Below are 40,655 nucleotides of genomic sequence, written 5' to 3' on the forward strand. Positions count from 1 at the left end.
TTTCACGTGAAACACCGCCCCGCTCCGCTCTGGCCGACGGGGCAACTGCCCGCGGGGCGAGGGCCCGCGGGCAGCCGGCCCGGACGCCGGCGTCAGACGCCGATGTTCTTGCCGTCCTGGCGCCAGACCGACACCACGGCCGGGCGGACGAGCTTGCCGGGGCCGTCGGGCCACACCGACGCGGGCTTCTCGACGGACGCGCCGTCGATCTCGCCCGGGTGCTGCACGGCGACCAGGACGCGCTTGTCCTGGACCAGCGGGCCGCAGGTCTCGGCGCCGCGCGGCACGGTCAGGAACTGCTTGAGCTCACCACGGCGCTCGCCGGCGGTGGCGACACCGAACAGGCCGTCGTGGGAGCCGAGCTGGTTGCCGTCCGTGGAGATCCACAGGTTGCCGTGCGGGTCGAAGGCCACGTTGTCCGGGCAGGAGATCGGGCTGACCTTGTCCTTCGGGAAGCCCGCGAAGTAGGTGGCCGGGTCGTTCGGGTCGCCGGCGACCAGGAACAGGCGCCAGGCGAAGGCGTCGCCGGCCGGGTCGTCGAAGCTCTCGGCGAGCTCCAGGATCTGGCCGTGCTTGTTGGCGTTGCGCGGGTTGGCCTCGTCGGCGCCCGGCTGGCCCGCCTTGCCCCGGTTGGTGTTGTTGGTCAGCGCGACGTAGACGCGACCGGTGCGCGGCGACGGCTCGACGTCCTCGGGGCGGTCCATCTTGGTGGCGCCCACCTTGTCGGCGGCCTGGCGCGTGAAGACGTACACCTCCTCCGCGGTGAAGCCCTCGACGTGCGAGACGTTGCCGGTGGCCAGCGGGATCCACATGCCGGTGCCGTCGAACTGGCCGTCCGACGGGTACTTGCCGGTGCCGTCGATCTGGTCGGCCGGGGAGTCGCCGGTCAGCTTGGCGACGTAGAGGGTGCCCTCGTCGAGCAGGGTGAGGTTGTGCTCCTTGGCGGCGCGGCTGTTGCCCTTCATCATCCGCTTGCTGGAGACGAACTTGTAGAAGTAGTCGAAGCGCTCGTCGTCGCCCATGTAGACGACCGGGCGGCCGTCCTCGGTGAGGCGGGGCTGCGCGGCCTCGTGCTTGAAGCGGCCCAGCGCGGTGCGCTTGCGGGGCACCGAGTTCGGGTCGTACGGGTCGAGCTCGACGACCCAGCCGAAGCGGTTGGCCTCGTTGGGCTCCTGCGCGACGTCGAAGCGCTTGTCGAAGCGCTCCCACTTGCGCTCGGAGGCGGCGCCGGTGATGCCGTAGCGCTTCAGGCGGGCGGCCTGGACGGGCTCGGTGACGGAGCCGCCGTTGGCGAAGTACTGGTTGAAGTTCTCCTCGCCGTGGAGGGTGGTGCCCCACGGGGTGGTACCGCCGGCGCAGTTGTTGAGGGTGCCGAACACCTTGGTGCCGGTCGGGTCGACCGAGGTCTTCAGCAGGGCGCTGCCGGCGGCCGGACCGGCCATGCGGAACTCGCTGGTCGTGTGCAGGCGGCGGTTGAGCTGGTGGCGGTTGACCGCGGTCAGCTTGCCGCTGCGGTGGTCCTCCTGGACGACGACCACGGACAGGCCGTGCGCGGCCCAGGCGATCTCGACCTGCTCCTTGGTCGGGTTGGCCGGGTCGTAGCCCTTGAACATCAGGACTTCGTCCGTGTACTCGTGGTTGGCGACGAGGAGCTGCTGGCGCTCGTAGCCGCTGCCGAGCGGGAGCAGGCTGAGGAAGTCGTTGTTGTAGCCGAACTGACCGGCCTGGGCAGCGGCCGTCTGCTTGTCGGCGTTGAAGCCCGGGGCGCCCTTGACGATCGGGTCGCCCCACTTGATGACCACGTTCTGGGCGTAGCCCTCGGGGATCGTGACCTGGTCGGCGGTGTTCGGCGCGACGGGGGTGAAGCGGAGGCCACGGGCGGCCTGGCCGGCGCCCTCGGCGGCGCCCTGGGCGTCGGCGGCGGGGGCGGCGGTGGCCTGCGTGCCGCTGCCGCCGACGGCGACGGCCGTACCGGCGGCCGTGGCGACCGTGACGACGGCGGCCGAGCGCAGCATCGAGCGGCGGGACCAGGTGCGGGCGATGATGTCGCCGGCGTACTCGTTGTCGCTGGTGTTCGGCACCTCGTGGAAGCAGGCGTCACCACAGCGGTAGCGACAGGTGAGGGCGGAACGGCCGCCCCCATGCGGGTTGCCTATGAGCGGCAGAAGCTTGCGCACGAGTGTCCTCCGTAACTGCGCGGTTGCCGACGGGAATCGGCCGAATCCAGCGGTGACGGTAAGGGCGGGGCACGCCGAACCGGCGGCCGCAGGATGAACGTCCGGTGAACCGGGCGCGTCGGGGCGGGAGTTCAGCGAGGGTGGGGGTGCGGTTCGGCGGGGCTGATGTGGTGTGGTAAGGCTCTGTACGGGCCCGCACGGCAGGCGGTCCGGAGGAGCCCTCGCGCGTGGCGGGCGGATCGGCCAAGATCCGCAAGAGAAGGCCGAAAAGGGCCTGGCGCCACGAGGGGTGCCCCTGCAGACGTTCCAGCCGAGGGGTCGATAACCTTACGTGTCCACTCTGGGCAGGGATCAACCGCGCAGCACGGACAAATGACGCACGCACTCATGCGAAAGGCCTGGCCCATGGGTATTCGGAGCTTGTTGCGCAAGGTTTTCGGACGGTCCGCCGAGCCGGTTCCGGAGACGACTGAGGCCACTACTCCTTCGACGTCGGCAGCGGCTGTCCCGAGCCAGTCGGAGCGGACTCCGCTGGACGCGGCGGCCGAACTGGTCGCGGCGTCGTTCGACAACCACACGGTCCCGCCGCAGTCCGCGCCGCGCGACCGCGAGCCGGGCGCGCTCGTCACGGCCCCCGCCGCCGACCCGACGGTCCCGGAGGCCCGCCGCCCCCTTCCGCCGACCGAGGCGGCGGTCCCTGCCGCCGCCACGGCTGCCGCCGCCGTGACGGCCCCGGAAGCCGAGGTAGCGGCTCCTGCCGCTGCCGTTTCCCCCGGAGCCGAGGCTGCCGAGGCTGCGGCGCCCGCCGCCGAGGCGGAGCCCGAGGCCCCCCTCGTGGAGGCGCGGGAGGCCGAGCCGGCCGCCGCCGCGGAAGCCGTGACCGCTGAGGCCGCCGCCGAGGCGGAGCCCGCCGCCGCGGAAGCCGTGACCGCTGAGGCCGCCGCCGAGGCGGAGCCCGCCGCCGCGGAAGCCGAGCCGGTGGACACCGCCGCAGCGGCCGAGCCTGCCCTCGCCGAGGTGCAGCCGGAAGCGGAGCCGGTCACCGCGCCGGCCGAGCCCGTCGCCGCCCAGGACGAGGCTGAGCCCGCCGCCGAGGCCCAGGCCGAGCCCGTCGAGGCGTCCGCGCCGCAGGAAGCCGAGCCCGCTGAGGCAACGGCTCCGACCGAGGCCGAGCCGGCCGCCGCCCTGCCGCAGCCGGCCGAGGCGGAACCGGAGGTCGAGCCCGGCGCCGTACGGACCGACGTGGAGCCGGCCGCTGCCGAGCCGGAGGCCGCCCTCGCCAAGGTGCAGCCGGAAGCCGAGCCGGTCACCGCGCCGGCCGAACCCGCCGCCGCCCAGGACGAGGTCGAGCCCGCCGCCGAGGCCCAGGCCGAGCCCGCCGAGGCGTCCGCGCCGCAGGAAGCCGAGCCCGCTGAGGCAACGGCTCCGACCGAGGCGGAGACGGAGCCCCGAGTCGAGTCGGCGAACGTGGAGCCGGAAGCCGAGCCCGTCGCCGAGCCTGCCGAGGCTGAGCCGGTCGCCCCCGAGGCCGAGCCCCTCGCCGCACAGGCCGAGCCGGAGCCCGAGCCCGGGGCCGTTGGCGTGCAGGCAGAGGCGGAGGCCGAGGCGGCGCCTGAGGCCGAGCCCGTTGCCGCGCAGGACGAGGCGGTTGACGTCGCCGCAGAGGCGGAGCCCGTCGCCGAGCCTGCCGACGCGGAGCCGGAGGTGGAGCCCCTCGCCGCACAGGCCGAGGCCGAGGAGGGTGACGTCGTCGAGGGGCCGGCGCACAGTGCGGCGGTGGTGCGCAAGCGGGCGCCCGAGGTGGCCGCGGCCTACAAGGCGGCCGGCCAGGTGCTCCGCGCCAAGGGCAAGGCGGGCGCCCGGGCCAAGGTGTACCTGGTCCTGGACCGGTCCGGATCCATGCGGCCGTTCTACAAGGACGGCAGCGCCCAGTACCTCGCCGACCACGCCCTCGCCCTCGCCGCGCACCTCGACGACGAGGCGACCGTGCACACCGTGTTCTTCTCCACGGAGGTGGACGGCACCGCCGACCTGACCCTCGACACCCACTACGGGTCCTGGGTCGAGGGCCGTCACGCCGAGCTCGGCCGCATGGGCCGCACCAGCTACCACGTCGCCGTGGAGCAGGTCCTGGAGCGCTACCGCAAGGACGGCGACTCGGGCCCGGCCCTCGTCGTGTTCCAGACCGACGGCGCCCCCGACAACCGGCAGCCGGCGAAGCAGGCCCTGGCGGACGCGGCCGCGTCGGCACCCCAGGTGCACTGGCAGTTCGTCGCCTTCGGCGACCACGACAACAAGGCCTTCGACTTCCTGCGCAAGCTGGACGCAGAGAACGCCGGGTTCTTCCACGCCGGCCCGGCTCCCTGCGAGCTGACTTCGGCGGCCCTGCTCAAGGGCGTGCTGGAGCGGTTCTAGCCGCCCCGCACGCCTCCCCGCACCCGCACCCGCACCCGCACCCGCACCCGCGCACCCGCGCACCGCACCGCGGGCCTACACAACGGCGCCCCCGCCCGCGCGGCGTGGCCGGGCGGCGTTAGGCTGGCCGTGTGGAGGCGTGCGGGACGCCGGCCGCCCCGCCCGGCAGCTCCTACTGGTGCTGCTTGACCGACTTCTCGACCGGCTCGGAGGTCTTCGCCTCCACCGGCTTGCGCAGCGAGATGTTCAGCTCGCGCAGGCGGGACTCCTCCAGGACCGTGGGCGCGCCCATCATCAGGTCCTGCGCGTTGCCGTTCAGCGGGAAGGCGATGGTCTCGCGGATGTTCGGCTCGTCGGCGAGCAGCATGACGATGCGGTCCACGCCCGGGGCGATGCCACCGTGCGGCGGGGCGCCGAGGCGGAAGGCGCGCAGCATGCCGGCGAACTCCCGCTCGACGGTCTCGGCGTCGTAGCCGGCGATCTCGAAGGCCTTCAGCATGACGTCGGGCTCGTGGTTGCGGATGGCGCCGGAGGACAGCTCGATGCCGTTGCAGACGATGTCGTACTGCCAGGCCAGGATGTCGAGCGGGTCCTTCTCCTCCAGGTCCTTCATGCCGCCCTGCGGCATGGAGAACGGGTTGTGGGAGAAGTCGATCTTGCCGGTCTCCTCGTCCCGCTCGTACATCGGGAAGTCGACGATCCAGCAGAAGCGGAAGACGTTCTCCTCGAAGTGGCCGGCGCGCTTGGCGGCCTCGACCCGGACCGGGCCCATGATCTTGGAGACCTCGTCGAACTCACCGGCGCCGAAGAACACGGCGTGGCCGGCGGCCAGGCCCAGGCGCTCGGTGAGGACCTTGACGTTCTCCTCGGTGAGGAACTTGGCGATCGGGCCGGTCAGCGTGGAGTCCTCGCCGACGCGGACCCAGGCCAGGCCCTTGGCGCCGAGCGAGACGGCGTAGTCGCCGAGGCCGTCGAAGAACTTGCGCGGCTGGGCGGCGGTGTCCGGGACCGGCAGGGCGCGGACGTGCTTGCCGGCGAACGCCTTGAACTCGGAGTTCTCGAAGACGTCGGTGATGTCGACGAGCTCCAGCTTGGCGCGCAGGTCGGGCTTGTCGTTGCCGTACTTCAGCATCGACTCGCGGAACGGGATCCGCGGGAACGGAGAGGTGACCTCGCGGCCGCCGCCGAACTCGGTGAAGAGCTCGGTCATCAGCTTCTCGATCGGCTGGAAGACGTCCTCCTGCTCGACGAAGGACATCTCGACGTCGAGCTGGTAGAACTCGCCCGGCGAGCGGTCGGCGCGGGCGTCCTCGTCGCGGAAGCAGGGCGCGATCTGGAAGTACCGGTCGAAGCCCGAGATCATCAGCAGCTGCTTGAACTGCTGCGGGGCCTGCGGCAGCGCGTAGAACTTGCCGGGGTTCAGGCGGGACGGGACGACGAAGTCGCGGGCGCCCTCCGGGGAGGTCGCGGTGAGGATCGGGGTGGCCATCTCGTTGAAGCCGAGTGCCACCATCTTGTGGCGGATCGCGGCGATGACGGCCGAGCGCAGCATGATGTTGCGGTGCATGCGCTCGCGGCGCAGGTCGAGGAAGCGGTACTCCAGGCGCCGCTCCTCGTTCACACCGTCGTCGGTGTTGATGGTGAAGGGCAGCGGGGCGGCCGCGCCCAGCACCTCGACCTCGGCGGCCTCGATCTCGATCTCGCCGGTGGGCAGGTCGGGGTTGATGTTCTCGGCGCCGCGGGAGACGACCTTGCCGTCGACGCGGACGACGGTCTCCTTGGAGAGCTTGTCCAGGACGTCGGCGGCGGCGGTGCCGGGACGGGCGACGAGCTGCGTGATGCCGTAGTGGTCGCGCAGATCGATGAAGAGGATGCCGCCCAGGTCTCGACGATTGTGCAGCCAGCCGCTCAGCCGGACGTCGGTGTTGACGTCAGAGGCGCGGAGCTCGCCGCAGGTGTGGGACCTGTACCGATGCATCAGTCATCCAGTTCTTCGCGATACCAGGGTGGATTCAACCCTCCCAAGGTTACCGTCCGGGACGCCGGCCGCGCTGGCACGCCCGGCAGGCCCCGCGAACGAGCACGTACGGGCGATGACCTGTAAAGATGACCCGGTGCGCACCGAGGACGTCCTGGCCGCCATCGCGACGGGCCTGTGGCGGTGGGACAACGCTTCCGGAAAGGTCAGCCTCGACGGCGAGGCCGCCCGGCTGCTCGGGCTGCCCGCCGAGCCGGCCGTGCTGCCGGAGGCAGCCGTACGGTCCCGGTTCCACCCGGTCGACTGGAACGAGATCAACGGGATCGTCAACCTGGCGGTGGCCGAGGGCACCCTCGCCGAGGCGCGGCTGCGGATCATGGACGGGGACGGGCGGGTGCTGCGGACCGTCCGCAGCCGCTCGAAGCCGGTGCAGAGCCGGTCCGACGACGGCCGCCTCGCCTACGAGCTGATCGGCACCATCCAGGAGATCGCCGAGCCCCAGCCCGGCACCACCGCCGCCCACACCACCGTCACCGGCGACTGGCGGCGCTCCCGCGAGGCCTTCCTGCTGGATGCGGGGCGGGCGCTGGCCGAGGCCCGGTCCACGGCCGAGGTGCTGCGGGTCGCCGCCTCGCTGTCCATGCCCGGCTTCAGCCCCGACGGGCTCGCCGTCTTCGGGGTGGCCGGGGACCGGCTGTCGGTCATCGGCCACCACGGGCACGGGCCCGGGGACGAGGGCCCCTTCGCGGACATGCGGTTGGACACGGACTACCCGGCGGCGGAGGTCGCCCGCACCGGCCGGGCGATCTACCTGCCGACTGCCGAGGACTACAAGCGGCGGTTCCCGGCCACTTGGCCGCTCGCCCAGCGCTTCGGCCGGGCCTCCTGGGCCTTCGTGCCGCTGGTCGTGGCCGGGCGCACCATGGGCGCCTGGCTCGCCGCGTTCAAGCACCCGGTGTCGTTCTCGCCGGACGAGCGGTCCGTGCTGACCACGGTGGCCCGGATGCTGGCCCAGGCGCTCCAGCGGGCGGGGGTGGCCGAGTCCGAGCGGGAACTCACCACCGGGCTGCAGCGCTCGATGATGCCGACCCTGGGCCCGGACATCCCCGGCATGCAGATCGCCGCGCGGTACGTCCCGACCGGCGGCGGGCTCCAGGTCGGCGGCGACTGGTACGACGTGATCCCGCTGCCGTCGGGCCGGTTCGCGCTGGTCATCGGGGACGTTCAGGGGCACGACGTACGGGCCGCCGGGCTGATGGGCCAGCTGCGGATCGCGGTGCGCGCGTACGCCTCCGAGGGCCACCGCCCCGACGCGGTGCTCGCCCGCGCCTCCCGGTTCCTGGCGGGGCTGGGCTCCGCGGCGCAGGGCACCGGCTCGTACGGCGGCCCGGACTCCGGCCCCGACCCCGATCCGGACGGCGACGCCGACGCGGGCTTCGACTTCCGGAGCCCGCGCTTCGCGACCTGCCTGTACGTGGAGTGCGACCCGGAGACCGGGGGACTGGAGGTGGCCCGCGCGGGCCACCCCGACCCGGCGATCCGGATGACCGACGGCACCGTCCTGATGCGGCCGACCGCCGGGGGCCTGCCGCTGGGCATCATCCCCGACACCGACTACCCGACGACCCGGTTCACGCTGGAGCCGGGCGAGACGATGCTGTTGTGCACCGACGGGCTCATCGAGACCGGTGGGCACGACCTGGACACGGGCTGGGCGCGGCTGCGGGCGGTCCTGGAGGCCGGGTCCGGGGCGCACGGGACGGAGGACCTGGAGAAGCTGGCCGACCTGCTCGTGCAGGCGGTGCACGGCCCGTCCTCCCACCACAGCACCGGCCCGCTCGCCGACCGGCGCGAGGACGACATAGCCCTCGTCCTGCTGTGCCGGGAGGGCCCGGGCTGCGGCTGCGGCGCCCCGCTGCGCCAACCGGCCCGGCCCTCGCGCCGCACGATGCTGACCGTGGCGCAGGCGGAGCCGGCCCGGATCGCGGGCGCCCGCCGGCAGATCCGGGAGCTGCTGCACGACTGGGCGGACCCCGATCAGGTGGACTCGGCGGTGCTGATCGTTTCCGAGATGGTGACGAACGTGCTCATGCACACCGACGGCGACGCGCTGCTGGTCGCGGAGGCGGTGGGCGAGCGGGGCGCGCGCCGGCTGCGGATCGAGGTGGCGGACTCCAGCGACGAGCTGCCGCACGTGCGCCAGCCGGGCGAGATGGCGTCGAGCGGCCGCGGTGTGCTGCTGACGGAGATGCTGGCGGACGCGTGGGGCGTGGACCCGCGCGGCGAGGGCAAGTCGATCTGGTTCGAGCTCCACGAGCGGTCGAAGCCGCAGTCCGACTGAACGGCCCAAGCGGCCCAAGCGGCCCAAGCGGCCCAAATGGCCGAAGTGGCCGGAGCGGGAGGGCGGCTGACGCGTGGTTGGATGACGGCGTGCCCAGCTCCTCCCTGCTGCCCGAGCCAGTGCGCCGTATCGCCGCCTGGTGCGTGGTCATACTCCTCGTCACCGGTGTGGCCGCGGTCGGGGTCTGGTTGTGCATCGTCTTCAAGGCCGCCGTCACCCCGGTCCTGCTCGCCCTCCTCGGTACGGCCCTGCTGGGGCCGCTGCACCGGCGGCTCGTCCGGATGAAGGTCAACCCCTCGCTCGCCGCCGCGCTCACCTGCCTGGCCGTGCTCGCGGTGGCCGGCGGGGCCACGTACATCGTCGTCTCGGCCCTCCTCAACACCGGCGACCAGATCATCAGCGCCCTCCGACGCGCCGGCCAGGACCTCGCCGGGCACTTCGGCGCCGCCGGGACCTCCCTGGAGGACCTGGCCGCCAACGCCAAGGAGCTGCTGGCCAAGTTCGGCGGTACGGCCGCCTCCGGCGTCATCGCCGGGCTCAGCGTCGTCGCCGAGATGATGGCCACCGCCGCCCTCGCCCTGCTGCTGATGTTCTTCTTCCTGCGCGATTCCCACCGCGCCGCCGCGGCGCTGCGCGGGCTCGGCCCCCGCGGCAGGGGGGACGGCGTCGAAGCGATGGCCCGCCGCGCCTTCGACGCGGTCGAGGGCTTCATGCGCGGCACCACCTTCATCGCCCTGATCGACGCCGTCCTCATCACCGTGGGCCTGCTGGTGCTGCAGGTGCCCGGCGCCGTCGGGCTCGGCGCCCTGGTCTTCCTCGGCGCGTACATCCCGTACCTGGGCGCGTTCCTCTCCGGCGCGCTCGCCGTCCTCGTCGCCTTCGCCGACCGGGGCTGGGTCATCGGCCTGTGGGTCGTCGCCCTGGTGGTCGCCGTACAGCTGGTGGAGGGCCACTTCCTGCAGCCGGTGATCCAGAGCCGGACCGTGCAGATGCACCCGGCCGTGGTCATGCTGGCCATCACCGCCGGCGCCAGCGTCGCCGGGATCCTCGGGATGCTGCTCTCGGTGCCCGTGGCCGCCGCCGCGTTCGGCATGGTGTCGGAGCTGCGGGCGCGCCACGCGGGAATCCGGCGCGGCGAGCGGCGGGAGCAAGCCGAGTAGCGGGTGTTTCCGGACAACCGCGAAGCGGTTCACGATCATCCGTTAGCGGAGGACGCGAGGCCGCCGATATGACGCGGCCGCGTTTTCCAGCGCAAACACCGAAAAGGATCTGAAGACTCCGTGGAAACGGCCGGGTGACCCGATGGGGAGCATTCCAGCCGCTCTCCGCCGCCCGGCCGAAACCCCCTGGTACGGGATTGCTGTTCGTGCCATCGTCTTTCACCGGACCGGGGGGACCAGCTCAGCGCTTGCCGCTGACGGCGGTACTGGCTCTTCCTCTCGGCTGCACCACGACGTGTCCGCTCAGAAGAGGAGACAGCGTGCGCAAGGCAGCAAGGTTCACCGCGGTGGCACTCTCCGCCGCCGCGATCGCCCTGGGATCCGTCACCGTCGCCCACGCCGGCGACTACAGGGAGGACGGGGTCCGGATCCGCTCCAACTCCACCACCTCGTCGACCAGCCTGGGCCTCGGCTACCGGAGCCACACCATCACGCCCATCTGCTACAAGGCGGGGACCGTGATCAACGGCAACCAGTGGTGGGACAAGCACCGCAACAACAACACCAGCGTCACGGGATACAGATCTTTGACCCTGCTCACCAAGTACGCCACGAAGCACTGCTGATCGCTGCTCGCATCCCCCGGGGGCGGGGACCGCTGTAATCGGTCCCGGCCCCGGGTGTGCCGCGCAGTGTACGACCACCAGTCCGACCATCGAAAGGCTGATCGTGCACCACGCACGCCAACGGCTGCCCCTGCTCGTGGCCGCCGCCGTCGCGGTCGCGACGCTCGGCGCCTGCAGCGGCCCGTCGAGGGAGGAACCGGGCGGCGCGGCCGCGGCCACGGGCGAGCCGCCGGTGAAGGTCACCCCGCAGACCGACCCGGCGAACGCGGCCCTCCCGCTGGACGCCTACGGTTTCGACAAGAGCCAGCAGAAAGTGCTCCAGCAGGCGCAGGACATCCTCACCGAGGCCTGTATGCGGCGCATCGGATTCGCCTCCTTCAAGAATTCGAGCACGTACATCGCCAGCCCCGACACTCGCCGGAGCACAAGCGGAATCGGCCTCGTGGACGCCGAATCCGCAAAGAAATACGGCTATCGCACGGGCGAATTGCCGAACCGCGAGGCCGGCGCCACGGCCAAGCGCGACCCGAGCGAGACGGCCGCCCTGTTCGGGCCGCAGGACGGAGCCCCCGCCCACCCGGGCGCCCCGGAGGGCGGCTGCGCGGGCGAGGCCGCCCGCAAGCTCTATCCGAAGGGCACCAAGGGCGCCTCCGCGACCCCCGCCGGGAACGGCCTGGTCGACGAGCTCACCCAGCAGGCCGGGGACCGGGCGCGCGGCGACAGCCGGGTCACCGCGGCCATCGCGCAGTGGAGCTCCTGCATGCGCGACGCGGGATTCCAGGTGAAGACGCCCTGGGAGCTCCAGCAGATGGAGGGCACGCGGTGGACCGGGCCGGTCACCGGTGAGGAGATCACCGCGGCGACGACCGACGTGTCCTGCAAGCAGAAGACGAAGCTCTCCGACACCTGGACCGCCGTCCTGACCGCCTACCAGAGCACCCTGATCGAGAAGCACAAGCAGGACCTGGACCAGGAGAAGAAGCGTCTCGGCGAGCAGGTGGCGTTCGCCGAGAAGGTCCTCAAGGACGGCGCGGCATGAGGCTCCGCCGGGCGGCGCGCGCCCTGTCCGCGACTGCGGCGGCCCTGGCATCGGCCCTGCTCGCCGGGTGCAGCAACGCCCCGGCACCCTCGGCTCCCGCCGGGGGTACGGCGGCGGCCGCGCCCGCGCTGCAGCCGCCGAGCTCCGAGGTGCGGCAGGCGTACGACACCTACTGGGCCACCTGGCTCGCGGCGAACCGCACGCCCGACCCGCAGGACCCGGCCATCGAACGGGTCGCCACGGGGAGCCAGTTGCAGGAGCTGCGCGACAACCTCGCCCATTCCAGATCCGCGGGACAGGTGCTCCTCGGCGAGGTGGGCCACCGGATCGACGGCGTGGAGAGCCCGGGACCCCGGTCGCTGATCCTGCACGACTGCGTGGACCTGGACCGCTGGCTGATCCACGACGCCGGGACCGGCGAGCCGATCGACCAACTGCAGGACAAGCCCTCGCAGATGGGCGCCTTCACGCTGACCCGGGAGAGCGACGGCGCCCCGTGGCGGGTGAGCTCCCTCCAGGTGATCGGCGAGAACTGCTGAGCGACGAAATGGGTTTCACGTGAAACATCAAGAGCCGCCGGACACCGAGTCCGCGGTGGATGGATCCGACGGGCCCGAGGGATCCGACGAGTCCGAGGGATCCGACGAGTCCGACAGGCCCGCCGGGGCCGGCAGCTCCCCCGGGGCCGGCAGCTCCCCCGCGGCCGGCAGTACCGACGGGGCCGACGACGCGCGGGCCTCGCTGGGCCGGCGGCGCCGCATCCTGACCTGGGTCGTCGCCGGCGCCGTCGCCCTGACCGGGGCCGGCATCGCCGTCGCCGCGACCATCCGCTCCCCCGCCCAGGTCGCCGCCGACGCCGCACCGCCACCCGCCTCCGTCCTCGCCGACCGGGTCGAGCGGCGGGTGCTCACCTCCTCCGTGGTCGTCCGCGGGACGGTCGCCGCGGAGCAGACGCTGGCCGTGTCCCCGGGCGCCGGGGCCGCCGCAGGCGCCGGCACGGGCGGCAAACCCGTGGTCACGCGGGTCAACAAGCAGCCGGGGGCGGCCGTACGGGCGGGCGAGGTGCTGGTCGAGGTGTCGGGGCGGCCCGTGTTCGCCCTGGCCGGGGCCCTGCCCGTGTACCGGGACCTGAAGCCCGGCGCCACCGGCAAGGACGTGGGGCAGTTACAGGAGGGCCTCAAGGCGCTCGGCCACCCCACCGGCAAGGACCCCGCGGGCACCTACGGCCCCGGCACCAAGGCGGCGGTCACCGCGCTCTACGCCGCGCTGGGCCACACCCCCCGGCCCGCCGATCCCGGCGACGCCGAGAAGCTCCAGGCCGCCGAGGACGCCGCGGACGCCGCGCAGCGGCAGGTCACCACCGCCAAGACGGCCCTCGCCAAGGCGAAGGCCGGCGGCGGCGCCGACACCGCGGAGGCGCAACAGCAACTCGCCTTCGCCCAGGCCGACCTGGCCAAGGCCACCGGCCGTCTGGAGGCGGCCAGGGCTGCCTCCGGGCCGATGGTCCCGGCGGACGAGCTCGTCTTCGTCAAGGGCTTCCCGGCGCGTCTGGACGCGGTCAAGGCGGCGGTGGGCGAGCCCGTCCCGGACGGGCTGCTGACCCTGTCGGCGGGCGCCCCGGTGATCCGCTCCTCCCTGCCGGCCCACCAGAAGGACCTGGTCAAGGCGGGGATGAAGGTGGAGGTGCTGTCGGAGGCCACCGGGCTGACCGCCACCGGAACCGTCGCCTCGGTGGCCACCGCCCCGACCCCGGCGACCAGCGGATCCGGGGCGGCCGGGCACGGGGCGGCCGCACCGGACGGCGGCGGCTCGGGCGGCGGCGGCGCCCCGGGCGGGGCCGCGGACGCCGGCGGATACGCCCTGACGGTCACGCCGGACCAGACGCTCGACACCCGGCTCGCGGGGCAGGGCGTACGGCTCACGGTGACCGCGGCGTCCTCGGGCGAGCCGGTCCTGGTCGTGCCGCTGTCCGCGGTGTCGGCCGGGGCCGACGGGCGGACCACCGTCACGGTGCTCGGCAAGGACCCGGCCGCGGCGGACGAACGGCGGCGCGTCGAGGTCCGGGCGGGGATGTCCGCCGACGGGATGGTCCAGGTCGAGCCGGTCGGGGGCGGCGCGCTCGCCGACGGGGACCGGGTCCTGGTCGCCCAGGCGAAGCCATGACCGCGCCCGAGGGCGCGGCAAGCCCCTCCACCGCCGACCCGTCCGCCACGGGCCCCGCCCCCACGAAGCCGACCGCCACGGGCCCCGCCACCACGAACCCGACCGCCGCGGACCCGGCCACCACGAACCCGACCGCCGCGGACCCGGCCACCACAAACCCGACCGCCACGACCCCGGCCGCCGCGGACCCGGCGCCGGTCGCCCGGTTCGAGGGCGTCGGGCTCACCTATCCCGGCCCGCCGCCCGTCCAGGCGCTGCGGCCCTGCGACCTGACGGTGGAGCGCGGTGACTACGTCACCGTCGTCGGCCCCTCGGGCTCCGGGAAGTCGACGTTCCTGAACGTCGCCGGGCTCATCGACGCCCCGACCGCCGGCCGCTACCTGCTCGACGGCATCGACACCGGCGCCCTTCCCGACCGCGACCGCACGGCCCTGCGCGGGCAGCGCATCGGGTTCGTCTTCCAGTCCTTCCACCTGCTGCCGCACCGCAGCGCGCTGGAGAACGTCCTGCTCGCGATGGTCTACAACGGCGTCCCGCGCGGTCAGCGCGCCGGCCGGGCCCGTACCGCCCTGGAGCGCGTAGGACTCGGCCACCGCAGCGGCCACCTGCCGACCCGGATGTCCGGCGGCGAACGCCAGCGCGTGGCCATCGCCCGCGCCCTGGTCTCCGAGCCCTCGCTGCTGCTGTGCGACGAACCGACCGGCAATCTCGACACGGCGACGGCCGGCGCCGTACTGGCCCTGCTGGACGAGCTGCACGCCGACGGACTGACCCTGCTGGTGATCACGCACGACCCGCACGTCGCCCACCGGGGCCGGCGCACCGTGTCCATCCGCGACGGGGTCCTGAGCGAGGTGGTCTCGGCATGAGGTGGCCGCACCGGGGCATGAGGTGGCGTCGCGGGACGCGCGACGGGGGCGGCGCCGACCCGACCATCACCCCCTCCCGGCTGTCGGCGCGCGACCTGCTGTCCGAGGCGCTCGCCGGAATGCTCCAACGGCCCGCCCGCTCGGCGCTCACCGGCCTCGGCACGGTCCTCGGCGTCGGCACGTTCGTGGCGATCCTCGGCCTGACGGCCACCGCGTCCTCGCAGATCGACAGGCGCTTCAACGCCCTGACCGCCACCGAGGTCGGCGTGCAGGACACCGCGGGCGGCGCAGATCCCCAGCTCGCCCGGCAGGTCCCGAACGCCTTCCCGAAGGACGCCGACACCCGGGCGGGCGCGCTCAACGGGGTCACCGCCGCCGGGGTGTTCTGGCCGGTGCCGCTCGGCGAGACGACCGTGCGGTCCGCCCCGGTCGCCGGGGCCGCCGGGGAGCGGCTCCCGGTCGTCGCCGCCTCCCCCGGCATGCTGCGCGCGGCCGGGCTCACGCTCGGCGCCGGCCGGGCCTACGACGCCTTCCACGACGGGCGCGCCGAACAGGTCGCGGTGGTGGGCTCGGCGATGGCGGCCCGACTGGGCATCACCACGCTGGAGAGCCGCCCCGCGGTGTTCATCGGCGACCACCCGTTCACCGTGATCGGGATCGCGGGCGGCGCCGAGCGCAAGCCCGATCTGCTGCTGTCGGTGATCGTGCCCCGCAGCACCGCGGAACGGCTGTGGGGGCCGCCCGACCACGCCCAGCGGGCCCGGATGCTGGTGGTGACCGAGCTGGGGGCGGCCCGGCAGGTGGCCTCCGAGCTGCCGCTGGCGCTGCGCCCGGACCATCCCGACTGGCTGACCCCGGCGCCGCCGCCGGATCCGCGGACGCTGCGGGCCGGGGTGACCTCCGACCTGGACCAGCTGTTCCTGCTGCTGGCCGCGATCTGCCTGGTCATCGGGGCCGTGGGGATCGCGAACACCACCCTCGTCGCCGTACTGGAGCGCACCGGGGAGATCGGGCTGCGGCGGGCCCTGGGGGCGCGCGGGCGGCACATCACCGCCCAGTTCCTGGCCGAGTCGGCCGCACAGGGCACGGTCGGCGGCCTGGTGGGCACCACGCTGGGCACCCTGACCGTGGTCGGGGTGTCCGCGCTGCGCGACTGGACCCCGGTGATGTCGCCGCTGACGGTCGCCGTGGCGCCGCTGATCGGCCTCGTCACCGGGGTCCTCGCCGGGCTGTACCCGGCCTGGCGGGCCTCCCGCACCCAGCCCGCCGAGGCCCTGCGCCGCTAGGCTCCGCCGGTGGTCCGGTCATGGCACCACGGGCCGGTGGGGGCCGGCCGCGCAGTTCCCCGCGCCCCCACGGGCACGACCGAGCCCGCTCAGGAGTGCTGCTCCATGGTGCTCGTGCGCTCCCGGGCGGTGGTGGGGATGGTCCCCAGCCGGCCCGCCTGGAAGTCGTCGAACGCCTGCTGGAGCTCCTGCCGGCTGTTCATGACGAACGGCCCGTAGTGCGCCATCGGCTCGCGGATCGGGCGGCCGCCGAGCAGGACGACCTCCAGGTCGGGGGTGTGGGAGTCCTGGGAGGCCTCCGCCCGCACGGTGAGGGAGCCGCCCTCGCCGAAGACCGCCGTCTGGCCGGTCTCGACGGGCCGCCGGTCGGTGCCGACGCTGCCGCGCCCGGCCATGACGTACGCGAGGGCGTTGAAGTCCTCGCGCCACGGCAGGGTGATCTGCGCGCCGGGCCGGACCGTCGCGTGGATCATCGTGATCGGGGTGTGGGTGATGCCCGGGCCGCTGTGGCCGTCGAGCTCACCGGCGATCAGGCGGAGCAGGGCGCCGCCGTCGGGGGTGGTCAGCAGCTTGACCTTGCCGCCGCCGATGTCCTGGTAGCGCGGGGGCATCATCTTGTCGGAGGCGGGGAGGTTCACCCACAGCTGGAGGCCGTGGAAGAGCCCGCCGCTGACGACGAGGGACTCCGGCGGGGCCTCGATGTGCAGGAGGCCCGAGCCGGCGGTCATCCACTGGGTGTCACCGCCGTTGATGACTCCGCCGCCGCCGTTGCTGTCCTGGTGGACGAAGGTTCCGTCGATCAGGTACGTGACGGTCTCGAAGCCGCGGTGCGGGTGCCAGGGGGTTCCCTTGGGCTCGCCCGGCGCGTACTCCACCTCGCCCATCTGGTCCATCATGATGAACGGGTCGAGGTGGCGGTAGTTGATCCCGGCGAAGGCGCGGCGCACCGGGAAGCCCTCGCCCTCGAAGCCGCTCGGCGCGGTCACGACGGCCAGCACCTTGCGGGCGGCGGTCTCCTGGGACGGTGCGGCGACGCGGGGGAGCGTCAACGGGTTCTCGACAGTCACTGCAGGCATGGTCGGCCTCCTTCTGCCTCGAGTTTAGTTGAAACTCGAACTTTCTGCCACCGGCCACAACACCACCCGCCCGCCCCTCATTCCCGCACCGACGGCCCCGCATCCCCGGGCCCGGCAAGCCACGAGGGAGTGCGCGGTCACGCTCAGAGCCCCTGGGGGGTGGAGAACCGACGGAGGCGAAGCGGGTGCGCGGCGGATGCGGCGGCGAAGGAGGCCGCCGCGGCGGCCGGGGCCCCGCCGACCAGGGCGGCCCGTCGCATACAAGGGACACACCGGGCGAGGCGGGCGGGGCACATCAGGGCACAGAGGGGCGGTCGGGGAAAAGCGGGCAATTCCAGGCCGTCGCACTGCCCCGTTTCGCGGATTCGCAAATTCCGCATTCGCGGATTCTTTGATTCCGAATCGAGAATGGAACGCCGGGCCCCCCTTAACTCAGATGATGCTCAAATAATGGGGGATTGATTGACGCGCCACGGCCGCCCCGGGCAGTCTTTGTGCTGCGCGGCCGACAGAGGGGCAAAGAGCCGGACGCGCAAGGCGGGGGGTAGGGGCTTACCGGGGTGCGCATGGCGCACTTCTCCCTTTCCACCCGAGCTCATTTAGGTGGCATGAAAGTCATGAGGAGAGAATTCAGCATGCGTTCCGCGATCAGGAAAAGCCTCGTCTCCACTGCCGCTCTCGCCGGTGTGACCCTGGCGCTGCTGCCCGGTTCGGCCCAGGCCGACGTCACCCCGGCCACGCAGGCTCTCCGCGTCGCGAAGTACCAGGCCTACCTCGCGACGAAGGTGGCCAAGGGGGACGAGCAGGCGAAGGAGACCGCCGAGGGGTTCGCGGCCCTTTCGGCCGCCGAGAAGAAGCGGTTCCTCGACCTGATCGAGGACCGCGCCCTGATCAAGCAGCTCCTCGATTCGGGCGAGTCCGCGGCTACGGGCGTCACCCGGAGGACGTTCGCGGCCGGCGACGTCGTCCAGGAGCGCGAGGCCGCCGGCGACGAGGACCTGACGTCCCCCAACTCCACCTCAGCACTGCGGGCTTCGGGCTACCGCGACATGTGGGCCTCGTACTCGGTCACCGACAAGTTCCTCGGCGTGAAGGTCGCGCGCGTCACGGTCCGCACCAACTACCAGGTCAAGGGCAAGGACACCAGGAAGGTGTACCCGGGCAGCGCCGCCCACTACCTCTACGTGCCGGGCTGCGACTTCGACAACAGCCCGGTGAAGGAGTGGATCTCCTCCCCGCCGGCCGACAACGCCCAGAGCGAGACCACCTGGAAGGCGGACTGCTGGGGCAGCTCCTGGACCATGCGTGAGCGCGTCTGGGGCGACTACCGCGGCTTCGTCGGCGGCTACCTGAAGGAGGAGTAAAACGCCCCGAATTTTCGCCGACACCCCTGGCCGGTAAATAATCTGCCGCACGCCGGGGAAATAGCGTAAATTCACGGTGCCGGGATTGCGACGCCTCCTGATTTTCCGCCGATATCCCTGCCCCTTGACGGAGGCGGGGATATCGGCGCGCTCAGCCGTACATGCGGCGCATCGCGAAGTCGACCATCTGCTCGACGGCCTTCGCGTCGAAGACCATCCGGTGGTCGCCCTCCATGTCGAGGACGAAGCCGTACCCGGTGGGCAGGAGGTCGATCACCTCGGCGCCGGTGATGACGAAGTACTTGGACTCCTTGCCGGCGTACCGGCGGAGCTCCTTGAGCGTGGTGAACATGGGGATGACCGGCTGCTGCGTGTTGTGCAGCGCCAGGAAGCCCGGGGTGTCGCCGCGCGGGCAGTAGACCTTCGAGGTGGCGAAGACCTGCTGGAAGTCCTCGGCGGACAGCGACCCGGTCGTGAAGGCGCGTACCGCGTCCGCGAGCGAGGGCGGGGACGGCTCGGGGTACAGCGGCTGCTCGTACCCGGCCCCGGGCATCGGCTGCTGGGGCTGGGCGTACTGCTGCTGCTGGGCACCCGGGTTCTGGTCGTAGCCGTACATGGCCCGAAGCCTACCGAGGGTCGGCACCCCTCAGACGCCCGGATCCGGTCAGTGGGTCCGCTTGATCCCGTCCACGAACGGCACCCAGGCCTCGGCGGCCACGATGATCACGGGCCCGGTGGGCCGCTTGGAGTCCCGGACGGGGACCACCCCGTCGACCCCGTCAGCCACCTCGACGCAGTCGCCTCCGCTCGCGTTGCTGTAGCTGCTCTTACGCCAGCGCGCGATGCTCAGGTCAATCTCGGTGCTTGCCATGTCGGAAGTCCTCTGCAGCGGCGTCGATCATCGCAAGGGACACCTCAGGTGGCAGCGCGGCGGCCCTGAGCAGATCGTACGACCTGCGGTAGTCCTTCACGAGGCTCCATCTCCGCGACGTCCGCGAAAAGCGTGAGCCCGGCAACCTCCCGTTTGTAGCGCAGCTCGGCGCCGTAGAAGGACGGCACGTTCGCCGACGCGTCGGGGTTCTTACGAGGAGGCACAGCACCCACCGCCATTTGCCACTTGGCCAGCGCAATCCGAAACCCTTCCCACGCTACGCCGCACCGCGCCAGTCTGTGAGCGGTTCGTCACAGTCCGCACAGGAAGGCCCCCCATGAGCCAGCACGCCGCCGACCGCCAGGCGATCGACGCCCTGATCGAGCTGCGCGCAGCCCTCGCCGCGCACGGGATCACGCTGCCGTCCCTCGACCTCCACCTCCCCTCCTACGCCGGTACGTACGGGGCCCCGCCCCTCATCGCCCTCGGCAACTGCAACGCCGGCACGGCCGCCCGGCTCGCCGCTGCGCTCCGGGCGGGGCGCCGGTGAGGCCGTTCGCCGTCGGGCTGCTCGTCACGGCGAAGGCGGTGCCGGAGCTCCGTCTCGCCGTGCGCGAGCACCTCGGCAGGCCGTGTCCGGAGCTCCAGCTCTGCGTCAGCGAGCTGCTGACCAACGTGATCACGCACCTCGGGGAGGGCACTCCGGTCACCCTGCGCATCAGCGGAAGGGCAACCCGCACCCTGCGGGTCGAGCTCACCGATCCCGATCCGCGGGCCTGGCCCGTCCTGCGCCATGCGACCGGCACCGACGAGTCCGGGCGGGGGCTCGCCCTGCTGGAGGTCGTGGCGCTGCGGTGGGGCGTCGCCCAGGGGGACGACGGCACCAAGACCGTCTGGTGCGAGCTTTGACGCTGGTCACAGTGCCCGGGTAAGGGTTGCTTCTTATTACCGGCGGGTAGCATCATGTTGTTACCGATTGGTATGTACGAGGAACCTGTCTTCCCGAGCCTTAACGGAGCCGTCGCCATGGGGCACTACAAGTCGAATCTCCGCGACATCGAGTTCAACCTCTTCGAGGTCCTCGGCCGCGACAAGCTGTACGGCACCGGCCCGTTCGGCGAGATGGACACCGAGACCGCCAAGAGCATCCTGTCCGAGATCGCCCGCCTCGCCGAGAACGAGCTGGCCGAGTCCTTCGCGGACGCCGACCGCAACCCGCCGGTCTTCGACCCGGCCACCAACACGGCTCCGGTCCCCGCCTCCTTCAAGAAGAGCTACGACGCCTTCATGGAGTCGGAGTACTGGCGGCTCGGCCTGCCCGAGGAGATCGGCGGCACCACCTCGCCCCGCTCCCTGATCTGGGCCTACGCGGAGCTGCTGCTCGGCTCGAACCCGGCCGTCTGGATGTACTCCTCCGGCCCGGCGTTCGCCGGAGTCCTGCACGCCGAGGGCAACGAGGCGCAGAAGCGCGTCGCGCAGATCGCCGTCGAGAAGCGCTGGGGCTCCACCATGGTCCTCACCGAGCCGGACGCCGGCTCGGACGTCGGCGCCGGCCGCACCAAGGCGGTCCAGCAGGAGGACGGCTCCTGGCATATCGAGGGCGTCAAGCGCTTCATCACGTCCGGTGAGCACGACATGGAGGAGAACATCCTCCACTACGTCCTCGCCCGCCCCGAGGGCCACGGCCCGGGCACCAAGGGCCTGTCGCTCTTCCTCGTCCCGAAGTTCCACTTCGACTGGGAGACCGGCGAGCTGGGCGAGCGCAACGGCGTCTACGCGACGAACGTCGAGCACAAGATGGGCCTCAAGGCCTCCAACACGTGCGAGATGACCTTCGGCGACCAGCACCCCGCCAAGGGCTGGCTGATCGGCGACAAGCACGACGGCATCCGCCAGATGTTCATGATCATCGAGTTCGCCCGCATGATGGTCGGCACGAAGGCGATCTCCACCCTCTCCACGGGCTACCTCAACGCCCTGGAGTACGCCAAGGAGCGCGTCCAGGGCCCGGACCTGGCCAACTTCATGGACAAGACCGCGCCCAAGGTCACCATCACGCACCACCCGGACGTCCGCCGCTCGCTGATGACGCAGAAGGCGTACGCCGAGGGCATGCGCTCCCTCGTCCTCTACACGGCCTCCGTCCAGGACGAGATCGCGGTCAAGGAGGCGGCCGGCGAGGACGCCAAGGCCCTGCACGGCCTGAACGACCTGCTGCTCCCGATCGTCAAGGGCTACGGCTCCGAGAAGGGCTACGAGCAGCTCGCCCAGTCGCTCCAGACCTTCGGCGGCTCCGGCTTCCTGCAGGAGTACCCGATCGAGCAGTACATCCGCGACGCCAAGATCGACACTCTGTACGAGGGCACCACCGCGATCCAGGGCCAGGACTTCTTCTTCCGGAAGATCGTCCGCGACCAGGGCGCCTCCCTGAACATCCTCTCCGAGGAGATCAAGAAGTTCCTCGCCCAGGGCGAGGGCGGCGAGGACCTGGCCGGCGCCCGCGACGCGCTCGCCAAGGCCGCCGTCGACCTCGAAGGCATCGTCGGCCAGATGATCGTCGACCTCACCGCCACCGGCGAGGACGTCAGGAACATCTACAAGGTCGGCCAGAACACCACCCGCCTGCTGATGGCCTCCGGTGACGTCGTCGTCGGATACCTGCTGCTCAAGGGCGCGGCCGTGGCCGCCGAGAAGCTGGCGGCGGGCGCCACTGGCAAGGACGTCCCCTTCTACCAGGGCAAGATCGCGGCCGCGAAGTTCTTCGCCTCGCAGATCCTGCCGGGCGTCTCGGTCCAGCGCGCGCTGGCCGAGGCCGTCGACAACTCCCTGATGGACCTCGACGAGGCCGTCTTCTAGTTCCGGTTCCTGCGGCAGGGCCGCAGCCACGGTGTACGCACAGCGGCCGGATCCTCGTGCGGGGGATCCGGCCGCCGGCGTACCCGGCCCTCCCGCGGCGTGCCCCGGCCCGGGCGATTCCCGCGTTGTCGGTGGTTCGTGGGACGCTCGTAGACATGAGTCCACAGGAGCAGCACGGCAGCAGCAGGGGGTACTCGGTCCCGACCGGGCGGCCCTACGCCCTCCGGGAGCTGCAGGCTGCCATCGGCAGCCTCGGCGACCACCTGAAGGAGCTCTACGACGGCGCCCACCCCGCCGAGTACGAGGCCGTCGCCGACGCCCTCTACGCCGCCTTCCAGACCGCCGCCGGACTCGCCCCCGCCAAGAGCTACACCGGCTGCCCCGAGCACCCCAACGGTGCCCTCGACCCCGAGGCGCCCGACGGCTGGGGCCGCTGCCTCATCTGCAACGACCGGCGCCGCCTCGGGCTGCGCGACCGCGGTGGCCGCGCCGGCCGGGCCGCCGCCGCCCGCCTCGCCGCCCCGCCCGCCGGGGAGCAGCGCCGGCTCGGCTACCCGGTACCCGACCCGCCGTACACCCTCCAGGCGCTGCGCGACCACGTCCGCACCGTCGAGGACCGCCGCTTCCACCTGGGCCTCGCCTCCCCCACCGACGACTTCGTGCGCATCGCGGACGACCTCCACCGCGCGTTCATCGTGGCCCGCGAGCTGTCCCGGCCCCGCGGCGCCTCCGGCTGCTCCGAGCACCCCGGCGCGCCCGTCGACCCGGACGCGCCCCCAGGAGAGGCCTGTATCTTCTGCGCCGGACGCAAGAGACGCGCGCAGCGCTCCGCGACGACCCCGGAGATGCTCCCGCGCATCCGCCGGGGCGACCGCAGGCAGATGCAGCGCCGGTTCGAGCGGCCGCCGGGCTGAGAAGCCGCCGGAACCGCGGACGACACGGCCCGCGGCCCGACGGACGACAGCGATCCGCCGCAGTCCGGCCAAGGCGAACACGACCGTCGTTAAGGTGAACCTCATGAGCTCTCCCGCCCGCTTCGACCGCGGCCACACCGACGATCTGATGACCTTCCTGACGGCCAGTCCGTCGCCGTACCACGCCGTGGCCAACGCGGCGAAGCGGCTGGAGAAGGCAGGGTTCAGGCAGGTGTCGGAGACGGACGCCTGGGACGCGGGCAGCGGGGGTCGGTTCGTGCTCCGCGGCGGCGCACTCATCGCGTGGTACGTCCCAGAGGGCGCGGCCGCGCACACCCCGTTCCGCATCATCGGCGCGCACACCGACTCGCCCAACCTCCGCGTCAAGCCGCTTCCTGACAGCGGATCAGCAGGTTGGCGGCAGATCGCCGTCGAGATCTACGGCGGCCCCCTGCTCAACACCTGGCTCGACCGCGACCTGGGCCTGGCCGGGCGACTGACGCTGCGCGACGGCAGCGAGCGGCTCGTCAACGTGGACCGCGCACTGATGCGCGTACCGCAGCTGGCCATCCACCTGGACCGGGCCGTCAACAGCGACGGCCTCAAGCTCGACAAGCAGCGGCACATGCAGCCGATCTGGGGGCTCGGCGAGGTCCGGGAGGGCGACCTCATCGCCTTCCTGGAGGAGGAAGAGGGCCTGCCGCAGGGCTCGGTGGCGGGCTGGGACCTGATGGTCCACTCGATCGAGCCGGCCGCCTACCTGGGGCGCGACCGCGAGCTGGTCGCCGGGCCGCGCATGGACAACCTGGTCTCGGTGCACGCGGGCGTCGCCGCCCTGGCCGCCGTCTCGGCCAGCGGCGGCACGCCGGACCACATCCCGGTGCTGGCCGCGTTCGACCACGAGGAGAACGGCTCGCAGTCGGACACCGGCGCCGACGGCCCGCTCCTGGGGAATGTGCTGGAACGTTCCGTCTTCGCGCGCGGCGGCTCGTACGAGGACCGGGCGCGCGCCCTCGCGGGCAGCATCTGCATCTCCTCCGACACCGGCCACGCCGTGCACCCCAACTACGCGGAACGGCACGACCCCACGCACCACCCGCGCGCCAACGGCGGCCCCATCCTCAAGGTCAACGTCAACCAGCGGTACGCGACGGACGGCAGCGGGCGGGCGGTGTTCGCCGCGGCCTGCGAGCGGGCCGGCGTGCCGTGGCAGACGTTCGTGTCGAACAACTCGATGCCCTGCGGCACGACGATCGGCCCCATCACGGCCGCCCGGCACGGCATCCAGACGGTGGACATCGGCATCGCGATCCTGTCGATGCACAGCGCGCGCGAACTGTGCGGCGCGGAGGACCCGTACCTCCTCGCCAACGCCCTCGTCGCCTTCCTGGAGTCCTGACGCCCCACCCCGGCCGACCGGCTGGCCGGCCGGCCGACCGACCGGAAACTCGGAACGCCCCCGCGCCGTGCGCGGGGGCGTTCCTGACGGCTCCGGTCAGGCGTCGAGGCCCGCGAGGACCAGGGGGAGGCGGGTGGCGCCGGTCAGGGTGAGGGTCAGCGGGACGCCCCAGTCCTGCTGGTGGACGTGGCAGGCCGGGTACTCGTTGGCCGGGTCGTCGTCGCAGGACGCCGCCATCGCGGAGACGTGCAGGACTCCCTCGGCGACGTCCGGGTTGAGCTCCAGATCCCGGAACAGGTCCGTGCCCGTGCCCTCCCCGGACAGCAGGAGCTCCGGCGGGGTCGAGGACACCAGCAGCCGCGTCGACGGCCCGTACCGGGTGTCGAGCTTCTGGCCGACGGGCGCCTGGAAGACCACGTCGAGGCGGAGCGTGCCCGGGACCACCTCGGTGGCGGCGCGCTGGGTGCGGTGGGCGACGGCGTCCACCCGCACCGCCTCCTCCGGCAGCCGCAGCCGGGTCAGCCGGTGCCGGGCGGACTCCACGACCACGATGTCCTCGCCGTCGAGCACGGCGTCGCTGGGCTCGCGCAGGTCGGTGGCCAGCGTGGTGACCTGGCCGGTCGCCGGGTCGAAGCGGCGCAGGGCGTGGTTGTAGGTGTCGCACACCGCGACCGAGCCGTCGGGCAGGGCCGTCACGCCGAGCGGGTGCTGGAGCAGCGCCTGCGCCGCGTCGCCGTCCCGGTGCCCGAAGTCGAACAGACCGGTCCCGACCGCGGTGCGCAGTACGTAGCCGTCGCCCTCGCCGTCGGCGGCGGGCTCGACGTAGCGCAGGGCGCTGTTCTCGGAGTCGGCGATCCACAGCCGGTCCCCGGCGGCCGCCAGCCCGGACGGCTGCGCCAGCCAGGCCTCCGGGGCGGGCCCGTCGTGCAGCCCCTCGTTGGTCGTTCCGGCGGCGACGGCCACGGTCCCGGTCTGCGGGTCCCACGTCCACAACTGGTGGACGCCCGCCATGGCGATCCACACCCGGCCCTGCCACCAGGCCACGTCCCACGGCGAGGACAGGTCCACCTCCAGGGCCGGCCCGGAGGCCGGCGAGCCCTGCCACCACTGCCGGCCGGTGCCGGCGACGGTCTCCACGGCCCCGGTGGCCGGGTCGAAGGTGCGCAGCGCGTGGTTGACGGTGTCGGCGACCACGACCCGGCCGTCGGGCAGCAGCGCCAGGCCCTGCGGCTCGCTGAACGCGTCCGGCCCGAAGCCGCGCTCGCCGCTGCCGATGCGGCGTACGACGGTCTCCCCGTCCGGGGCCAGCTCCACGAGCCGGTGCCGGGTCGAGTCCGACACGAGCAGGTTCCCGGACGGCAGGACGAGCGCCTTCCCGGGGAACCGCAGCTCGCCCGCCACGGGCTCGGGTGCCACGTACGGCCCGTCCCCGCGGCGGAGCGTGCCCTTGGCCTCGTGCTCGGCCTCCAGCTCCTCGACCAGGCGCTGGATGGCGTGCGCGTGGCCCTCGCCGGCGTGCTGGGCGACGATGTACCCCTCCGGGTCGATCACGACGAGCGTGGGCCAGGCCCGTACGGCGTACTGCTTCCAGGTGGCCAGCTCGGGGTCGTCGAGCACCGGGTGGTGCACCTCGTAGCGCTCGACGGCGTCGACGACGGCCGCGTGGTCGGCCTCGTGGACGAACTTCGGCGAGTGGACCCCGATGATCACGACGGTGTCGCGGTGCTTCTCCTCCAACTCGCGCAGCTCGTCGAGGACGTGCAGGCAGTTGATGCAGCAGAACGTCCAAAAATCTACAACAACGCACTTACCTCGCAGGTCGGCGAGGGTGAGCTCCTTGCCTCCGGTGTTCAGCCAGCCCCCCTTCCCCACCAGCTCGGGGGCACGGACACGGGCACGGCGGGGCGCGGGCGCGGGGGTGGGCGCCGGGGCAGCATCGTTCATGTTTCAAGCATGCCATTCACGTATGAACGGCGGGTCAACACGCGTGCCCGAGGCATATCCACTCCCAGGGGTGACGACGGGACCGGTGCCGCCGTGCGACTCTGACGGCGGGGAGCGAAGGAGGCGTCCGGCATGACGACCGCACACGGGCCCATCGACTACAGCGAGGGCATCGATCCCGAGCGTGCGCTGAAGTACGCCCTGCAGCATCTGTGCGGAGACCGTGCCGAGCTGATCGAGGGGGTCGTCTCGCACGTGACGCCAAGCTGGGACCACGAGAACGCAGCCGAAGAGATCCGCGACCAGATCAAGCCGCGAGTCAGAGAACTGGGCTGCGTCACCGGCTCGGGCAACCTGGACCTTCCGGGTTCCACCAACTGGTACGTGCCCGATCTCGCCGTCGCCCCGAAGGACCTGGTGAAGGGTGCCCAAGCCCTCCTCCCCGACCAGACGCTTCTGATCGTCGAGGTGACCTCGGACTCGAATGCCGAAACCGACCGGGTCGTCAAGCGCAAGCGGTACGCCGAGTACGGTGCGCCGCTGTACCTGCTGGTCGACCGGATGGAGAAGACCGTCACCCTGTTCTCCGGGCCCGGGCGGCTCGGGTACACCGAGGTCGACGGGCCGCACTCGTTCGGGACGCCGGTGCGGCTGCCCGAGCCGTTCGACCTGGAGCTCGACACCAGCGGGCTCTAAGCGAACAGGGCGGTCAGGCGGGGGAGGCGGGCGCCGAGTTCGGCCGTGTCGTCGAAGTCGAAGTCCCAGGTCGGGTCCAGGGGCGGGTAGCCGATGGTGAAGGAGCCCGAGGGGAGCTCCTGGCCCGTGACCTGCTCGTACGCGGTCCAGGCGAGGGCGAGGGCGTCCTCGTCCTCCAGTGCCAGGCCCTCCGCCGCGGCCTCGCGGACCGCGGGGTGGTCGGCCAGGGAGTCCGGGTCGGCGAGGGCTGCGGTGAAGACGGCCTCGCCCTGGGTCAGCAGCCAGCCGCGGAAGTAGTCGAAGCCGTCGTCCGAGCAGCCGCCGTTGATCAGGTACGCGGCCGCCCACAGCGGGCTGCGGTACGACTCGGCGAGGAGGTCCCACAGGACCTGCTGGGCCGCGGCTATCTCGGCCGGCGGCCGCCGGGCCAGCAGCCGGGCGGCGCGCGCGGCCACCTCGTCCGGTGCGGCCTGCGCGCGGGCCGTCTCGATCAGGGTCCAGAAGGTCTGCTCGTCCATGGGGGGAGCCTCGCATCCCCCTGTGACATCAGGCGTCGAGGAAGGAGTGCAGGGAGGCGGTCAGGGCGTCCACGAAGCGGTCCCGGACCTCCGGCGGCAGCAGGTCGAGGGAGAGGTACGGGTTCAGGTCCTCCAGTTCGACCAGGAGGAGTTCGCCCGAGGGGGCGCGGCAGGCGTCCACCCGCTGGATGCCGTGGGACAGGGTGTTCCACCTGATGAAGGACGCCGCGAAGTCGAGGTCCGCCGCCGTCGGCTCGTACGGGACCAGTTCCCAGCGGCGGGCCGGGTCCGGGGCGTACAGGGCGTACTGGAAGGTGTCGTCGACGTAGGTGAAGGACACCTCGTACGCGAAGTCGATGCGCGGCTGGATGAGGATCTCGCCGGCCGGGCCGGACGGGTCCGGGGTGAAGGTGAGGCCGATGGAGTCCGCACCCTGTTTCGGTTTCACCGCGTAGACCGGGGCGGAGGGGAGCCGGTCGAGGTGGGCCGGGTCGTCGATCGTGGGGATGACCGGGTAGCCGGCGGCGGTCAGGTCGAGGAGGTACTGCTTGCCCGCCATGTCGCCGCGACCGGTGAGCGGGTTGTACACGCGGCTGCCGGTGGCGAGGGCGGTGGCGCGGAAGGCGTCGTAGGCCTGCCGGTAGTTCAGGACCGGCCCGCTGTTGCGGACGACGACCGCGTCGAATCCCCTCGGTATGAGGGCCTCCGCGTCCTCGGGGTGGCACAGGGCCAGCTCGAAGCGGGTGCGCAGGCGCGAGGTGAGGAAGACGTCCTCGTCGCCGTAGCGGCGGCCGCGGGCCGGGTAGGCGAGGTCCGTCACGTAGAGCAGCTGGGGCATGGGGGAAACCTATCCCCGCGGGTGTTGCCCCGGCCGGACCGGGCCGGGCTCCCCCGGCCCGGCCCGGCCGGGCCGTCAGCGGGTCGGGGGGTGCATGCCCAGCATGCGGTCCTTCAGCGCCGGGAACTGTTCGCGGGTGTCGGCGACCTTCGCCGGGTCCAGCTCGACGGTGAGGACTTCCTCGCCGGGGCCGGCCTCGGCCAGGACCTCGCCCCACGGGTCCACGGCCAGGCTGTGCCCGGCCTGCTCGACGCCGGCGTGGGTGCCGGCCAGGCTGCAGGCGAGGACGTACGACTGGTCCTCGACGGCGCGCGCCCGGTTCAGCAGGGTCCAGTGCTCGCGGCGGCGGGCGGGCCAGCCCGCGGCGACGACCATCGTGGTGGCCCCGGCGTCGACCAGGCCGCGGAAGAGTTCCGGGAAGCGCAGGTCGTAGCAGGTGGCGATGCCGAGGGTCTGCTCCGGCAGGGCCACCGTGGTCAGGGAGTCGCCGGGGGTCATCATGACCGCCTCGCCCTGGTCGAAGCCGAAGCGGTGGATCTTGCGGTAGCTGGCGGCGAGCTCGCCCGCCGGGGAGATGACGAGGGCGGTGTTGTAGAGGGAGCCGTCGCCGGCGCGTTCGACGACCGAGCCGGCGTGGAGCCAGACCCCGACGTCGCTCGCCGCCTTGGACATGGCTTCGAAGGTGGGGCCGTCCAGCGGCTCGGCCTCGGTCTCGAACAGCTCGTAGGCGAAGGCGCCCACGGTCCACAGCTCGGGCAGGACGACGAGGTCCGAGCCGGCCTGTTCCCGGACGAGATCGGCGGCCCGGGCCCGTCGGTGGGCCACCGACTCCCCGTCGGTCACCGCGATTTGGATCAGCGAGGCGCGCACACTACCACCATCCTGGTATTCAAGCCGTCAACTCGGCCTACGATCGTCACACGAAAGCACTGCCGGGGTACGCACCGGCAGCGTAGTTTTGGAAACCGTCCACACGCTTCCCGACATGGCACCGCCGAAGAGCACGCGAGGGGTCCCGTTGACCGTCCATCCGCATCCCAGCTTCCAGCCCTATGCCGACGCGTGGACGCACTCCATCGAGGCGATATCCGAGCTGGTCCTCCCCCTGACGGAGGGCGAGTGGAACCGGGCGACCCCGTGCCCCGGCTGGTCGGTCCGCGACGTGGTGTCGCACATCATCGGCATCGAGACCGAGATGCTCGGGGACCCTCGGCCCATCCACACGCTGCCCCGGGACCTGAGGCACGTGGTGGACGAGTTCACCCGGTACATGGAGGTCCAGGTTGACGTCCGCCGGCACCACACCGCGCCGGAGATGACCTCGGAGCTGGAGTACACGGTCATCCGGCGTACGCGGCAGTTGCGCAACGAGAAGCGGGACCCGTCGACGATGGTGCGCGGGCCGCTCGGCAACCAGGTGACGCTGGAATTCGCTTTGCAGCTGCGGGCGTTCGACGTGTGGATCCACGAGCAGGACCTGCGGGCGGCGCTCGGCGTGCCGGGGAACTGGGACTCGCCGGGGGCTTTCGTGGTACGGGACATCCTGCTCGCCGGGATGCCGAAGGTGGTGGCCAAGCTGGCGGGGGCGCCCGCGCACTCGACGGTGGTGATCGACGTGCACGGGCCCGTGGAGTTCCTGCGGACGGTCCGCGTGGACGGTTCGGGGCAGGGGACGATCGACTCGACGCCCTCGCTCGGGCCCGCGGTGACGCTGGCGATGGACTGGGAGACGTACGTACGGCTGGCGGCGGGCCGGGTCCGGCCGCACGCGGTGGCCGACCGGGTGCGGATCGACGGCGACGCGGAGCTGGCGGCCGCGATCCTCGCGAACTTCTCCGTCACCCCGTAGGGCAGGCCGTCGGCGCTAGCTACCCGTAGGTGGGCGGGGAGCGCCAGCGCGGGAAGCGCCAGCGCGGGCGTCGTGAGTGCGGGCGCGTGAGTGCGGGCGGCAGAGGAAGTCGCCCGCGCATCTCCTCGTGCGCGCGCGTGTGCGCGCGTCGTGGTCGGGCATGCCGTGTCTCCTCAGCCTGGGACTCCTGGGCCCTCGTGACCCCGGACCCGCGGGGCCGCCGGGGCCGCTGCCGAGAACCGGGGCGGGCAGTTCCTCGTCCCCGTCACGGGGCGCGGATCGCTCAGGAGAAGAGGGGGTCGCAGACGTGTGGTCGAGGTTGTCGGCCGCTGCCGTTCCGGAGAAGGAGCGGCTCGACTGGTTCACGGACATCATCGCGCAGGAGCTGGTGCCGACGGCGATCAGGAGCGAACAGGCCGACAGCTTCTGGGCCGAGGCCTCCGTCCTCGACCTCGGCCCCGTACAGGTGTCGACGTTCGAGTTCGCGGCCCTGCAGTCCCGGCGCACGGCCGCCCATGTGCGGCGCAGCGACCCCGAGCAGTACCAGATCGGACTGGTGACCGACGGCGCCATGTCGCTCGACCAGAACCGCGGCACGTCGGGCCTGTTCAACGGGGACATCGTGCTGTGGGACACCTCGCTCCCGATGTCCTCGAACGCCGTCCCCCCGGAGGGCGGCCTGGTCCGGGCCGTCATCCTGGCGTTCCCGCGCGACGCGATGCCGCTGCGCGGCGCCCGGGTGGAGCGGCTGCTCGCGCAGCGCATCCCGGGCGGCCACGGGATGGGGGCGATCCTCGCCCAGTACATGCGCTCGCTGGCGGTGCACGGCGCGGACTGCGGTCCGGCCGAACTGGACCGGCTCGGGACGGTGGCCCTCGACCTGGTGGGGGCCTGCCTGGCCGGCGTGCTGGGCGCCGAGGAGGCACTGTCGCCCGAGGCCCGCACCCGGGCCCTGCTGGAGCGGATCGAAGCCTTCGTCGAGCACAACCTGGGGGATCCGCAGCTGACCCCGGCCGCGGTCGCGGCCCGGCACGGCATCTCGCTGCGCCGTCTGCAGCAGCTCTTCCGGGAGCGGGGCGAGACGCCGGCGGCCGGGATCCGGCGGCGCCGGCTGGAGCGGTGCCGGGCCGAACTGGCGGACCCCGCGCGGGTCGAGCGGCCCGTGCACGCGGTGGCCGCGCGGTGGGGTTTCACCGACCCGTCGGTTTTCAGCCGCTCGTTCCGCGAGGCGTACGGGGCGAGCCCCACCGAGTACCGGCACCGGGCGGTGGCGGAGGCGCTTGCGCAGGAGGTCAACGATGTCTGCGCGGGCCGCACAGTCGCGGGCCCCGTGCGGCCCTAGGCTCGGGGCCACTGGCCGGATGGCCGTGGTCGACGGGCTGCGGGGTGGGGAAGGACGGGGGTCTGCCCCGCCCCTGCCGCCCGTGGACCGCAGCGCACCGCGCGCCGGCACCCGCTCGGCTCACTCGGCTCCGCGGCCCGGGACCGTACGCACGGGAGTGGGGGCCGGGACCGGCCGCTGCGGCGCCGGTCCGGCTTCGCGTTCGCGTTCGCGTTCGCGCTCACGGGCGAGGGTACGGCCGCGCAGGCGCAGGATCTGGGCGAGGCCGAGGAGCTCCACGACGAAGACCGAGGAGAACGCGATCCGGTAGTCGTCGCCGGTGGCGTCCAGCAGCAGGCCGATCGTCAGCAGGGTGGTCATGGAGGCGAGGAAGCCGCCCATGTTGGTGATGCCGGAGGCGGTGCCCTGCCGTTCGGCCGGGTTGGCGGGCCGGGCGAAGTCGAACCCGATCATCGAGGCGGGCCCGCAGCTGCCCAGCACCACGCACAGCATGACGAGCAGCCACATCGGGGCCCGCTCGCCGGGGAAGACCAGGACCGCGGCCCACAGTGCGGCCGTGGTCCCGACGGTGCCGAGGGCCAGCGGGAGCCTGGCGCTCTGCCGGCGGCCGATGATCTGCCCGTAGACCAGGCCGAAGGCCATGTGCGAGGCGACCAGCAGGGTCAGCAGCCCGGCCGCGGTGGTCCGCGGCAGGCCCTGCGCCTCGACCAGGAAGGGCATGCCCCACAGCAGCAGGAACACCATCGCCGGGAACTGGGTGGTGAAGTGCACCCACAGGCCGAGACGGGTGCCGGGCTCCCGCCAGGAGTCCCGGATCTGCCGGCGTACGAAGCCACCACCGCCCGCGGCGGGCTGGGCCGGGGCCGGCTCGCAGCCCTCGGGGTGGTCCCGCAGGAACAACACGAGCGGGACGAGCACCAGCAGGCCCGCGGTCGCACTGCCCGCGAACGCCGCGACCCAGCCGAGGCCGTGCAGGACGGGGGCGAGGACCAGGGTGGAGACCAGGTTGCCGGCCATGCCCACCAGGCCGGCCAGCTGCGCCATCAGCGGCCCGCGCCGGGCCGGGAACCAGCGGGTGCCCAGCCGCAGGACGGAGATGAACGTCATCGCGTCCCCGCAGCCCAGTAGGGCGCGGGCGGCGAGCGCGGTGCCGTACGAGGGGGCCAGCGCGAAGCCGAGCTGGCCGGCGGTGAACAGGACCACGCCGAGGGTCAGCACCCGCTTGGTGCCGAGCCGGTCCACCATCAGGCCGACGGGTATCTGCATGCCCGCGTAGACGAGCAGTTGGAGCAGGGAGAACGTGGAGAGGGCGGAGGCGTTCACGTGGAAGCGGTCCGCGGCCTCCAGGCCGGCCACCCCCAGGCTGGTACGGAAGATCACCGCGACGAAGTAGACGGCGACGCCGATCGACCAGACGGCCACGGCCCGCCGCCCTCCCGGCGGCTCCTGCGGCGCGGGGGCCGCCCCGGACGCGGAGGCCGCCCCGGACGCGGAGGCCGCCCCGGACGCGGGGGCCGCCCCGGACGCGGGGGCCGCCCCGGACGCGGGGGCCGCCCCGTCCGGCGCGCGGCCGGTCACCGGCCCGTCCCGCGGACCAGCGCCTCGACGCGGCCCACGTGGCCCCGTACGGCGGCGGCGGCCGCATCGGCGTCGCCGGCGCGCAGGGCGGCCAGGATCCCGGCGTGTTCGGCGAGGGTCCTCTCCACCCTCTCGGGGTGGGCGTGCAGCAGGGCCACGCCCATGCGCAGTTGGCGGTCGCGGAGCTGGTCGTAGAGGCGGGCCAGGATCTGGTTGCCGGCGTGGCGGACGATCTCGGCGTGGAAGCACCGGTCGGCGGCCGTCATCGCGGCGAGGTCGCCGGCGGCGGCGTGCCGGCGCTGCTCGTCGAGCAGGGCGGCGAGCCGGTCCAGCAGGGCGGGCGGCGCGGGCACGGCCCGGCGCACCGTGAACTCCTCGACCAGCAGCCGGGTTTCGATGACGTCGGCGATCTCCTGGGCGGAGACCGGCAGGACCAGGGCGCCCTTCTTCGGGTACAGCCTCAGCAGCCCCTCGGTCTCCAGCCGGAGCAGCGCCTCGCGCACCGGGGTGCGGGAGACCCCGACGGCGTCGGCGAGTTCGCCCTCGGTGAGGAGGGTGCCGCCCTCGTAACGGCGGTCGAGCACGCCGTCCTTGACGTGCCGGTACACGCGGTCCGCGGCGGTGGCGGAAGCGGCAACGGAAGCAGCAACAGGGGCGTGAGCGGGAGCGGAAGCGGGGGCTGGAGCGGCCATGGGCACAGGTTAGATACATGAAGGGTGCATCCGCTCGTGCCGTCCAGGATGCGGACCCCCGCCCCCGTCCGCTGCATCGAACGATGTACACCGGCTTCGTCCGGCCGCAGGACGAGACGGGCCGCACGCGCCGGGACGCTGGTTGCATGGCCGACAGCACCCGCCCCGAGGCTCCCGGACCCGGGGAGAACACGACCACGAGCACGACCACGACCACGAGCGCCACCGTGACCGCCCCTGCCACCGCGACCGCCACCGCCACCGCCGCCAAGTCCGCGGCCGGGGCCGGGGCCCGGCTCCCGATCCTCGACGTCCTGCGCGGCGCCGCCATCCTCGGCACGCTCATGACCAACGTCTGGATCTTCACCTCGCCCGGCTCCGAGTGGAGCGTGCTCCAGGGGCGCCTGGACCTGCCCGGCCCGGTCTCCGACCCGACCCCGGCCACCATCGCCGAGTTCCTCTTCCGCTTCCTCGCCGACGGCAAGTTCCTGTCCCTGCTGACCATCCTGTTCGGGGTGGGGCTGGCCATCCAGTTCGACTCCGCCGCACGCCGCGGACAGCCCTGGCCCGGCCGCTACCCCCGCCGGGCGGCGTTCCTCTTCCTGGAGGGGACCGTCCACTTCCTCCTGGTCTTCGCCTGGGACGTTCTCATGGGGTACGCGGTCACCGCCCTGCTGGTGGCCTGGCTGCTGGCCCGCTCCGAGCGGGTGCGGCGCGCGGCCCTGTGGACGGCCGCCACCGTGCACCTGTCCCTCGTCGGCCTGGTGACCCTCGGCGGGCTCGCCGAGCCCGACACCGGCGCCGAGGTCCCGGACCTCGATGCCGTCCGCCTCTACGCCGACGGCAGCTGGCTCGACCAGATCCGCTTCCGGCTCGACCACGCCCTCGTCCTGCGCATCGAGCCCGTCTTCTCCTTCGGCCTCCTGGTCTTCCTCTTCCTGCTCGGCGTACGCCTGCACCGGGCCGGCGCCTTCGCCCCGACCGACACCGGGCGCCGGATCCGGGCCCGGATGGCCGGCTGGGGCCTGGGCCTCGGCCTGCCGCTCGGCACCGCCGCCGCGCTCGCCGGCACCGACTTCTTCGCGCTCGGCCGCTACGTGATCGCCCCGCTGGTCGCCGTCGGCTACATCGGCCTCATCGGCTGGGCCCTGGACCGCCGCGTCCTCCCCGGGGCCGCCGCCCTCGGGAACGTCGGCCGCACCGCCCTGTCCGCCTACGTCGGCCAGAACCTGCTGTGCATGCTGCTCTGCTACGGGATCGGCCTGGGCCTCACCGCCCGGTTCGCCGGGACCGGCCCCTGGTGGGTGATGGGCCTGTGGGCGGCCGTGTCGCTGCTCCTGGCCGTCGGGTCCTGGCTGTGGCTGCGCCGCTTCGAGCGCGGCCCCCTGGAGTCCGTACAGCACTGGGCGCTCACGTCCCGCCGGGCCGCCCGTCGGTGACCTCCACCTCCAGGACGAACTCGTCGTACGGGGCCTCCCCGGGGTAGGGCGGGCGGACCTGCGCGAAGCGGATCCGGGCCCGCCCGCCCGCGCGGGTCCCCCGCACCGTGAAGATCTGCTCCAGCGCGGCGCCCGGCGGCAGCGCGGCGGGCGGCGTCGGTGTCGGGGCCGCGGCCACCGCGACCGCGTCCGCGTCGCCCGTGACCTGCCAGGTCCACACGTATCCGCGGGCCCCGCGACCGGCGAGCCGCACCTCGTACGCCTCGCCCGCGCCCAGGGCCAGCCTGCGCACCTCCACCCGCGACCACCTCCCTCCCGGCGTCCCTGATTCCCGGCTTCCCGGATTCCCGGTTCAGGCGGGGCCGATCACCGGCCCCTCCTGCCAGCCCGCGCCGTCCCGCCAGTAGTGCTGGAGCCGCCGGTCGGTGCGCAGGACGACGACCTCCAGGTTGAACCCGAAGCTGCCCTGCAGCATCCCGGTGACGGCGACGACGTCGTGCCCGAACACGGCGCTGCGCCGCCAGGCCGCCCCGGCCGCGTTGCCCCGCCACCAGTGCTCCACCCGCCCGCCGGCCACGGCCACGCACAGCTCGTAGTTCCCGGCGGTGTCCTCGTCGGCGGCCCCGTACTGCCCCTCGATCAGGCAGGGCGCGGAGGTGACCGCGCTGCCGAAGACCTCCCCGGGGCGCCAGACGAAGCCGTTCGGGTCGTCGCGCCACCACAGCTGCATCCGACCGTCCGTCCGGGTGGCGACGAGGTCGAGGTGGCGGCTGCGGGTCTGCACCAGGGCGGGCCCGAAGTGGGCGATGCCGGAGGCGAAGCGGCCGCCGTCGTTCCAGGTCCAGGGGGCGCCGTTGATCCGCCACCAGTGGCCCAGGCGGCCGTCGGCGGTGCGCACCACCACCTCGAAGTTGCCCGGCGTGCCGTAGTCGCTCTGGATGAACGCGGGCGTGGAGCCGACGGCCGCGTCGCCCGGGCCGAAGGCGCCGCCGTCGCGCCAGGTGCCGGCGGACTGCTCGTAGTACCAGTGGCGCAGCCGGCCGCCGGTGGTCACGTGCACGGATTCCATGTTGCGGTTGTAGGTGGTGCCGGTGAAGGCGGGCTGGCCGGAGGCGTCGGCGGCGAAGACGGCCGCGCGGGCCCACGGGAAGGGGGCGTCGCCCTCGCGCCACCAATGCTGGAGGCGGCCGCCGGCGGTCGTCGCGAGCATCTCGAAGTTGCGGTGGGCGCGACCGTTGCCGCTCTCGTACACGTTCCCGGAGTGCAGGCGCCGCTTGGTCCACGGGTCGACGTTGGTGCCGCGCAGCCCGCACTTGGCCCAGTGGTCGATGTCGACCTCGCCGTAGGCGATCCGGCCGTGGCCGCCGGCGTGGTAGCCGGTGCCCCAGGAGTTCTTGAACAGCCAGCAGCCGGCCGCGTCGTCGTAGCCGGTGATCAGGACGCAGTGGCTGCCGACGAAGCGGTCGCTGGTGCGGTGGTAGACGCCGGAGCCGAGGCCGAAGAAGTCGTCGTAGACGTCGAAGCAGGCGGTGAGCGGGCCGACCGTGTCGAGCCACACCTTCTGCTGTTCCACGTCGCCGAGGCGGACGTGGTCCCCGATCCGGACGGTACGGCCGGACCGGTCCCAGCTGGGGGTGTACTCGGCGCGCCAGGCGTCGCGGCGGTCGGCGGGCACGGACGGCGGGGGCGGGGAGTAGGGCCAGCAGTCCGGGTCGGCGAGCCCGCCGCCCGCCCGGATCCAGTCGAGGGCGGTCTCCGGGTTGGAGCCCTGGCCGCAGGTGAAGCGCAGCCCGTCGTGCACGTCGCCCTCGGAGCGCTCCGCCCAGACGCCGTGCTCGATCCGGGCCATCGACTCCACCAGGCCGGCGGCGCCGAACGCCCAGCAGGAGCCGCACGGGTTCTGGTCCTTGACCTTCGTGATCCAGGGCCACCCCCAGCGGCTGCGCCAGTCGACGGCGGCGGGCCGGGCTGCGGCCGCGCCGGCCACGGCGGCGGACGTCCCGGGCAGCAGGCCGTGCGCGGCGCGGCGGCGGGTCAGGTGCGGGTTGCCGCTCGGGCGGCCGAGGAGGGCGCGCAGGTCGACGGTCCCGGCCTCCGCGGCGGTCGTCAGGTTGGCCCCGGGCTCCAGGCCGAGCGCGGGGCGCGGCACGGCCTCGTCGTCGGCGAGGTGCTCCATGACCGACCAGCGCGCGCCGTGCTCCGCGAGCTGCGCGCGCAGCTCTCCCGCCGTCTGTATGGACTCGACTGACTGCTCCGGCATGGCGGCCCCCCAGCTGCAACCGTGTGGATCGGGACCGCGGGAGCGTCCACCTGGCACGGCGGGGCGTCAAGGGGGTCCGGACGGTCGCGCGGTCGCACGGGGGTCGTACCGCTCTGCGGTCGGCACGGCGGCCGGTCCGGCGGTGCGGCGGGGGCGAGGGATGCGGCGGGGGCGGCGGGGGCGGCGGTGCGGGGAGAGCGAGAGCCCGTACCCGGCCAGGGCGATGGCCAGGACGTACACCGCGCAGGCCGCCTCGAAGGCGAAGGCGTAGCCGCCCGTGGCCGCGTGCGGATCGCCGGCGGCGAGCAGCGTGGCCGTACGGGCGTCGGCCGCGGAGCTGATCAGGGCGAGGCTGACGGGCGGCCCGGCCAGGATCGCCGTGTTGACCACCGCCCCGGCGAGGGCGGAACGCCCCTCGGGAACCCCGGCGACCGCTCCCACGACGGCCGCGGACATCAGTGTGCCGATCCCCGCCGACAGGACGACCAGACCCACCAGCACCGGCACCGCCGAGTCGGTGCGCAGCCCCACGGCGCCGATGAGGAACAGCCCGGCGGCGATGACCGCCAGCCCGCCCACGGCGACCGCGCGCACGCCGTGGCGGGCGACGACCCGACCGGCGACGAAGCCGACGCCGAGCAGCACCGCGCTGTACGGGACGAAGGCCAGGGCGAACTCCAGGGCCGAGTAGCCGCGCACCTGCTGGAACCAGAGGCCCAGCAGGAAGGCGGTGCCCGCGCCGATGGCGGGGCCGAGCAGCGCGCACGCCAGGGCGGTGGCCCGGTACCGGGAGGCGAGGAAGCCGAGCGGCAGCAGTGGCGCGGCCACCCGCCGCTGGGCGGCGGCGAAGGCGGCGAGCAGGACGGCTCCGAGGGCCAGCGGGCCGAGGACGGCGGCGGCGGTCCAGCCGTGCGGGCCGACCATCACGAAGCCGTAGCCGAGGGTGGTGAGGGCGAGGGTGCCGAGGACCGCGCCGACCAGGTCGACGGGGACGCGTACGGGCGGGGGCCCGGCCGGCAGGGCACGGCGGGCGAAGGCCAGGGCGGCGACGGCCACGGCGGCCAGGGCTGCGAAGCTCCACCGCCAGTTCGCCCAGGTCGACAGCGCCCCGCTGAGCACGATGCCGGCGGCGGCGCCGAGGCTGGCCAGCGGCCCCCAGCGGGCGAGGGCGACGGCCCGAGCCCGGCCTTCGGGGAAAGCGGCCCGCAGCAGGGACATGGCCGCCGGGGCGGCGAGTGCCGCACCGCAGCCCTGGAGGAAGCGGGCGGCGAGCACGGCGTACGAGACGGGGGCCAGGGCCGCGGCCAGCGATGCCACGGCGAAGAGGGCGGTTCCCCGGGAGAAGAGCAGGCGCTGGCCGACCCGGTCGGTGAGGCGGCCGCCGAGGAGCAGGAGCCCGCTGAAGGAGATCCCGTACGCGGCGCTGGCGAGGATGAGGTCGACGCGGCCGAGACCGAGTTCGCGCTGCATGGCCGGACCGGCGGCGAAGGTCACCGACACCGAGGCGTTGAGCAGCAGCTGCACGGCGCCGAGCAGGGCGAAGCTGACCCAGGCGTTCCGCGGTTCGGCCGGGGTCTCCGGGAGAACGTCCATGTGGGGGAGTCTGGCAGTCGCTGACAGGCGGCCTCGGGGGGCTTCGGCCAGTCCGTCAGGTTGGTGGAGGGGCGCACGGTGCGTGCGGGCTGCGCGCCCCCCTGTGGCGTACGGCCGTACGACTCGCACGGCTCGTACAGCTCGGACGGCTCGTCCAGCTCGGACGGCTCGTACGGCTCGTACGGCTCGCGCGACGTGCGCTGCTCGTACGGGGTGCTCAGGACTCCTTCGGCAGGAGGACGACCCGGCTGCCGTGCAGCTCGCCGGCCTCGATGCGCTGGTGGGTCCGTGCGGCGTCGGACAGCGGGGCCCGTTCGACGGAGCGGGCGCGCAGCCGGCCGTTCGCCATCAGGCGGTTGATCGCGACGGCCGCCTCGGCGAGTTCGGCGGTGGTGGCGTGCGAGATGACGAAGCCGACGACCGCGCCGTCCTTCATGTAGAGCGGGCCGGCGGGCAGCACGGGCCGGGAGCGGGCGCCGGCCAGGAGGACGATCCGGCCGCGGTGGGCCAACACCTCCACGGCGGTGGTGAGGTCGTTCGTGCCGGAGGTGTCGATGTGGACGTCGATGCCCTGCGGGGCCGCCGCGGTGATCCGGGCCGCGAGCTCGGGGTCCTTGTAGTCGAGGACCTCGGCCGCGCCGAGGGAGCGGCAGTAATCGGCGTCGCGGGCGGCGGCGGTGACGAGGACCCGGGCGCCGGCTTCGACGGCCATGGTGACCAGGGCGCTGCCGACGTTCCCTGCGGCGCCGGCGACGAGGACGGTCTCGCCGGGGCGGACCCGGCCGTGGGTGAACAGGGCGAGGTAGGCGGTGCCGGCGGGGTGCACGACGGCGACGGCCTCGGCCGCGTCCACGCCGGGCGGCAGGTGGTAGAGCCGGTCGACGGGGACGACGGCCTGCTCGGCGGCGGCGCCCTGACGGCCGCCGTGGCCGAGGCTGTTGCACCAGACGCGGTCGCCGACGGCGAACCCGGCGGCGCCGGGACCGGCGGAGACGACGGTGCCGACGAGGTCGCGGCTGACGGCGAAGGGGAACTCGACGGGGGTGCGGAAGAGCCCGGACCGCACGAAGGTGTCGACCGGGTTGACGGACACGGCCTCGACCTCGACGAGGACGTCCGTGGGGCCGGGGGCCGGCGGGGCCATGTCGCCGTAGCGGATGTTCTCGGCGGGGCCCAGTTCTTCGATGAAGGCTGCACGCATGGGCCGATCCTCGCAAGGGGCAGTGGGGGCGGCGCACCGCTCCGCGCAGGCTTCGTCAACTTCGCGCGGGCCGGAGCGGATCGGGACCGGGACGTGCCGAAGGGCCGCCCCGGGGGGGGGGGGCCCGTGGGTGGGGGGGGGTGGCGCGCGGGGGCGGGCGACGCCGGGCGC

General features: G+C 73.2%; 34 protein-coding genes. 19 read left to right on the forward strand and 15 right to left on the reverse strand.

The genetic code is table 11. The features are described from left to right. Nucleotides 1–92: 92 nt before the first annotated feature. On the reverse strand, nt 93–2,177 hold the full coding sequence (locus ACFVGY_RS21805; protein WP_385679810.1) for a PhoX family protein: 2,085 nt from the start codon (nt 2,175–2,177) through the stop codon (nt 93–95). 405 nt (nt 2,178–2,582) lie between these two features. Between ACFVGY_RS21805 and ACFVGY_RS21810 the strand changes: the two genes are divergently transcribed. Continuing rightward, on the forward strand, nt 2,583–4,592 hold the full coding sequence (locus tag ACFVGY_RS21810) for a VWA domain-containing protein (RefSeq protein ID WP_385679812.1): 2,010 nt from the start codon (nt 2,583–2,585) through the stop codon (nt 4,590–4,592). Between the two features lie 172 nt (nt 4,593–4,764). Here the strand turns inward: ACFVGY_RS21810 and aspS are convergent, their stop codons facing one another. Next, nucleotides 4,765–6,570: an aspartate--tRNA ligase gene (aspS, locus tag ACFVGY_RS21815; protein ID WP_385679814.1), complete on the reverse strand. Its 1,806-nt coding sequence runs from the start codon at nt 6,568–6,570 to the stop codon at nt 4,765–4,767. A gap of 136 nt (nt 6,571–6,706) precedes the next feature. On the opposite strand from aspS, the gene ACFVGY_RS21820 reads away from it, so the two are divergent. From ACFVGY_RS21820 to ACFVGY_RS21855, 8 genes are all read left to right on the forward strand, one after another. Continuing rightward, nucleotides 6,707–8,911 (forward strand): SpoIIE family protein phosphatase, encoded by a 2,205-nt coding sequence (locus tag ACFVGY_RS21820; protein ID WP_385679872.1) that lies wholly within the window; start codon nt 6,707–6,709, stop codon nt 8,909–8,911. Nucleotides 8,912–9,000: 89 nt separating this feature from the next. After that, nucleotides 9,001–10,071, forward strand: a complete 1,071-nt coding sequence (locus ACFVGY_RS21825; protein ID WP_385679816.1) for an AI-2E family transporter — start codon at nt 9,001–9,003, stop codon at nt 10,069–10,071. 320 nt (nt 10,072–10,391) lie between these two features. After that, complete coding sequence (locus ACFVGY_RS21830) at nt 10,392–10,697, forward strand: hypothetical protein (protein WP_385679818.1); 306 nt, start codon at nt 10,392–10,394, stop codon at nt 10,695–10,697. Between the two features lie 103 nt (nt 10,698–10,800). Then, nucleotides 10,801–11,736 carry a hypothetical protein gene (locus tag ACFVGY_RS21835; protein ID WP_385679820.1) on the forward strand — a complete coding sequence of 312 codons (936 nt, stop codon included), beginning with the start codon at nt 10,801–10,803 and terminating at the stop codon, nt 11,734–11,736. Further along, nucleotides 11,733–12,275, forward strand: coding sequence for a hypothetical protein (locus ACFVGY_RS21840; RefSeq protein ID WP_385679822.1), 543 nt, complete (start codon nt 11,733–11,735; stop codon nt 12,273–12,275). Before ACFVGY_RS21835 ends, ACFVGY_RS21840 begins: the two co-directional genes overlap by 4 nt. 19 nt (nt 12,276–12,294) lie before the next feature. Further along, entirely contained in the window at nt 12,295–13,899 is a 1,605-nt protein-coding gene (locus ACFVGY_RS21845; protein ID WP_385679824.1) for a peptidoglycan-binding protein, read from the forward strand. After that, entirely contained in the window at nt 13,896–14,768 is an 873-nt protein-coding gene (locus ACFVGY_RS21850) for an ABC transporter ATP-binding protein (protein WP_385679826.1), read from the forward strand. Before ACFVGY_RS21845 ends, ACFVGY_RS21850 begins: the two co-directional genes overlap by 4 nt. 17 nt (nt 14,769–14,785) lie before the next feature. Continuing rightward, nucleotides 14,786–16,054 carry an ABC transporter permease gene (locus ACFVGY_RS21855; RefSeq protein WP_385679828.1) on the forward strand — a complete coding sequence of 423 codons (1,269 nt, stop codon included), beginning with the start codon at nt 14,786–14,788 and terminating at the stop codon, nt 16,052–16,054. Nucleotides 16,055–16,143: 89 nt separating this feature from the next. Here the strand turns inward: ACFVGY_RS21855 and ACFVGY_RS21860 are convergent, their stop codons facing one another. Beyond that, nucleotides 16,144–17,130, reverse strand: a complete 987-nt coding sequence (locus tag ACFVGY_RS21860; protein ID WP_385679830.1) for a pirin family protein — start codon at nt 17,128–17,130, stop codon at nt 16,144–16,146. A 635-nt stretch (nt 17,131–17,765) separates the two neighbouring features. On the opposite strand from ACFVGY_RS21860, the gene ACFVGY_RS21865 reads away from it, so the two are divergent. Further along, nucleotides 17,766–18,494, forward strand: a complete 729-nt coding sequence (locus ACFVGY_RS21865; protein ID WP_385679831.1) for a hypothetical protein — start codon at nt 17,766–17,768, stop codon at nt 18,492–18,494. A gap of 151 nt (nt 18,495–18,645) precedes the next feature. On the opposite strand, the gene ACFVGY_RS21870 is transcribed toward ACFVGY_RS21865, so the two are convergent. Both ACFVGY_RS21870 and ACFVGY_RS21875 read right to left on the reverse strand, forming a co-directional pair. Further along, a complete protein-coding gene (locus ACFVGY_RS21870) occupies nt 18,646–19,110 on the reverse strand; it encodes an SseB family protein (RefSeq protein WP_179177349.1) in 465 nt (154 codons plus the stop codon). A gap of 48 nt (nt 19,111–19,158) precedes the next feature. After that, on the reverse strand, nt 19,159–19,365 hold the full coding sequence (locus ACFVGY_RS21875) for a DUF397 domain-containing protein (protein WP_385679833.1): 207 nt from the start codon (nt 19,363–19,365) through the stop codon (nt 19,159–19,161). A gap of 337 nt (nt 19,366–19,702) precedes the next feature. Here ACFVGY_RS21875 and ACFVGY_RS21880 point away from each other — a divergent pair, with 337 nt between their 5' ends. From ACFVGY_RS21880 to ACFVGY_RS21900, 5 genes are all read left to right on the forward strand, one after another. Next, a complete protein-coding gene (locus tag ACFVGY_RS21880; RefSeq protein WP_385679835.1) occupies nt 19,703–19,915 on the forward strand; it encodes a hypothetical protein in 213 nt (70 codons plus the stop codon). Beyond that, on the forward strand, nt 19,912–20,274 hold the full coding sequence (locus ACFVGY_RS21885) for an ATP-binding protein (protein WP_385679836.1): 363 nt from the start codon (nt 19,912–19,914) through the stop codon (nt 20,272–20,274). Before ACFVGY_RS21880 ends, ACFVGY_RS21885 begins: the two co-directional genes overlap by 4 nt. Nucleotides 20,275–20,391: 117 nt before the next feature. Further along, nucleotides 20,392–22,221 (forward strand): acyl-CoA dehydrogenase, encoded by a 1,830-nt coding sequence (locus tag ACFVGY_RS21890; protein ID WP_385679838.1) that lies wholly within the window; start codon nt 20,392–20,394, stop codon nt 22,219–22,221. Between the two features lie 155 nt (nt 22,222–22,376). Next, the gene (locus ACFVGY_RS21895) at nt 22,377–23,135 is read left to right on the forward strand and encodes a hypothetical protein (RefSeq protein ID WP_385679840.1); all 759 of its coding nucleotides are present in this window, start codon (nt 22,377–22,379) and stop codon (nt 23,133–23,135) included. Between the two features lie 103 nt (nt 23,136–23,238). After that, entirely contained in the window at nt 23,239–24,534 is a 1,296-nt protein-coding gene (locus ACFVGY_RS21900) for a M18 family aminopeptidase (RefSeq protein WP_385679842.1), read from the forward strand. 96 nt (nt 24,535–24,630) lie between these two features. Here ACFVGY_RS21900 and ACFVGY_RS21905 read toward each other — a convergent pair whose 3' ends face one another. After that, entirely contained in the window at nt 24,631–26,478 is a 1,848-nt protein-coding gene (locus ACFVGY_RS21905; protein WP_385679844.1) for an NHL domain-containing thioredoxin family protein, read from the reverse strand. A 132-nt stretch (nt 26,479–26,610) separates the two neighbouring features. On the opposite strand from ACFVGY_RS21905, the gene ACFVGY_RS21910 reads away from it, so the two are divergent. Continuing rightward, nucleotides 26,611–27,174, forward strand: coding sequence for a Uma2 family endonuclease (locus tag ACFVGY_RS21910; protein WP_385679846.1), 564 nt, complete (start codon nt 26,611–26,613; stop codon nt 27,172–27,174). On the opposite strand, the gene ACFVGY_RS21915 is transcribed toward ACFVGY_RS21910, so the two are convergent. The 3 genes from ACFVGY_RS21915 to ACFVGY_RS21925 all read right to left on the reverse strand — a co-directional run bounded on the left by ACFVGY_RS21915 (nt 27,171) and on the right by ACFVGY_RS21925 (nt 29,400). Beyond that, nucleotides 27,171–27,692 carry a DUF4240 domain-containing protein gene (locus tag ACFVGY_RS21915; RefSeq protein ID WP_385679848.1) on the reverse strand — a complete coding sequence of 174 codons (522 nt, stop codon included), beginning with the start codon at nt 27,690–27,692 and terminating at the stop codon, nt 27,171–27,173. The genes ACFVGY_RS21910 and ACFVGY_RS21915 overlap by 4 nt on opposite strands. Nucleotides 27,693–27,720: 28 nt before the next feature. Then, a complete protein-coding gene (locus ACFVGY_RS21920) occupies nt 27,721–28,530 on the reverse strand; it encodes a hypothetical protein (protein ID WP_385679850.1) in 810 nt (269 codons plus the stop codon). 75 nt (nt 28,531–28,605) lie between these two features. Then, the gene (locus ACFVGY_RS21925) at nt 28,606–29,400 is read right to left on the reverse strand and encodes a carbon-nitrogen family hydrolase (RefSeq protein WP_385679852.1); all 795 of its coding nucleotides are present in this window, start codon (nt 29,398–29,400) and stop codon (nt 28,606–28,608) included. 115 nt (nt 29,401–29,515) lie between these two features. On the opposite strand from ACFVGY_RS21925, the gene ACFVGY_RS21930 reads away from it, so the two are divergent. Next, the gene (locus tag ACFVGY_RS21930; RefSeq protein WP_385679854.1) at nt 29,516–30,379 is read left to right on the forward strand and encodes a maleylpyruvate isomerase family mycothiol-dependent enzyme; all 864 of its coding nucleotides are present in this window, start codon (nt 29,516–29,518) and stop codon (nt 30,377–30,379) included. Nucleotides 30,380–30,686: 307 nt separating this feature from the next. Next, complete coding sequence (locus ACFVGY_RS21935) at nt 30,687–31,721, forward strand: helix-turn-helix domain-containing protein (protein WP_385679856.1); 1,035 nt, start codon at nt 30,687–30,689, stop codon at nt 31,719–31,721. Nucleotides 31,722–31,841: 120 nt separating this feature from the next. Here ACFVGY_RS21935 and ACFVGY_RS21940 read toward each other — a convergent pair whose 3' ends face one another. Beyond that, nucleotides 31,842–33,143, reverse strand: coding sequence for a nitrate/nitrite transporter (locus ACFVGY_RS21940; RefSeq protein WP_385679874.1), 1,302 nt, complete (start codon nt 33,141–33,143; stop codon nt 31,842–31,844). A gap of 152 nt (nt 33,144–33,295) precedes the next feature. After that, on the reverse strand, nt 33,296–33,991 hold the full coding sequence (locus ACFVGY_RS21945; protein WP_385679858.1) for a GntR family transcriptional regulator: 696 nt from the start codon (nt 33,989–33,991) through the stop codon (nt 33,296–33,298). A gap of 146 nt (nt 33,992–34,137) precedes the next feature. Here ACFVGY_RS21945 and ACFVGY_RS21950 point away from each other — a divergent pair, with 146 nt between their 5' ends. After that, complete coding sequence (locus ACFVGY_RS21950; RefSeq protein ID WP_385679860.1) at nt 34,138–35,430, forward strand: DUF418 domain-containing protein; 1,293 nt, start codon at nt 34,138–34,140, stop codon at nt 35,428–35,430. Here the strand turns inward: ACFVGY_RS21950 and ACFVGY_RS21955 are convergent. The 4 genes from ACFVGY_RS21955 to ACFVGY_RS21970 form a co-directional block, all read right to left on the reverse strand. Continuing rightward, on the reverse strand, nt 35,402–35,728 hold the full coding sequence (locus ACFVGY_RS21955; RefSeq protein WP_385679862.1) for a protease inhibitor I42 family protein: 327 nt from the start codon (nt 35,726–35,728) through the stop codon (nt 35,402–35,404). The genes ACFVGY_RS21950 and ACFVGY_RS21955 overlap by 29 nt on opposite strands. A 54-nt stretch (nt 35,729–35,782) precedes the next feature. Then, nucleotides 35,783–37,690, reverse strand: a complete 1,908-nt coding sequence (locus ACFVGY_RS21960; protein ID WP_385679864.1) for a C1 family peptidase — start codon at nt 37,688–37,690, stop codon at nt 35,783–35,785. 66 nt (nt 37,691–37,756) lie between these two features. Next, nucleotides 37,757–39,283, reverse strand: coding sequence for an MFS transporter (locus tag ACFVGY_RS21965; protein ID WP_385679866.1), 1,527 nt, complete (start codon nt 39,281–39,283; stop codon nt 37,757–37,759). Between the two features lie 217 nt (nt 39,284–39,500). Continuing rightward, on the reverse strand, nt 39,501–40,484 hold the full coding sequence (locus ACFVGY_RS21970; protein ID WP_385679868.1) for an NADPH:quinone reductase: 984 nt from the start codon (nt 40,482–40,484) through the stop codon (nt 39,501–39,503). Between the last annotated feature and the right edge of the window lie 171 nt (nt 40,485–40,655).

Source organism: Streptomyces sp. NPDC127106 (assembly GCF_042677605.1).
Taxonomy (GTDB): Bacteria; Actinomycetota; Actinomycetes; order Streptomycetales; family Streptomycetaceae; genus Streptomyces.

What these genes read in the sequence shown, in the direction of transcription:
- ACFVGY_RS21810 (WP_385679812.1), top strand. Translation starts at nt 2,583, where the DNA reads ATGGGTATTCGGAGCTTGTTGCGCAAGGTTTTCGGACGGTCCGCCGAG.
- aspS (WP_385679814.1), bottom strand. Translation starts at nt 6,570, where the DNA reads ATGCATCGGTACAGGTCCCACACCTGCGGCGAGCTCCGCGCCTCTGAC.
- ACFVGY_RS21840 (WP_385679822.1), top strand. Translation starts at nt 11,733, where the DNA reads ATGAGGCTCCGCCGGGCGGCGCGCGCCCTGTCCGCGACTGCGGCGGCC.
- ACFVGY_RS21850 (WP_385679826.1), top strand. Translation starts at nt 13,896, where the DNA reads ATGACCGCGCCCGAGGGCGCGGCAAGCCCCTCCACCGCCGACCCGTCC.
- ACFVGY_RS21855 (WP_385679828.1), top strand. Translation starts at nt 14,786, where the DNA reads ATGAGGTGGCGTCGCGGGACGCGCGACGGGGGCGGCGCCGACCCGACC.
- ACFVGY_RS21860 (WP_385679830.1), bottom strand. Translation starts at nt 17,130, where the DNA reads ATGCCTGCAGTGACTGTCGAGAACCCGTTGACGCTCCCCCGCGTCGCC.
- ACFVGY_RS21865 (WP_385679831.1), top strand. Translation starts at nt 17,766, where the DNA reads ATGCGTTCCGCGATCAGGAAAAGCCTCGTCTCCACTGCCGCTCTCGCC.
- ACFVGY_RS21870 (WP_179177349.1), bottom strand. Translation starts at nt 19,110, where the DNA reads ATGTACGGCTACGACCAGAACCCGGGTGCCCAGCAGCAGCAGTACGCC.
- ACFVGY_RS21875 (WP_385679833.1), bottom strand. Translation starts at nt 19,365, where the DNA reads ATGGCAAGCACCGAGATTGACCTGAGCATCGCGCGCTGGCGTAAGAGC.
- ACFVGY_RS21880 (WP_385679835.1), top strand. Translation starts at nt 19,703, where the DNA reads ATGAGCCAGCACGCCGCCGACCGCCAGGCGATCGACGCCCTGATCGAG.
- ACFVGY_RS21890 (WP_385679838.1), top strand. Translation starts at nt 20,392, where the DNA reads ATGGGGCACTACAAGTCGAATCTCCGCGACATCGAGTTCAACCTCTTC.
- ACFVGY_RS21895 (WP_385679840.1), top strand. Translation starts at nt 22,377, where the DNA reads ATGAGTCCACAGGAGCAGCACGGCAGCAGCAGGGGGTACTCGGTCCCG.
- ACFVGY_RS21900 (WP_385679842.1), top strand. Translation starts at nt 23,239, where the DNA reads ATGAGCTCTCCCGCCCGCTTCGACCGCGGCCACACCGACGATCTGATG.
- ACFVGY_RS21905 (WP_385679844.1), bottom strand. Translation starts at nt 26,478, where the DNA reads ATGAACGATGCTGCCCCGGCGCCCACCCCCGCGCCCGCGCCCCGCCGT.
- ACFVGY_RS21910 (WP_385679846.1), top strand. Translation starts at nt 26,611, where the DNA reads ATGACGACCGCACACGGGCCCATCGACTACAGCGAGGGCATCGATCCC.
- ACFVGY_RS21915 (WP_385679848.1), bottom strand. Translation starts at nt 27,692, where the DNA reads ATGGACGAGCAGACCTTCTGGACCCTGATCGAGACGGCCCGCGCGCAG.
- ACFVGY_RS21920 (WP_385679850.1), bottom strand. Translation starts at nt 28,530, where the DNA reads ATGCCCCAGCTGCTCTACGTGACGGACCTCGCCTACCCGGCCCGCGGC.
- ACFVGY_RS21930 (WP_385679854.1), top strand. Translation starts at nt 29,516, where the DNA reads ATGGCACCGCCGAAGAGCACGCGAGGGGTCCCGTTGACCGTCCATCCG.
- ACFVGY_RS21945 (WP_385679858.1), bottom strand. Translation starts at nt 33,991, where the DNA reads ATGGCCGCTCCAGCCCCCGCTTCCGCTCCCGCTCACGCCCCTGTTGCT.
- ACFVGY_RS21950 (WP_385679860.1), top strand. Translation starts at nt 34,138, where the DNA reads ATGGCCGACAGCACCCGCCCCGAGGCTCCCGGACCCGGGGAGAACACG.
- ACFVGY_RS21960 (WP_385679864.1), bottom strand. Translation starts at nt 37,690, where the DNA reads ATGCCGGAGCAGTCAGTCGAGTCCATACAGACGGCGGGAGAGCTGCGC.
- ACFVGY_RS21965 (WP_385679866.1), bottom strand. Translation starts at nt 39,283, where the DNA reads ATGGACGTTCTCCCGGAGACCCCGGCCGAACCGCGGAACGCCTGGGTC.
- ACFVGY_RS21970 (WP_385679868.1), bottom strand. Translation starts at nt 40,484, where the DNA reads ATGCGTGCAGCCTTCATCGAAGAACTGGGCCCCGCCGAGAACATCCGC.